51 protein-coding genes (2 of these 51 only partly in view) are annotated in these 56,625 nt (G+C 70.5%); 27 read left to right on the top strand and 24 right to left on the bottom strand.

What is annotated here, in order from left to right; genetic code table 11:
* From ACIBJG_RS16775 to glgB, 4 genes are all read left to right on the top strand, one after another.
* A protein-coding gene (locus ACIBJG_RS16775; protein ID WP_399308258.1) for an alpha-1,4-glucan--maltose-1-phosphate maltosyltransferase crosses the window boundary here: on the top strand, positions 1–1,503 show its 3' portion. The gene continues 537 nt to the left of window position 1, outside the view; 1,503 of the gene's 2,040 nt are visible here — the last part of the coding sequence; the start codon falls outside the window, past its left edge; the stop codon is at positions 1,501–1,503.
* Entirely contained in the window at positions 1,500–3,206 is a 1,707-nt protein-coding gene (gene treS, locus ACIBJG_RS16770) for a maltose alpha-D-glucosyltransferase (RefSeq protein ID WP_399308257.1), read from the top strand. The genes ACIBJG_RS16775 and treS overlap by 4 nt, the downstream gene beginning before the upstream one ends.
* Before the next feature lie 561 nt (positions 3,207–3,767).
* Positions 3,768–5,162: a maltokinase gene (locus ACIBJG_RS16765; RefSeq protein WP_399308256.1), complete on the top strand. Its 1,395-nt coding sequence runs from the start codon at positions 3,768–3,770 to the stop codon at positions 5,160–5,162.
* 75 nt (positions 5,163–5,237) lie between these two features.
* On the top strand, positions 5,238–7,652 hold the full coding sequence (gene glgB, locus ACIBJG_RS16760; protein WP_399308255.1) for a 1,4-alpha-glucan branching enzyme: 2,415 nt from the start codon (positions 5,238–5,240) through the stop codon (positions 7,650–7,652).
* A gap of 93 nt (positions 7,653–7,745) precedes the next feature.
* Here the strand turns inward: glgB and ACIBJG_RS16755 are convergent, their stop codons facing one another.
* Positions 7,746–8,711 (bottom strand): LysR family transcriptional regulator, encoded by a 966-nt coding sequence (locus ACIBJG_RS16755; RefSeq protein ID WP_399308254.1) that lies wholly within the window; start codon positions 8,709–8,711, stop codon positions 7,746–7,748.
* A gap of 93 nt (positions 8,712–8,804) precedes the next feature.
* Here ACIBJG_RS16755 and ACIBJG_RS16750 point away from each other — a divergent pair, with 93 nt between their 5' ends.
* Entirely contained in the window at positions 8,805–10,211 is a 1,407-nt protein-coding gene (locus ACIBJG_RS16750) for an MFS transporter (protein WP_399308253.1), read from the top strand.
* A gap of 112 nt (positions 10,212–10,323) precedes the next feature.
* Here ACIBJG_RS16750 and trxA read toward each other — a convergent pair whose 3' ends face one another.
* Together trxA and ACIBJG_RS16740 are read right to left on the bottom strand one after the other, a co-directional pair.
* Entirely contained in the window at positions 10,324–10,668 is a 345-nt protein-coding gene (gene trxA / locus ACIBJG_RS16745) for a thioredoxin (RefSeq protein WP_399308252.1), read from the bottom strand.
* Positions 10,665–11,096, bottom strand: a complete 432-nt coding sequence (locus tag ACIBJG_RS16740; protein ID WP_399308251.1) for a MerR family transcriptional regulator — start codon at positions 11,094–11,096, stop codon at positions 10,665–10,667. Before ACIBJG_RS16740 ends, trxA begins: the two co-directional genes overlap by 4 nt.
* 181 nt (positions 11,097–11,277) lie before the next feature.
* On the opposite strand from ACIBJG_RS16740, the gene ACIBJG_RS16735 reads away from it, so the two are divergent.
* Positions 11,278–12,750: a glycoside hydrolase family 16 protein gene (locus ACIBJG_RS16735; RefSeq protein ID WP_399308250.1), complete on the top strand. Its 1,473-nt coding sequence runs from the start codon at positions 11,278–11,280 to the stop codon at positions 12,748–12,750.
* 125 nt (positions 12,751–12,875) lie between these two features.
* On the opposite strand, the gene ACIBJG_RS16730 is transcribed toward ACIBJG_RS16735, so the two are convergent.
* Complete coding sequence (locus ACIBJG_RS16730; RefSeq protein WP_399308285.1) at positions 12,876–14,234, bottom strand: cation:dicarboxylate symporter family transporter; 1,359 nt, start codon at positions 14,232–14,234, stop codon at positions 12,876–12,878.
* Between the two features lie 136 nt (positions 14,235–14,370).
* On the opposite strand from ACIBJG_RS16730, the gene ACIBJG_RS16725 reads away from it, so the two are divergent.
* The 3 genes from ACIBJG_RS16725 to ACIBJG_RS16715 all read left to right on the top strand — a co-directional run bounded on the left by ACIBJG_RS16725 (position 14,371) and on the right by ACIBJG_RS16715 (position 17,511).
* Positions 14,371–16,038, top strand: a complete 1,668-nt coding sequence (locus ACIBJG_RS16725) for an ATP-binding protein (RefSeq protein WP_399308249.1) — start codon at positions 14,371–14,373, stop codon at positions 16,036–16,038.
* Positions 16,035–16,709, top strand: a complete 675-nt coding sequence (locus ACIBJG_RS16720) for a response regulator (protein WP_399308248.1) — start codon at positions 16,035–16,037, stop codon at positions 16,707–16,709. The genes ACIBJG_RS16725 and ACIBJG_RS16720 overlap by 4 nt, the downstream gene beginning before the upstream one ends.
* Positions 16,710–16,887: 178 nt before the next feature.
* Positions 16,888–17,511 carry a helix-turn-helix domain-containing protein gene (locus tag ACIBJG_RS16715; RefSeq protein WP_399308284.1) on the top strand — a complete coding sequence of 208 codons (624 nt, stop codon included), beginning with the start codon at positions 16,888–16,890 and terminating at the stop codon, positions 17,509–17,511.
* Positions 17,512–17,733: 222 nt separating this feature from the next.
* Here the strand turns inward: ACIBJG_RS16715 and ACIBJG_RS16710 are convergent, their stop codons facing one another.
* From ACIBJG_RS16710 to ACIBJG_RS16700, 3 genes are all read right to left on the bottom strand, one after another.
* Complete coding sequence (locus tag ACIBJG_RS16710; RefSeq protein ID WP_399308247.1) at positions 17,734–18,690, bottom strand: hypothetical protein; 957 nt, start codon at positions 18,688–18,690, stop codon at positions 17,734–17,736.
* Between the two features lie 176 nt (positions 18,691–18,866).
* Positions 18,867–19,043 (bottom strand): hypothetical protein, encoded by a 177-nt coding sequence (locus ACIBJG_RS16705; RefSeq protein WP_399308246.1) that lies wholly within the window; start codon positions 19,041–19,043, stop codon positions 18,867–18,869.
* Between the two features lie 43 nt (positions 19,044–19,086).
* A complete protein-coding gene (locus ACIBJG_RS16700) occupies positions 19,087–20,112 on the bottom strand; it encodes an ATP-dependent 6-phosphofructokinase (RefSeq protein ID WP_399308245.1) in 1,026 nt (341 codons plus the stop codon).
* 299 nt (positions 20,113–20,411) lie between these two features.
* Between ACIBJG_RS16700 and pta the strand changes: the two genes are divergently transcribed.
* The 3 genes from pta (at position 20,412) to pyk (ending at position 25,233) form a co-directional block, all read left to right on the top strand.
* Positions 20,412–22,484, top strand: a complete 2,073-nt coding sequence (gene pta, locus ACIBJG_RS16695) for a phosphate acetyltransferase (RefSeq protein ID WP_399308244.1) — start codon at positions 20,412–20,414, stop codon at positions 22,482–22,484.
* 8 nt (positions 22,485–22,492) lie between these two features.
* Positions 22,493–23,728, top strand: a complete 1,236-nt coding sequence (locus tag ACIBJG_RS16690) for an acetate kinase (RefSeq protein ID WP_399308243.1) — start codon at positions 22,493–22,495, stop codon at positions 23,726–23,728.
* A 74-nt stretch (positions 23,729–23,802) separates the two neighbouring features.
* Positions 23,803–25,233: a pyruvate kinase gene (pyk, locus tag ACIBJG_RS16685; protein WP_399308242.1), complete on the top strand. Its 1,431-nt coding sequence runs from the start codon at positions 23,803–23,805 to the stop codon at positions 25,231–25,233.
* A 285-nt stretch (positions 25,234–25,518) separates the two neighbouring features.
* Here the strand turns inward: pyk and ACIBJG_RS16680 are convergent, their stop codons facing one another.
* The 4 genes from ACIBJG_RS16680 to ACIBJG_RS16665 all read right to left on the bottom strand — a co-directional run bounded on the left by ACIBJG_RS16680 (position 25,519) and on the right by ACIBJG_RS16665 (position 29,730).
* Positions 25,519–26,811: a hypothetical protein gene (locus ACIBJG_RS16680; RefSeq protein WP_399308241.1), complete on the bottom strand. Its 1,293-nt coding sequence runs from the start codon at positions 26,809–26,811 to the stop codon at positions 25,519–25,521.
* Positions 26,801–27,415, bottom strand: a complete 615-nt coding sequence (locus ACIBJG_RS16675) for a DUF6114 domain-containing protein (protein ID WP_399308240.1) — start codon at positions 27,413–27,415, stop codon at positions 26,801–26,803. The genes ACIBJG_RS16680 and ACIBJG_RS16675 overlap by 11 nt, the downstream gene beginning before the upstream one ends.
* 92 nt (positions 27,416–27,507) lie before the next feature.
* On the bottom strand, positions 27,508–28,167 hold the full coding sequence (locus tag ACIBJG_RS16670; RefSeq protein WP_399308239.1) for a DUF6230 family protein: 660 nt from the start codon (positions 28,165–28,167) through the stop codon (positions 27,508–27,510).
* A 600-nt stretch (positions 28,168–28,767) separates the two neighbouring features.
* Positions 28,768–29,730 carry a tetratricopeptide repeat protein gene (locus ACIBJG_RS16665; protein ID WP_399308283.1) on the bottom strand — a complete coding sequence of 321 codons (963 nt, stop codon included), beginning with the start codon at positions 29,728–29,730 and terminating at the stop codon, positions 28,768–28,770.
* 332 nt (positions 29,731–30,062) lie between these two features.
* Here ACIBJG_RS16665 and ACIBJG_RS16660 point away from each other — a divergent pair, with 332 nt between their 5' ends.
* Complete coding sequence (locus ACIBJG_RS16660; protein WP_399308238.1) at positions 30,063–30,692, top strand: TetR/AcrR family transcriptional regulator; 630 nt, start codon at positions 30,063–30,065, stop codon at positions 30,690–30,692.
* Positions 30,693–30,787: 95 nt separating this feature from the next.
* Here the strand turns inward: ACIBJG_RS16660 and ACIBJG_RS16655 are convergent, their stop codons facing one another.
* From ACIBJG_RS16655 to ACIBJG_RS16630, 6 genes are all read right to left on the bottom strand, one after another.
* On the bottom strand, positions 30,788–31,441 hold the full coding sequence (locus ACIBJG_RS16655) for a hypothetical protein (protein ID WP_399308237.1): 654 nt from the start codon (positions 31,439–31,441) through the stop codon (positions 30,788–30,790).
* A gap of 320 nt (positions 31,442–31,761) precedes the next feature.
* Positions 31,762–33,462 carry a methylmalonyl-CoA mutase gene (locus ACIBJG_RS16650; protein WP_399308236.1) on the bottom strand — a complete coding sequence of 567 codons (1,701 nt, stop codon included), beginning with the start codon at positions 33,460–33,462 and terminating at the stop codon, positions 31,762–31,764.
* Between the two features lie 75 nt (positions 33,463–33,537).
* The gene (locus ACIBJG_RS16645; protein WP_399308235.1) at positions 33,538–33,873 is read right to left on the bottom strand and encodes a DUF3817 domain-containing protein; all 336 of its coding nucleotides are present in this window, start codon (positions 33,871–33,873) and stop codon (positions 33,538–33,540) included.
* Between the two features lie 55 nt (positions 33,874–33,928).
* Positions 33,929–34,438, bottom strand: a complete 510-nt coding sequence (locus tag ACIBJG_RS16640) for a MarR family winged helix-turn-helix transcriptional regulator (RefSeq protein ID WP_399308234.1) — start codon at positions 34,436–34,438, stop codon at positions 33,929–33,931.
* Between the two features lie 128 nt (positions 34,439–34,566).
* Positions 34,567–34,860 carry an MTH1187 family thiamine-binding protein gene (locus tag ACIBJG_RS16635; protein WP_399308233.1) on the bottom strand — a complete coding sequence of 98 codons (294 nt, stop codon included), beginning with the start codon at positions 34,858–34,860 and terminating at the stop codon, positions 34,567–34,569.
* On the bottom strand, positions 34,857–35,207 hold the full coding sequence (locus ACIBJG_RS16630; protein WP_399308232.1) for a DUF3817 domain-containing protein: 351 nt from the start codon (positions 35,205–35,207) through the stop codon (positions 34,857–34,859). Before ACIBJG_RS16630 ends, ACIBJG_RS16635 begins: the two co-directional genes overlap by 4 nt.
* Before the next feature lie 257 nt (positions 35,208–35,464).
* Between ACIBJG_RS16630 and ACIBJG_RS16625 the strand changes: the two genes are divergently transcribed.
* From ACIBJG_RS16625 to ACIBJG_RS16610, 4 genes are all read left to right on the top strand, one after another.
* Positions 35,465–36,097 (top strand): AIM24 family protein, encoded by a 633-nt coding sequence (locus ACIBJG_RS16625; RefSeq protein ID WP_399308282.1) that lies wholly within the window; start codon positions 35,465–35,467, stop codon positions 36,095–36,097.
* Entirely contained in the window at positions 36,097–36,747 is a 651-nt protein-coding gene (locus ACIBJG_RS16620; RefSeq protein ID WP_399308231.1) for an AIM24 family protein, read from the top strand. Before ACIBJG_RS16625 ends, ACIBJG_RS16620 begins: the two co-directional genes overlap by 1 nt.
* Positions 36,744–37,511 carry an AIM24 family protein gene (locus ACIBJG_RS16615; protein WP_399308230.1) on the top strand — a complete coding sequence of 256 codons (768 nt, stop codon included), beginning with the start codon at positions 36,744–36,746 and terminating at the stop codon, positions 37,509–37,511. Before ACIBJG_RS16620 ends, ACIBJG_RS16615 begins: the two co-directional genes overlap by 4 nt.
* A 131-nt stretch (positions 37,512–37,642) precedes the next feature.
* The gene (locus tag ACIBJG_RS16610) at positions 37,643–38,119 is read left to right on the top strand and encodes a MarR family winged helix-turn-helix transcriptional regulator (protein WP_399308229.1); all 477 of its coding nucleotides are present in this window, start codon (positions 37,643–37,645) and stop codon (positions 38,117–38,119) included.
* Positions 38,120–38,130: 11 nt separating this feature from the next.
* On the opposite strand, the gene ACIBJG_RS16605 is transcribed toward ACIBJG_RS16610, so the two are convergent.
* Both ACIBJG_RS16605 and ACIBJG_RS16600 read right to left on the bottom strand, forming a co-directional pair.
* The gene (locus ACIBJG_RS16605; RefSeq protein ID WP_399308228.1) at positions 38,131–39,570 is read right to left on the bottom strand and encodes a sensor histidine kinase; all 1,440 of its coding nucleotides are present in this window, start codon (positions 39,568–39,570) and stop codon (positions 38,131–38,133) included.
* Positions 39,567–40,226, bottom strand: a complete 660-nt coding sequence (locus ACIBJG_RS16600) for a response regulator transcription factor (RefSeq protein ID WP_399308227.1) — start codon at positions 40,224–40,226, stop codon at positions 39,567–39,569. The genes ACIBJG_RS16605 and ACIBJG_RS16600 overlap by 4 nt, the downstream gene beginning before the upstream one ends.
* Positions 40,227–40,346: 120 nt before the next feature.
* Here ACIBJG_RS16600 and ACIBJG_RS16595 point away from each other — a divergent pair, with 120 nt between their 5' ends.
* Entirely contained in the window at positions 40,347–40,922 is a 576-nt protein-coding gene (locus ACIBJG_RS16595; RefSeq protein WP_399308226.1) for a PepSY domain-containing protein, read from the top strand.
* 137 nt (positions 40,923–41,059) lie between these two features.
* Here the strand turns inward: ACIBJG_RS16595 and meaB are convergent, their stop codons facing one another.
* Positions 41,060–42,022 carry a methylmalonyl Co-A mutase-associated GTPase MeaB gene (gene meaB, locus ACIBJG_RS16590; RefSeq protein WP_399308225.1) on the bottom strand — a complete coding sequence of 321 codons (963 nt, stop codon included), beginning with the start codon at positions 42,020–42,022 and terminating at the stop codon, positions 41,060–41,062.
* Between the two features lie 28 nt (positions 42,023–42,050).
* A complete protein-coding gene (locus ACIBJG_RS16585) occupies positions 42,051–43,253 on the bottom strand; it encodes an acetyl-CoA C-acetyltransferase (RefSeq protein ID WP_399308224.1) in 1,203 nt (400 codons plus the stop codon).
* A 135-nt stretch (positions 43,254–43,388) separates the two neighbouring features.
* Between ACIBJG_RS16585 and mce the strand changes: the two genes are divergently transcribed.
* The 7 genes from mce (at position 43,389) to ACIBJG_RS16550 (ending at position 53,224) form a co-directional block, all read left to right on the top strand.
* The gene (gene mce / locus ACIBJG_RS16580) at positions 43,389–43,817 is read left to right on the top strand and encodes a methylmalonyl-CoA epimerase (RefSeq protein WP_399308223.1); all 429 of its coding nucleotides are present in this window, start codon (positions 43,389–43,391) and stop codon (positions 43,815–43,817) included.
* 203 nt (positions 43,818–44,020) lie between these two features.
* On the top strand, positions 44,021–47,818 hold the full coding sequence (gene scy, locus ACIBJG_RS16575; RefSeq protein ID WP_399308222.1) for a polarized growth protein Scy: 3,798 nt from the start codon (positions 44,021–44,023) through the stop codon (positions 47,816–47,818).
* A gap of 185 nt (positions 47,819–48,003) precedes the next feature.
* Entirely contained in the window at positions 48,004–48,942 is a 939-nt protein-coding gene (locus ACIBJG_RS16570; RefSeq protein WP_399308221.1) for a cellulose-binding protein, read from the top strand.
* Positions 48,943–49,023: 81 nt separating this feature from the next.
* Complete coding sequence (locus ACIBJG_RS16565) at positions 49,024–50,040, top strand: ATP-binding cassette domain-containing protein (protein WP_399308220.1); 1,017 nt, start codon at positions 49,024–49,026, stop codon at positions 50,038–50,040.
* A 5-nt stretch (positions 50,041–50,045) separates the two neighbouring features.
* A complete protein-coding gene (locus ACIBJG_RS16560; protein WP_399308281.1) occupies positions 50,046–50,825 on the top strand; it encodes an ABC transporter permease subunit in 780 nt (259 codons plus the stop codon).
* 243 nt (positions 50,826–51,068) lie between these two features.
* On the top strand, positions 51,069–52,268 hold the full coding sequence (locus ACIBJG_RS16555; RefSeq protein ID WP_399308219.1) for an ABC transporter ATP-binding protein: 1,200 nt from the start codon (positions 51,069–51,071) through the stop codon (positions 52,266–52,268).
* Positions 52,265–53,224, top strand: coding sequence for an ABC transporter permease subunit (locus ACIBJG_RS16550; RefSeq protein ID WP_399308218.1), 960 nt, complete (start codon positions 52,265–52,267; stop codon positions 53,222–53,224). The genes ACIBJG_RS16555 and ACIBJG_RS16550 overlap by 4 nt, the downstream gene beginning before the upstream one ends.
* Before the next feature lie 24 nt (positions 53,225–53,248).
* On the opposite strand, the gene ACIBJG_RS16545 is transcribed toward ACIBJG_RS16550, so the two are convergent.
* Positions 53,249–53,578 (bottom strand): ATP/GTP-binding protein, encoded by a 330-nt coding sequence (locus tag ACIBJG_RS16545; protein ID WP_399308217.1) that lies wholly within the window; start codon positions 53,576–53,578, stop codon positions 53,249–53,251.
* A gap of 198 nt (positions 53,579–53,776) precedes the next feature.
* On the opposite strand from ACIBJG_RS16545, the gene ACIBJG_RS16540 reads away from it, so the two are divergent.
* On the top strand, positions 53,777–54,820 hold the full coding sequence (locus ACIBJG_RS16540) for an LLM class flavin-dependent oxidoreductase (protein WP_399308216.1): 1,044 nt from the start codon (positions 53,777–53,779) through the stop codon (positions 54,818–54,820).
* A gap of 90 nt (positions 54,821–54,910) precedes the next feature.
* On the opposite strand, the gene ACIBJG_RS16535 is transcribed toward ACIBJG_RS16540, so the two are convergent.
* Complete coding sequence (locus tag ACIBJG_RS16535; protein WP_018550059.1) at positions 54,911–55,303, bottom strand: SCO5389 family protein; 393 nt, start codon at positions 55,301–55,303, stop codon at positions 54,911–54,913.
* Between the two features lie 263 nt (positions 55,304–55,566).
* Between ACIBJG_RS16535 and nucS the strand changes: the two genes are divergently transcribed.
* Positions 55,567–56,238 carry an endonuclease NucS gene (nucS, locus tag ACIBJG_RS16530; protein ID WP_326657926.1) on the top strand — a complete coding sequence of 224 codons (672 nt, stop codon included), beginning with the start codon at positions 55,567–55,569 and terminating at the stop codon, positions 56,236–56,238.
* Positions 56,239–56,441: 203 nt separating this feature from the next.
* On the opposite strand, the gene ACIBJG_RS16525 is transcribed toward nucS, so the two are convergent.
* Positions 56,442–56,625 carry the 3' portion of an ATP-binding protein gene (locus ACIBJG_RS16525; RefSeq protein ID WP_399308215.1) on the bottom strand. It continues 2,291 nt past the right edge of the window, so only the last 184 of its 2,475 coding nucleotides appear in the window; its start codon lies off the right edge, out of view — the gene reads right to left on this strand; the stop codon is at positions 56,442–56,444.

The following is a 56,625-nucleotide window of genomic DNA, read 5'->3' as shown; positions in this document are numbered from 1 at the left end:
GCGTCACGCCCGCACCCGCTCGTCGTCGAGCGCCGGCGCGCGCTCTTCGGCTCCTGGTACGAGCTCTTCCCCCGCTCCGAGGGCGCCAGGGTCGAACCGGCCAAGGCGCCCCGCAAGGGTCGTACGGCCAAGACCGCCGCGGCCCCGAAGCCGCCCCGGATCATCAGCGGCACGTTCCGCACGGCGGCCGAACGGCTGCCCGCGGTCGCCGCCATGGGGTTCGACGTGGTCTACCTCCCGCCCATCCACCCCATCGGCACCACCCATCGCAAGGGCCCCAACAACTCCCTCTCCCCCGCGGCGCACGACGTGGGTGTGCCGTGGGCGATCGGTTCCGCCGAGGGCGGTCATGACGCGGTGCACCCGGATCTCGGCACCCTGGAGGACTTCGACCACTTCGTCGAGACGGCCCGCACCCTGCGCATGGAGATCGCGCTGGACTTCGCGCTCCAGTGCTCGCCCGACCATCCGTGGGTGGAGAAGCACCCCGAGTGGTTCCATCACCGGGCGGACGGCACCATCGCCTATGCGGAGAATCCGCCGAAGAAATACCAGGACATCTATCCGGTCGCCTTCGACAAGGATCTCCGGGGGATCGTCACGGAGACCGTGCGCATCCTGCGTTTCTGGATGGATCACGGAGTGCGTATCTTCCGGGTCGACAATCCGCACACGAAGCCGGTGATCTTCTGGGAGAAGGTGATCGCCGACATCAACCGCACCGACCCCGATGTGATCTTCCTGGCCGAGGCATTCACCCGCCCCGCGATGATGCGCACCCTCGCCTCCGTCGGATTCCAGCAGTCGTACACGTACTTCACCTGGCGCAACACCCGGCAGGAAATCACGGAGTACGTGACCGAACTGTCCGGCGAATCGGCCTCCGTCATGAGGCCCAATTTCTTCGTGAACACCCCCGATATCCTTCCCGGCCATCTCCAGGAAGGCGGCAGGCCGGCCTTCGAGGCACGGGCGGTGCTCGCGGCGACCCTCTCCCCGTCCTGGGGGGTGTACGCGGGGTACGAGCTGTGCGAGAACACCCCGGTCCGCAACGGCAGTGAGGAGTACCTCGACTCGGAGAAGTACGAGATCCGGCCCAGGGACTGGGAAGCCGCCGAGCGCGAGGGCCGGTCACTGGCTCCGCTCATCACCACACTCAACCGGATCCGGCGCCGCCACCCGGCGCTGCAGCAGCTGCGTGACGTGCACTTCCACGCGTCCGACAACGACGCCCTGATCGTGTACAGCAAGCGCTCCGGTTCGAACACCGTTCTGACGGTCGTCAACCTCGACCCGCACCACACCCAGGAGGCGACCGTCTCGTTGGACATGCCGCAACTCGGCCTCGACCGGCACGAGAGCGTGCCGGTGCGCGACGAGCTCACCGGCCATTCCTATCACTGGGGCAGGACCTTCTATGTGCGTCTGGAACCGGGCGTGACGCCCGCGCACATCGCCGTCCTGCGACCGTCCCCGCCGACCGGAGGGTCACCCACACCATGATCGTCAATGAGCCCGTCCACGACACGTTCGAGGACACCCCTGCCAAGGACCGCGATCCCGACTGGTTCAAGCGTGCCGTCTTCTACGAGGTCCTCGTCCGGTCCTTCCAGGACTCCAACGGCGACGGCATCGGAGATCTGAAGGGGATCACCGCCAAGCTGGACTATCTGCAGTGGCTGGGCGTCGACTGCCTCTGGCTGCCGCCGTTCTTCAAGTCGCCGCTGCGCGACGGCGGTTACGACGTGTCCGACTACACCGCCGTGCTGCCGGAGTTCGGCGATCTCGCCGACTTCGTCGAGTTCGTCGACGCCGCGCACCAGCGCGGCATGCGCGTGATCATCGACTTCGTCATGAATCACACCAGCGACCAGCACGACTGGTTCCAGCAGTCCCGTACCGACCCCGACGGTCCGTACGGCGACTACTACGTCTGGGCCGACGACGACAAGCAGTTCCAGGACGCCCGGATCATCTTCGTCGACACGGAGACGTCCAACTGGACCTTCGACCCGGTGCGCAAGCAGTACTACTGGCACCGGTTCTTCTCGCACCAGCCCGACCTCAACTACGAGAACCCGGCGGTGCAGGAGGAGATCATCTCCGCGCTGCGCTTCTGGCTGGACCTCGGCATCGACGGCTTCCGCGTCGACGCCGTGCCCTACCTCTACACGCGCGAGGGCACCAACTGCGAGAACCTCCCGGAGACCCACGGCTTCCTCAAGCGGGTCCGCAAGGAGATCGACGCCAACTACCCCGACACCGTGCTGCTCGCCGAGGCCAACCAGTGGCCCGAGGACGTCGTCGACTACTTCGGCGACTACCAGGCCGGCGGCGACGAGTGCCACATGGCGTTCCACTTCCCGGTGATGCCGCGGATCTTCATGGCGGTACGGCGGGAGAGCCGCTACCCGGTCTCGGAAATCCTGGCCAAGACACCGGCGATTCCCTCGGGCTGCCAGTGGGGCATCTTCCTGCGCAACCACGACGAGTTGACGCTCGAAATGGTCACGGACGAAGAACGCGACTACATGTACGCGGAGTACGCCAAGGATCCGCGGATGCGGGCCAACATCGGCATCCGCCGTCGCCTCGCACCCCTGCTGGACAACGACCGCAACCAGATCGAGCTGTTCACCGCCCTGCTGCTGTCCCTGCCCGGCTCCCCGATCCTCTACTACGGGGACGAGATCGGCATGGGCGACAACATCTGGCTGGGCGACCGGGACGCCGTCCGCACCCCGATGCAGTGGACACCCGACCGCAACGCCGGGTTCTCCTCCAGCGATCCGGGCCGGCTCTACCTCCCCACGATCATGGACCCGGTCTACGGCTACCAGGTCACCAACGTCGAGGCGTCGATGGCCTCACCGTCGTCGCTGCTGCACTGGACACGGCGGATGATCGAAATCCGCAAGCAGAACCCGGCGTTCGGGCTCGGCTCGTACAACGAACTGCCCTCCTCCAACCCCGCGGTGCTCGCCTTCACCCGTGAGCACGGGGACGATCTCGTGCTGTGCGTGCACAACTTCTCGCGGTTCGCGCAGCCGACGGAGCTCGATCTGAGGTCCTTCAACGGGCGTCATCCGGTGGAGCTGATCGGCGGGGTGCGCTTCCCCGCCATCGGCCAGTGGCCCTACCTGCTGACTCTCGCGGGCCACGGCTTCTACTGGTTCCGGCTGCGGAAGGACGCACCGCCGAGCTAAGGGCTGTCCCGCAATTCCTGGCGGGCGCACGACGACAGCTACGGCACCTCGCCGCGTTGTCGAAACGCCCGAATACATCCAGTATGCGGGCGCCTCTTCGCCTTGCGATGCACCGCATCTGACGCCGCGCGCTGATCCACCAGGAATTGCGGGACAGCCCTTAGGTCCTGTCTCCTGTCTGGAGTTCCAGCGCGGGAGAAGGAGCGGCGTCCGGTGCCGTCGGATCCAAGGCGGAGGAGGGAGTCGACGCGGAGCGTCGGCGACTGACGACACCGCCGGAGACGGCGGTGCCGGACGCCGTGACGCCGCGGGGGAACTCCAGACAGGACCTGAGGCCGAGCGGCCGTGCGGGGCGGTTTCCGCCGCCCCGCACGGGGCACTCTTCCCCCCATATCAAGCACTTCCGTAGTGTTCTTGGATCTTCCTGGCGTTTCGATCACCCCGAGTCGAGTCCGTACGGACCATCCTGACCCGACACGTCCCGCACAGCCGGACAGCCAAAGCCGCAATCCGGGACACTCTTCGCATCCTGTGGTGTGCCCGGGGAAAGGACGCGATGCCATGTCGGAGGCTGCATCCGCTCAGGTCACCCTGGCGAACAGCACAGCCCTGCTCCCGTCTCTCGGACCGCTGCTGCATGAATGGCTGCCCCGGCAGCGGTGGTTCGCAGGCAAGGGGCGGGCCATCACCGCCTTCTCGCTCGTCTCGGCCACCGAAATACTGCCGGTGGACTCCGGCGCGGCCGACACCGGCCCGGGCCTCCTCCACCTCCTGGTGAGGGCCCACCAGCCCACGATGCCGGCCCAGCCTCCCCCGGACTGCTACCAGTTGCTGCTCGGCGTACGGACCGTGCTGCCCCCGCTCCTGGCTCCCGCCCTCATCGGCCGTGTGACGGACGGGCCGCTGGCCGGCCGTACCGTCTACGACGGGCTGCACGATCCGCGCCTCGCCGCGCTGCTGCTGGAGCGGCTGCGCACACCCGGCGGTCTCGGCGCCCTGCGCTTCGGCCGGGGAGCGGACCCGGTCCCTGCCGGGCTGACCCCCCGGGTACTGGACACCGAGCAGTCCAACTCCTCGCTCGTGTACGGCGACTCCTACATCCTGAAGATCTTCCGCCGGGTCTTCCCCGGCACCAACCCCGATCTGGAGCTGCCGCTCGCGCTCTCCCGCGAGGGGTGCGGACGCGTTCCCGCGCCGGTCGCGTGGTTCGAGGCCGCCGTGCCGGAACGCCTCACGCTCGGCGTGCTCCAGCCGTTCCTGCGGGGCGCCCAGGACGGCTGGCAGCTCGCGCTGCGCGCACTGGCGACGGGCAACGGCTTCACACGGGAGGCCCACGCCCTGGGCCGGGCCACCGCCGAGGTGCACACCGCACTCGCCGCGGCGCTGCCCACGCCGTCCCTGCGCCGCTCCCAGACCGAGGAGCTGGCCGCCGCCATGGTGCAGCGGCTGGAGGCGGCCGCCCACGCGGTACCGGAACTGGTGCCGTACGTCCCCGGACTGCGCGCCGCCTTCGACGCCGTGACGGCCCTGGGCCACCGGGGCCACGCCTGGGCCGCCCAGCGGGTGCACGGCGACCTCCACCTCGGCCAGACACTGCGCGGCACCGACGGTTTCTGGTCACTGATCGACTTCGAGGGCGAACCGGCCCGCCCGCTCCCGGAGCGCCGCAGCCCGCAGCCACCGGTGCGCGACATCGCCGGAATGCTCCGCTCCTTCGACTACGCGGCCCGCTCGCACCGGCCCTGGAACGCCGCATGGGCGGCGCGTTGCCGGACCGCCTACTGCGACGGCTACGCCGAGGCCGCGGGCGTCGACCCCCGCGACGAGCCCGAGCTGCTGCGCGCCCACGAGACCGACAAGGCGGTCTACGAGGTGCTGTACGAGGCCCGGCACCGGCCCGACTGGCTGCCGGTCCCGATGGCCGCGATCCACCGCCTGGCGGCCGACGCCGACTGACGCGGCACGACCCGCCCGTCCCGCTTCCGCCCGTCCCACCCCACCCCACCCACACCCTCCGAGGAGGCTGTCCCTGTGACCGCCCGCAAGCCGTCCCGCAACGCGCCCGAACCCTCCCAGCCCCCCATCGACGCCACCCTCTCCGCGGCCCCCGCCGAGCATGCGGACGCCGCCGCCGGACCGGCCACCGGGACCCTCACGCCGGTGGAGGCGGACGCACCGCCCGCCACAGCTCCCCCGGTCAAACGGGCGAGGAAGGCGGCGCCGCCGCGCCCCCGCCGCGCGGGCGGGCAGGGAGTCCGCCCGGCCGGCGCTCTCGACGACGGGGACCGGGCACGTCTCCTGGCGGGTGAGCACCACGCCCCGCACGAGCTGCTCGGCGCGCACCAGATCCGCGGCGGGGTCACCTTCCGGGTGCTGCGTCCGTTCGCCCGCTCGGTCACCGTGCTCGCCAAGGGGCTGCGGGCCCAGTTGCTCGACGACGGCGACGGGTTCTTCTCCGGCCTCCTGCCGATGGCCGCGGTCCCCGAGTACCGGCTCCTGGTGGCCTACGACGACAACGAGATCGAGATCCACGACCCGTACCGCTTCCTGCCCGCGCTCGGCGATCTCGATCTGCACCTGATCGGCGAGGGCCGGCACGAGGAGCTGTGGACGGCGCTCGGTGCCCAGCCGATGGAACACCAGGGTGTCTCCGGCACCCGGTTCACGCTCTGGGCGCCCAATGCCCGCGGGGTGCGGGTCAGCGGGGACTTCAACTACTGGGACGGCACCGGGTTCCCGATGCGTTCCCTCGGCTCCACCGGGGTGTGGGAGCTGTTCCTGCCGGCGATCGGCGAAGGGACGCTGTACAAGTTCGACATCTGCCGCCCGGACGGCTCGCACACGCTGCGGGCCGACCCGATGGCCCGCCATGCCGAGGTCCCGCCGTCCAACGCCTCGGTGGTGACGGCCGCGCACCACGTCTGGCAGGACCAGGAGTGGATGGCCCACCGCGGGGACGTACCCGTGCACGAGGCCCCGCTCTCGGTCTACGAGGTGCACCTGCCGTCCTGGCGCCCCGGCCTCACCTACCGCCAGCTTGCCGAGCAACTCCCGGCGTACGTACGCGATCTGGGCTTCACGCATGTGGAGCTGATGCCGGTCTCCGAGCACCCCTTCGGCGGCTCCTGGGGCTATCAGGTCACCGGCTTCTACGCCCCGACGTCCCGCATGGGCTCGCCCGACGACTTCCGCTTCCTCGTCGACGCGCTGCACGGGGCGGGGATCGGCGTCATCGTCGACTGGGTGCCCGCGCACTTCCCGCGCGACGAATGGGCGCTCGCCGAGCTCGACGGCCGCCCGCTGTACGAGCACTCGGACCCGCAGCGGGCCGCGCATCCCGACTGGGGCACGCTCGAATTCGACTACGGCCGCACCGAGGTGCGCAACTTCCTCGTCTCCAACGCCACTTACTGGTGCGAGGAGTTCCACATCGACGGGCTGCGGGTCGACGCGGTCGCCTCGATGCTCTACCTCGACTACTCGCGCGAGGACGGGGAGTGGTCCCCGAACGAGCACGGCGGCCGGGAGAACCTGGACGCGGTCGCCTTCCTCCAGGAGATGAACGCAACGGTCTACCGGCGCAACCCCGGTGTCGTGACGATCGCGGAGGAGTCCACCGCCTGGGACGGGGTCACCCGCGCCACCCATCACGTGGGCCCCGGCGGTTTCGGCGGTCTCGGCTTCGGGCTCAAGTGGAACATGGGCTGGATGCACGACTCGCTGGAGTACGTGTCGAAGGAGCCGGTGCACCGCAAGTACCACCACAACGAGATGACCTTCTCGATGGTGTACGCGTACAGCGAGAACTACGTGCTGCCGATCTCGCACGACGAGGTCGTGCACGGCAAGCGGTCGCTGGTCAGCAAGATGCCCGGCGACTGGTGGCAGCAGCGCGCCAACCACCGCGCCTACCTCGGCTTCATGTGGGCCCACCCCGGCAAGCAACTCCTCTTCATGGGACAGGAGTTCGCCCAGGGTGCGGAGTGGTCGGAGGGGCACGGCCCGGACTGGTGGCTGCTCGATCCGTCGTACGCGGCGGAGAGCGACCACCGCGGAGTGCGGACGCTGGTCAGCGATCTGAACACGGTGTACGGGGCGACGCCCGCGCTCTGGCAGCGCGACACCGTCCCGGAGGGCTTCAGCTGGATCGACGGCGGCGCCGCGGAGGACAACGCCTTCGCGTTCGTCCGGTACGACGCCGGCGGATCACCACTGATCGCCGTGTCCCACTTCTCCCCTGTGGTGCGCCACGACTACCGCATCGGGGTGCCGGACGGGGCTCAGGCGTGGGTGGAGGTGCTGAACACGGACGAGCTGCGGTACGGCGGCAGCGCCGTGCGCAACGAGGAGCCGCTGAAGCCCGAGGCGGTGGCGGCGCACGGCAGGGACACCAGCATCACGCTGACGCTCCCGCCGCTGGCGACGGTGTGGCTGCGGCCGGCCTGACGGCGGGCCGGCGCGAGGACGGGAGCAGGGACGGGGCCGGTGGAGCGGAGTGCGCTCCCACCGGCCCCGTCCGGCCTCCCCCGACTGCCTCTTTCATCCTGTGCGCATTGCGGCCCGGTCCTCCGGCGGGAGCCATGCGGCGGGCGGGTGTTCGAGCCATATGCGCTGCCTGGTCAGGTGCCGCGCTGCCGCCGCGAGTGCGTCGAGGGCAGGGTGGCGCAGGCCCGTTCGCCAGACCAGGGAGATCGGCGACAGAGGTATGGGGTCGCAGAGCGGGCGCAGGACCATGCCGGGTACCTCGATGAACTCGGTGCTTGCCAGGACCCACCAGCCACGCTTGCGTACGACACGCGTGAACTCGTCCGCCCCCTCGATCTCCGGGAACGGTTCTGCCAGACGGATACCGCGACCGGCGAAGAGCTGAGTGGCGAGATCGGTCCATTCCGCGGTGGCCGGGTTGCCGGCGGCGGCATAGAGAGTCCGGCCTTCGAGCGCGTCCAGCGGTATCCGGTCAAGAGCGGACAGCCGGTGGTTCTCGGGCAGCAGGACCGCCATGTGTTCGAAGCGCACCGGGAGGTGGGCGAGCCGCGCCGCCACGGCGGGCGCCAGGCCGGAGAACCGACCGAACGCCGCGTCGAGCCGACCCGCGAGGATCTCCTCGGCCGCGCCCGTCAGTCCGCTCTGATGGCGGGCGACGAGTTCCAGTTCGGGAGCGGAGCGCCTTGCCGCCTGCAGCACGTCGAAGGCGGTCCCGATCTGTGCCCCCACCGCGACGAGCAAGGGCCGCCCCTCGCGTCCCGAGGCGGCAGCGGCGAACGCTTCACAAGCGGTCAGCACGCGCCGAGCGTGCGGGAGCAACCGTGCGCCTTCGGTGGTGAGGCCGACCTGACGGGTGGTGCGCACGAACAACGCCGCGCCCAGGTCCCGCTCCAGGCGCCGGATGTCTCGGCTCAGAGCCTGCTGGGCGATGTACAGACGGGCGGCGGCGCGGGTGAAATGAAGCTCCTCGGCGGTGGCGACGAAGGCACGGAGAAGCCGGGGATCGATGTCATGGGGCACCAAGCCAATCTACGGGCATTGACAACCCAGGTGCGTGGATCGATGCCGAACAGGTGTTGGACCGCAGAGGGCGGTGCCCGCGAACGTAGACACATGCCCCACCACGAACCTTCCCGGCGCGCCCCCTCCTTGCTGCTTGCCGTTTCCGGTCAGACCCTGATCGCCGCCGCCGCGCCCCGCCATGGGCGGATTCACGCGAGCGCTGGGGAACCCGGTGAACGCCCGCCCGTGGCACGGAGCGGCGGGCTCTTCGCTCCGTACCGCCGCCTGTTCGTCGTCCCCGGCGCCCGCGCCTTCACCGCCGGTGCCCTCCTGGCCCGGCTGCCCATGGGCATGTTCAGCGTCAGCGCCGTGATCATGATCGCCGATGCGCGTGGTTCGTACGCACTGGCAGGAGCGGTCACTGCGGTGGGGCTCGCGGCCTCCGCGATGGCCGGGCCCTACCTGGCACGCCTCGTCGACCGTCACGGCCAGGCGCGGATCGCGGTACCCGCAGTCGCGATCTCCGTGTTCGCCTCGCTGGCGCTGCTCCTGTGCGTACGGTTCGATGCCCCTGTCTGGACGCTCTTCGTCACGTACGTCGCCACCGCCGCCACGCCTCCCACCGGGGGCATGGCCCGCGCACGCTGGGCTCATCTGTACAGGGACGATCCGCTTGCCCTGCACACCGCCACATCCTTCGAGCAGGCGGCCGACGAGTTCTGCTTCATGCTCGGGCCCGTGCTCGCGGCCTTGCTGTGCACCACGCTGTTCCCCGAGGCCGGCACGCTGACCGGAGCAGTGCTCCTGCTCATCGGCGTTCTCCTCTTCGCCGCGCAACACTCCACCGAACCTCCGGCGACACCCTCACGCACCACCGGAGCCCGCTCACCGGCCCGCTTGCCCGGGATGCCCGCCCTCCTCCTCACCTTCCTGGCCACCGGGGCGATATTCGGCTCGATGGAGGTCGTCACGCTCGCGTACGCGGACCATCGCGGCCAAGCATTCGCAGCGGGTCCCATCCTCGCTCTTCAAGCGCTCGGATCGTGCATCGCCGGACTTCTCTACGGGATGCGTCAGCCCACCGGACCGCTGAGATCCCGCTTCCTGATCTGCGTCGCAGCCATGGCCCTGCTGATGGGGCTTCCGCTGCTGGCCGTCTCCGTGTCGGGCTCCCTGGCCGTACTGGCATGCGCACTGCTGGCCGCCGGATCGGCCACCGCACCGACGATGGCGACAGGCATGACGATGATCCAACACCGCGTGGCGTCAGACCGGTTGACCGAAGGCATGGCGCTCGGGGTGACCGCGTTGCTGAGCGGTATCGCAGTCGGATCGGCCGGCGGTGGACTCCTTCTGGAGCACACAAGTGCGACGTTCGGCTACCTGCTCCCCGCCCTTGCCGCGCTACTCGCACTGCTCGTCGCAGTGGGCAGCGCGATGCGACAGGAGGTGGGCACCGAACCGCCTGAACCTCTCCCAAGTCCCTCGCAGCCGTTGATCGTTTCGCTGAAGCCGTGACGCGGGGCAGTCGGAGCGTGTGGGCTCAGGCCGAGAGTGCTTCGGGCGCAGCCGACCACGGATGGGGATCCGCAACGTGACGGTCGGTGCAGCGGTGCGTATACGCCCTGCGTCAGACCGCCGCCGGGAGCACGTCCTCCAGCTCCTGGAGCAGCCGCCGCTTGGGGCGGGCGCCCACCATCGACTTCACCGGTTCGCCGTTCTGGAAAACCATCAGGGTCGGCATGGACAGCACCGCGTAGCGGCCCGCGATCCCCGGGTTGTGGTCCACGTCGATCTGCACCACCTTGAGCCGGCCGGTCTCCTCCTGCGCGATCGCGCTGAGTACCGGGGCCAACTGGCGGCACGGGCCGCACCAGTCGGCGGTGAATTCGACCAGGACCGGCAGACCGGCTGCCAGGACCTCCCCGTCGAACGTCGTGTCGGTGACTTCTGCGACACCTTCTGCGTGGATCATCTCTCGTCCTCCCAGTTCAGACCGACCGGTCTCAGTTCACATCGTGGTTCGGGGCCGCCCGGCAGCTCGGCGGAAGCCTCCAGTTCGGCGCGGGCCAGCTGGGCACCCACCTCCGTGCGGACCGACTGCAGCTGGCCGATGAGGGCGTCCAGTTCGCCGAGCTTGCGCCGGTAGACAGCCAGCGAGGCCGGGCAGGAGTCGCCCGCCGGATGGCCGGCGCGCAGGCAGTCGACGAAGGGGCGGGTCTCCTCCAGGTCGAACCCGAAGTCCTGAAGGGTCCGGATCTGCTGGATCAGCCGCAGGTCGCCCTCGTCGTAGGTGCGGTAGCCGTTCTCCGCGCGGCGTGCGGGCAGCAGGCCCCGTGACTCGTAGTACCGCAGCGTCCGTGTCGTCGTCCCGGCGCGTTCGGCCAGTTCCCCGATTCGCATACCCCGACGGTAATCCTTGACGTCGGCGTCAAGGCAAGGCGTCCGGCCCCTTCCCGAAGCTGCGGCATCTTCGGGAAGTAAAGCGGCCGGAGCCATTGACGACCGGTCCGGGTGCAACTAAATAACTCTGAGAGCGCTCTCGTCGACAACCTTCCCGGCACCGTCCCCACCGGAGGTTCCTTTGCGTACGAGCCGCACCACCCCCCACAGGCGCACCACCGTCCTGGCCGCCTTCACGGCCCTCGCGCTCGCCCTCGCCGGGGCGGTCACCGTCGCCGGTTCCGGGCCCGCCCGCGGCGACGTACCGGCCACCCCCGGCTGGAACCTGGCATGGAGCGACGACTTCAACGGCGCGAACCGCAGTCTGCCGTCCTCCGCGAACTGGCAGATCGACACGGGTCACGGCTACGCCGGCGGCCCGGGCAACTGGGGCACCGGGGAGATCCAGGACTACACCGCCAGTCCCGACAACGTCAGCCTCGACGGCGGCGGCAACCTTCGCATCACCCCGCTCCGCGACGGCGCGGGCAACTGGACCTCGGGCCGCATCGAGACCAAGCGGGCCGACTTCAAGGCCCCGGCCGGCGGCACTCTGCGCATCGAGGGCCGCGTGCAGATGCCGAACGTCACCGGAAACGCGGCACTCGGCTACTGGCCGGCCTTCTGGGCGCTCGGCTCCCCCTACCGGGGCAACTACTGGAACTGGCCGGGCATCGGCGAGTTCGACATCATGGAGAACGTCAACGGGATCAACTCCGTCTGGGGCGTCCTGCACTGCGGAGTGAACCCGGGCGGTCCCTGCAACGAGACCACCGGCCTCGGCAACAGCCGCACCTGCCCCGGGGCGAGCTGCCAGTCCGCGTTCCACACCTACCGCTTCGAGTGGGACCGCGCCGTCACCCCGAACGCCCTGCGCTGGTACGTCGACGGCCAGCTCTTCCACAGCGTCACCCAGAACCAGCTGGACGCCACGACGTGGGCGAACATGACCGACCACGCCGGGTACTTCCTGCTGCTCAACCTCGCGATCGGCGGCGCCTTCCCGAACGCGCTCGGAGGCTCCACCCCGACCGCCGAGACCGTCCCGGGCCGGCCCATGCTGGTCGACTACGTCGGCGTCTGGACCAAGGGCGGCGGCGGAACCACCGAGCCGCCCACCGACCCACCCACGGATCCGCCGTCCGGCTCCTCGACCCTCGCCCTGCGCAGCGCCGGCGGTCTCGGGGCCACTCAGTCCACCGCCTCCTCGGTGACGGTCGCCTCGGCCGGGGGCAGCAACTACGACGGGGCCCCGCACAGTCCGCAGACCTTCACGGCCACCGGCATCACCCGGGCGTACGACGGCGGCTCGACCCAGTTCGACGTCTTCGCCGACTCGGGCACCACCATCGCCAACGGGCAGCAGGTGCGGGTGAGTTACGACCGGACGGGCGACGGGACCTGGGACCGCACGGAGACGTACGCCTACTTCGCCACCGATCCCGTCAACGGGTACGAGCACTACACACAGGCCAGGGGACTCAAGTCGTCCACCGGGAGCCACGGCAACCTGGCCAACGGCACGGTGAAGGTCGAGATCTGGAACGCCATCGGCAACGGCCCGAGCACGGTGGGCGTCGGTAACCAGTCCGTCGTCCACATCCCGTACGGCTGAGACGCGGAAGCCGCCCGACAAGGACCCGCCGGCCGAGACGCGCGGAAGCCGCCGGACAAGGACCGCCCGGACACACGAACGCGGCCGGTACGGGATTCCCGTACCGGCCGCGTCGTCGTGCTGTGTCAGACCTTCGCGAGCGAGGGCTGCTCCTCGCCGCCGTCCCTGGCCTCGGGGACGTGCGGCTCGGCGGGCCCCTCGTCCGCGAGCATGCTCTCGTCGAACGGGAGCGCCCCGGAGAGGACCTGGTCCACCCGGGCCCGGTCGATCTCCTTGGTCCAGGTGCCGACGAGCACCGTGGCCACCGCGTTGCCCGCGAAGTTCGTCAGGGCGCGGGCCTCGCTCATGAAGCGGTCGATGCCGACGATCAGGCCGACGCCGTCCACCAGCTCGGGGCGGTGCGACTGGAGGCCGCCCGCGAGGGTGGCGAGGCCGGCACCGGTGACGCCCGCCGCGCCCTTCGAAGCGATCACCATGAAGACCAGCAGCGAGATCTGCTCGCTGATGCTCAGCGGGTCGCCCGTCGCGTTGGCGATGAACAGCGAGGACATCGTGAGGTAGATCGCGGTGCCGTCGAGGTTGAAGGAGTAGCCGGTCGGCACAGTGATGCCGACGACGGGCTTGCTCACGCCCATGTGCTCCATCTTCGCGATGAGCCGCGGCAGCGCCGACTCGGACGAGGAGGTGGAGAGGATGAGCAGGAACTCCCGGCCCAGGTACTTCAGCAGGGAGAAGATGTTGAGCCCGGCCACCAGGCGCAGGATCGTGCCCAGGATCAGGAACACGAAGAGCGCGCAGGTGATGTAGAAGCCGATCATGATGACCGCGAGGGACTTCAGCGCGTCCACGCCGGTCTCGCCGACCACCGCGGCCATGGCGCCGAACGCACCGACCGGGGCCATCCACATGATCATGGCGAGGATGCGGAAGACGAGGCGCTGGATGTGGCCGATGCCGCGCAGGACCGGCTCACCCGCCGAACCCATGGCCTGGAGCGCGAAGCCCGCGAGCAGGGCGATGAGCAGGGTCTGGAGGACCTCGCCCGCGGTGAAGGCCGACACCATGGTGTCGGGGATGATGCCGAGCAGGAAGTCCGCGGTGGACTCACTGGCGCCCGAGACCTGCTTCTCGCCCGCGGCGCGGGTCGCCTCGGTGATGTGGAGGCTGGAGCCGGGCTCCAGGATGTTGCCGACGACCAGGCCGATGGCCAGGGCGACGGTCGACATCACCAGGAAGTAGCCGAGGGCCAGACCGCCGACGGCGCCGACCTTGGCGGCCTTGCGTACGGAGCCGACGCCCAGCACGATCGTGCAGAAGATGATCGGCGAGATCATCATCTTGATGAGGTTGACGAAGCCGGTACCGATCGGCTTCAGCTCGACGGCGGTGTCCGGAGCGACCAGGCCCACCAGAATGCCGAGCCCCACCGCCGCGATCACGGCGAGATACAGATATTTCGTACGGTCCCGCTTGGCGGTGGCCACTCCCACGGGGGTCTCCTCGGCTCGTCCTTGTCCCTCCCCCGTCCCTGGGGGCCCCGGTGACTATCCCGCCTCCTGTGACGCCGGTCACCCTTGTGTGCATTTCGTTCATATGTTTTCGGCCAGGCAGACTGGGGGGATGCGCTTCCCCCGTACCCGCCCGCGCAGCCTCGCGGGCCAGCTCTTCGCCATGCAGGTGGTGCTGGTCGCGGCCGTCGTGGCGGGGTGCGCCTTCTTCGCGTACGTCTCCGGCAGCGGTCAGGCCAAGGAGACCGCGACCCGGCAGGTGCGGACGGCCGCGCTGGCGATCGCCGGTTCGCCGTCGGTACTGGAGGCGATCCGCACCCCGGACCCGTCGGCCGTGCTCCAGCCGTACGCGGAGCAGGTCCGCAGGGACACCGGGATCGCCTTCGTCACCATCATGGATCCGCACCGGGTCCGCTGGACGCACCCGAAGCCCGAGCGGATCGGCGAGAACTTCCTCGGCCACACCGCGCAGGCGCTGCGCGGCGAGACGTTCTCGGAGACGTACACCGGCACGCTCGGCCCCTCGATACGGGTCGTCACGCCGGTCCGGGACGGCGACAGGATCGTCGGCCTCGTCAGCGCGGGCATCACGGTCGAGCGGGTCTCCTCGCAGGTACGGGCGCAGCTGGGGGCACTGGGTCTCGCGGCGGGCGCGGCGCTGGCGCTCGGCGGCCTCGGTACGTACGTGATCAACGCCCGGCTGCGGCGGCACACCCACGGGATGAACGCCGCCGAGCTGAGCCGGCTGCACGACTACCACGAGGCCACCCTGCACGCGGTGCGCGAGGGGCTGCTGATGCTCGACGGGCAGCGCAGGATCGCCCTGATCAACGACGCGGGCCGCGAGCTGCTGGGCCTGGCGCCCGGCACGGTCGGACGCCGGGTCGCCGAACTCGATCTGCCCGCACCGCTGACCGGGGCCCTGCTCTCCTCCGAGGAGCGGGTCGACGAGGTGCATCTGACGGCGGACCGGGTGATCGTGGTCAACACCCGCCCGGTGGTGGGCGGGGAGCGGCGCGGCACCGTCATCACCCTGCGCGATCACACGGAACTCCAGGCGCTGTCCGGCGAGCTGGACTCGGAGCGCGGGTTCACCCAGGCCTTGCGCTCGCAGGCGCACGAGGCGGCGAACCGGCTGCACACGGTGGTCTCGCTGATCGAGCTGGACCGCCAGGAGGAGGCGGTCGGCTTCGCCACGGCGGAACTCGAACTGGCCCAGGCCCTCACCGACCGGGTGGTGGGCGCGGTCGGCGAACCGGTGCTGGCGGCGCTGCTGCTCGGCAAGGCCGCGCAGGCGAACGAGCGCGGGGTGGAGCTGGTGCTGGCGGACGACAGCCTGATCGACGACGGGGCCCTGCCCGCGACGCTGCCGCAGCGCGATCTGGTGACCATCCTCGGCAATCTGATCGACAACGCGGTGGACGCGGCGTCGGAGGCGGTGACGGGTGCGGCGCCGGACGGCAGCGGCATCCCCGGCCCGCGTCCCGGCCCGCGCCCGGCCCGCGCCCGGGTCACCGTCACCGCGCTCGCCGGGGACGGGGAGCTCCTGCTGCGCGTCGCCGACAATGGTGCGGGCGTCGGACCGGCCAACGCCGCGGAGGTGTTCCGCCGCGGCTGGTCGACGCACGGCGCGGGCCGCGGGCTCGGCCTGGCGCTCGTCCGGCAGGCCGCGCACCGCAACGGCGGGGCCGTGGTGCTGGAACAGGGGCCGGACGGCGGCGCGGAGTTCACGGTACGGCTGCCGCTGGGCAGCGGTGCGCAGAAGGAGAGAACCCTGTGATCCAGGTACTGGTCGTCGAGGACGACCCCGTCGCCGCCGACGCCCATCAGCTGTACGTGGACCGCGTCCCGGGCTTCTCCGTGGCGGCCGTCGCGCACACCCGGGCCGAGGCGGTGCGGGCCCTGGACCGCGTCCCGGTCGACCTCCTGCTCCTCGACCTGTATCTGCCCGACGGCCACGGTCTGCAGCTCCTGCGTTCGCTGCGTGCGGCCGGGCACGGGGCCGATGTGATCGCGGTGACCTCGGCCCGCGATCTGGCCGTGGTGCGCGAGGGGGTCTCGCTGGGCGTCGTCCAGTACGTACTGAAGCCCTTCACCTTCGCCACGTTGCGCGACCGGCTCGTCCGCTACGCCGAGTTCCGTGGCGCGGCCGGCGAGGCGAGCGGCCAGGACGAGGTGGACCGCGCGCTGGCCACCCTGCGCACGCCGCAGCCCGCCCGCCTCCCCAAGGGCCTCAGCAGCCCGACCCTGGAGGCGGTGACCCGTGCGCTGCGGGCGGCCCCGGACGGCGTGACGGCGGCGGCGGCCGGGCTGGAGCTGGGCATCTCCCGGATCACGGCGCGCCGCTATCTGGAACACCTGGTGACGGCGGGCCGGGCGGTGCGCAGTCCGCAGTACGGACAGATCGGACGCCCGGAGCTGCACTACCGCTGGCTGGCGGAGGGGCGCTGAGCGGTTCCGCAGCCGGCCCCGGAAAAGGGCCGCCCGGCCGTCTGGACGTTCCTATGAGTCGTGTTCATGGTGTGAACACACCGTGGTCATACCGCCTCTGACCTCCTACGGTGGGGCCGTGCACACCACCCCACCTTTCAACGCCCCCGCCGCGCGAAGACTCCGCGAGGCCCTGGGTATGGCTCCCGGTCATGTCGCCTACGGCCTCGGCGCGCAGTACGGACTCCAGATCAGCGCCGAGACGGTCGCGGCCTGGGAGCGCGGCCTCGCCTCGCCCACCGAGTACGAACTCACGGCATTGGCAGGGGTGTTGTGGTGCGCCCCGCACGAACTCCTCACCGCCGCGCGCACGCTGCGCGAGCACCGGGTCGCCCGGGAGCTGACCCCGGAGGAGCTGGCGGGACAGCTCGGGATGTCCGCGTCCGCGTACCTGCGGATGGAGGAAGCGGGCCGGTGGCGGGGCAACGAACGTCAGTCCGCCGCCCTCAGCGAGGCGCTGGGGCTCGGCGCCGCCGCGTTCGTGACGGTCTCCGGACGGGACGAGGATCTGGCGGAACTGCTGCGCAGCGCGATGACGACCCGCTGGCAGGCGTACGTCAAGCCGGTGTCGAAACTCGTGCCTCTGGACCGCCCGCTGATCCAGGGCACGCTGGAGCGGCTGCACTCCGACTACCAGGCACTGATGGCGTCCACGCTCAGCTGGAACAGCACAGGCACGGACCGGGCGGGCGCCACCGGGGACGCCGGCCGGGCGTTCCTCGCGGGGATCGTGGAACGGTTCTGGGAAACGGCCGAGGCGTAGGGCGTGTTTCGAAAGTAGCGCCGTCCGCCCGGAGGGCGGGCCGGGCGGCGTCTGGTGCGTGCGATCGCAAGGCGCCGGGAAGTCCTCGTAGCGGAGCTACCAGGGCTTTTCGGCAACGCCGCGAGCAATGGGGTCTCCCCTGCTCGAGCGAAGCCGAGAGCTCGGGGAAGTGCCAGACGCCGCCCGGCAGGCGGGACTTTCGAAACACGCCCCAGTGGTCCGTCAGACGGTGTGCGCCGCGCCCCCGGCCCGCAGCCGGCCCTGGAGGACGGCGAAGGCCGTACAGCTGACGGGCAGGATCACAGCCGCGGTGACCAGGATGCCGACGACGACGGGGGCGAGGATGCCGGCGTAGTACGCGGCGAAGGAGTTGCCCGTGGCCTGTTCGACGAGGTCTCGTACGAGGGGCCGCAGCGGCAACGCGAGTTGTACGACCAGCCGGAGCACCCCGGCGGTGAGGGCAGCCAGCGGCAGCGCGAGGGCGAGGACGCGGACCGCTCCGGCACGCGTCCACGCCATCCCCCAGGAACGGCGCAGGGCCGCACGGGGGCCGAGGCCGTCAGCCGCGGCGGCCGGGGCGAGCGTCAGGGCGAGGCGCAGGAGCGCGGCGATGAACACGGCAGGCACCGGGGCTGCCTCGACGAGCGTGTAGGCCCACGATCCGCGTTCCAGGACCTGGTCCTCGGTGTCGATCTGATAGCCGGTGAGGCTGTGCGCCACGAAATGGACGAGCAGCGGCAGGGGCCACACGATCAGGCCGCGCAGCGCGTAGACGGCGAGCACCGGCCGCGGCCGCGGGGACGACCCGCGTGACCCCGCGGCAACCGCGCGCGAACACACACTCTGCAGCGCCGCGCCGGCGATGCCGAGGAGAAGCAGGAAGAGCGGGAGCGTCCAGAGGGCGACGCGCGCCAGGCCGGTGTGGTCGTGCAGGTAGGGGTCCTCCAGCTGGTGGTACCGGATGCGTTCGTTCCGCATGTGGGTGAAGACGGGCCAGGAAAGCGCGAATATGGCGGCCGTCATCAGGAGTCCGGCGACTCCGGTCAGGCCGACGACACGTGCCGTCGCGCCTCCCAGAACGCCGCGGTGCCGCCGCAGGACGGCGAAGGTCGTGGCGGCGATGCCGCGCTGCGGGCTCCCGCTCGTCGATGGCGCCTTGCGGTCGTGCTGTGTGCGCATGGGGACGAGCCTTCTGTACGTTCCGGATCCGTTCGTTCCCCGCAAGGACGCCGAGCGGACCCGGCACGGTTCTCCGGACGAGCCCGGCCTGGCCGGCGGGGAACAGCGAGCGGGCCCCGGCCGTCCCGCATGGGACTGCCGGAGCCCGCTGGTCGCCCCACCGTGCCGGTGCCGGGTCAGAAGACCGACTCGGCGTCGCGGCCGGGCAGGAAGACCGATTCGGCCTCGTAGCCGGGCCAGAAGACCGACTCGGCCTCGTAGCCGGGCCAGAAGACCGACTCGGCCTCGTAGCCGGGCCAGAAGACCGACTCGGCCTCGTAGCCGGGCCAGAAGGCCGACTCGGCCTCACTCACCCGGGCGGTCAGAAGACCGACTCGGCCTCGTGCATCCGGGCGGTCAGAAGACCGATTCGGCCTCGTGCATCCGGGCCAGGGGCACGGTCTTGAGCTGGGTGACCGCGTCGGCCAGCGGCACCATCTCGATGTCGTTGCCGCGCAGGGCCGTCATGCGGCCGAAGTCGCCCCGGTGCGCCGCCTCCACCGCATGCCAGCCGAAGCGGGTGGCGAGCACCCGGTCGTACGCGGTCGGCGTGCCGCCGCGCTGGACGTGGCCGAGGATGACCGGCCGGGCCTCCTTGCCGAGCCGGGTCTCCAGCTCGACGGCGAGGCGGTTACCGATGCCCTGGAAGCGCTCGTGGCCGAACTGGTCGATCGCGCCCTTGGCGTACGGCATGGAGCCCTCGGCCGGGTGTGCGCCCTCGGCGACGCAGATGACCGCGAACTTCTTGCCGCGTGCGAAGCGTTCCTCGACCATCTTGACCAGGTCCTCGACCTGGAACTTCCGCTCGGGCAGGCAGATGCCGTGCGCGCCGCCGGCCATGCCGGACTCCAGCGCGATCCAGCCCGCGTGGCGGCCCATCACCTCGACGACCATGACGCGCTGGTGGGACTCGGCGGTGGTCTTCAGCCGGTCTATGGCCTCGGTGGCGACGCCCACCGCGGTGTCGAAGCCGAAGGTGCGGTCGGTGGCCGAGATGTCGTTGTCGATGGTCTTCGGGACGCCGACGACGGGCATGCCGGCGTCGGACAGCATCCGGGCGGCCGTGAGGGTGCCCTCGCCGCCGATCGGGATCAGTGCGTCCATGCCGTAACGGCGGCTCAGCTCGGCGCAGTTCTCGGCGGCTTCGCGGAGCCGGTCGCGCTCCAGGCGGGCGGAGCCGAGGATGGTGCCGCCGCGGGCGAGGATGCCGCTGACGGCGTTGAGGTCGAGGGGGCGGAAGTGGCCGTCGAGGAGGCCCTTGAACCCGTCCTCGAATCCGATGACCTCATCGCCGTGGCCCACCACGGCACGGTGCACGACCGAGCGGATCACTGCGTTGAGGCCTGGGCAGTCGCCGCCTGCGGTGAGAACTCCGATGCGCATCGTGCTGTATCTCCTGTCCGCCGGACAGGCCCTGGGGGCCCGCCCTGCTGCCGTGCGGGCCGGGGCAACGGCGTCATCCCCCCGTACCGTGAGTCACGACGATTGTCCCACGTCAGGTCCGTACCTCGCGCTTCCGGCTGCTCCATGGGCGGCAGGACCGGTCGTGGCGGCGGCCCGGACGGCTACGACCAGGGGCTTTCGTCCGGCGGGCGGCCCCTCGGTCCCCGCAGGTATCGTCAAACAGGCGATACGCCTCGAACCGGACACCATGCCGGACAAGAGATGACGGGAGAGCACGCGTGACGCGCAGCGTGTACGTGACCGGGATCGACCGGGGAGACGGCCGCCAGGTCGTCGATCTGGGAGTCATGGAGCTACTGACGCGTCAGGTGGACCGGGTCGGGGTGTTCCGGCCCCTGGTCCACGACGACCCCGACCGGCTCTTCGAACTGCTGCGGGCCCGCTACCGGCTCTCCCAGGACCCGGGGACCGTATACGGCCTCGACTACCACCAGGCCTCCGCGATCCAGGCCGAGCAGGGTACGGACGAACTGGTCTCCCGGCTCGTCGAGCGCTTCCACCGGGTGGCCGCCGCGTACGAGGTGGTGCTGGTCCTCGGCACCGACTTCGCGGCCACGCAGCTCCCCGACGAGCTGGCCCTGAACGCCCGGCTCGCCAACGAGTTCGGCGCCTCGGTGATCGCGGTGGTCGGCGGTCAGGACCAGGACGCGGAGTCCGTGCGGGCCGAGACCCGCAACGCGTACCGCGCGTACGCCGGGCTCGGGTGCGACGTCCTCGCGATGATCGTGAACCGGGTGGCCTCCGCGGACCGCGAGGGCATCGCGGACCGGCTCTCGGCCACGCTGCCGGTGCCGTGCTCGGTGCTGCCCGACGACCCGGCCCTCTCGGCGCCGACGGTCGCGCAGATCACCGCGGCGCTGGACGGCACGGTGCTGCTCGGCGACGACGCGGGGCTGGCGCGGGACGCGCTGGACTTCGTGTTCGGCGGCGCGATGCTGCCGAACCTGCTGAAGGCCCTGACGCCGGGGTGCCTCGTGGTGACCCCCGGCGACCGGTCCGACCTGGTGGTCGGCTCGCTGGCCGCGCACAGCGCCGGGACGCCACCCATCGCGGGCCTACTGCTGACGCTGAACGAGCGGCCGGGCGAGGAGATACTCAAGCTGGCCGCACGGCTCGCACCGGGCACCCCGGTGGTCTCCGTGGCAGCCGGCTCCTTCCCCACCGCCGGAGAGCTCTTCGCCCTGGAGGGCAAGCTGAACGCGGCGACACCGCGCAAGGCCGAGACGGCCCTGGGACTCTTCGAGCGACATGTCGACACGGCCGCACTCCTCGACCGGATCTCGGTCGCCCGCAGCGGCCGGGTCACGCCGATGATGTTCGAGCACGAACTGCTGGAGCAGGCCCGCGCGGACCGGCGCCGGGTGGTGCTGCCCGAGGGCACCGAGGAACGGGTGCTGCGCGCCGCCGACGTACTGATGCGGCGCGACGTCTGCGACCTCACGCTGCTCGGCGACCCCGACGTCATCCGCAAGAAGGCCGCCGACCTCGGCATCGACCTGGCGAGCACCCAGCTCATCGACCCGCAGACCTCCGAGCTGCGCCAGACCTTCGCGGAGCGGTACGCGCAACTGCGCGCCCACCGCGGGGTGACGGTCGAGCTCGCGTACGACGTCGTCTCGGACGTCAACTACTTCGGCACCCTGATGGTCCAGGAGGGCCTGGCGGACGGCATGGTCTCCGGGGCCGTGCACTCGACGGCGGCGACGATCCGCCCCGCGTTCGAGATCATCAAGACCAAGCCGGACGCCTCGATCGTCTCGTCCGTCTTCTTCATGTGCCTCGCCGACAAGGTCCTGGTGTACGGCGACTGCGCGGTCAACCCGGACCCGAACGCGGAGCAGCTCGCGGACATCGCCGTGCAGTCCGCGGTCACCGCCGCCCGCTTCGGCGTGGAGCCCCGGATCGCGATGCTCTCGTACTCGACCGGGACCTCGGGGTCGGGTGCCGACGTCGACAAGGTCCGCGAGGCGACGGACCGGGTGCGGGCGAGCCGCCCGGACCTGATGATCGAGGGCCCGATCCAGTACGACGCCGCGGTGGAGCCGAGCGTCGCCGCGACGAAGCTGCCCGGATCCGAGGTGGCGGGCCAGGCGACGGTCCTGATCTTCCCGGACCTGAACACCGGCAACAACACGTACAAGGCCGTGCAGCGCTCGGCGGGCGCGGTGGCCGTCGGCCCGGTCCTCCAGGGGCTGCGCAAGCCCGTCAACGACCTGTCCCGGGGCGCACTCGTCCAGGACATCGTCAATACCGTGGCCATTACGGCGATCCAGGCACAGGGCGAGGAGTGACCCGCACCATGACCACCACCGAAGGTGCCGCAGCAGGTACGGGCCCGAGCCGGGTGCTCGTCCTCAACTCAGGCTCCTCCTCCGTGAAGTACCAGCTCCTCGACATGCGTGACCGCACCCGGCTCGCTTCGGGCCTGGTCGAGCGGATCGGCGAGGAGACCTCACGCCTCGTCCACACCCCGCTGGCCGGCGGCGGCGAGAGCCGGGAGCGCAACGGCCGGATCGCGGACCACGACGCGGCGCTCAGGGCGGCCGCCGAGGAGCTGGCCGCCGACGGGCTCGGCCTGGACTCCCCCGAACTGGCGGCGATCGGCCACCGGGTGGTGCACGGCGGGCTGCGGTTCACCGAGCCGACCGTGATCACGGACGAGGTACTCAAGGAGATCGAGCGCCTGGTGCCGGTGGCGCCGCTGCACAACCCGGCGAACATCACCGGCATCCGCACCGCCCAGTCACTGCGCCCCGACCTGCCGCAGGTGGCGGTCTTCGACACGGCGTTCCACACGACGATGCCGGAGTACGCGGCGCGGTACGCGATCGACGTGGAGACGGCCGACGCCCACCGGATCCGCCGCTACGGATTCCACGGCACCTCGCACGCGTACGTCTCCCGGAAGGCGGCGGAGCTGCTGGGCAGCGCCCCCGAGGACGTCAACGTCATCGTGCTGCACCTGGGCAACGGCGCCTCCGCCTCGGCGGTGGCGGGCGGCCGGTGCGTGGAGACGTCAATGGGACTGACCCCCTTGGAGGGGCTGGTCATGGGTACGCGTTCCGGAGACATCGATCCGGCGGTCACCTTCCACCTCAAGCGGGTGGCGGGCATGTCGGCCGACGAGATCGATGAACTTCTCAACAAGAAGAGCGGTCTGGTCGGCCTCTGCGGCGACAACGACATGCGGGAGATCAGGCGCCGGGTCGACGAGGGCGACGAGCGGGCCGCGCTCGCCTTCGACATCTACGTGCACCGGCTGAAGAAGTACATCGGCGCCTATTCGGCGGTGCTCGGCCGGGTGGACGCCGTGGTGTTCACGGCGGGGGTCGGTGAGAACTCGGCTCCGGTACGGGAGGCTGCCATCGCGGGTCTGGAGGAGCTCGGCCTCGTGGTGGACGCGGATCTCAACGCCGTACGGTCCGGCGAACCGCGGCTGATCTCGCCGAATTACGCACGGGTGGCGGTCGCCGTCGTGCCGACGGACGAGGAGCTGGAGATCGCCGGCCAGACCTTCGCACTGGTCGACAACTGAGCACCCCCGCGCCCCTTTGTATCTTCCACCAGACGGAATATTCCGCAGCGAAACAAACCGATAGGATCCGCCTCATGCGCCGTTCCAAAATCGTCTGCACCCTCGGTCCCGCCGTCGACTCCCATGAGCAGCTCGTCGCTCTGATCGAGGCCGGCATGAGCGTGGCCCGATTCAACTTCAGTCACGGTTCCCACGCGGAGCACCAGGGTCGTTACGACCGGGTCCGCAAGGCCGCCGCCGAGACCGGCCGGGCGGTCGGCGTGCTCGCCGACCTCCAGGGCCCGAAGATCCGCCTGGCGAAGTTCGCCGAGGGTCCGGTCGAACTGGTCCGCGGGGACGAGTTCGTCATCACCGCCGAGGACGTCCCCGGCGACAAGTCGATCTGCGGCACGACCTACAAGGGTCTGCCCGGTGACGTCGCCAAGGGCGACCCGATCCTGATCAACGACGGCAACGTCGAGCTGAAGGTCGTCTCCGTGGACGGCCCCCGCGTCCACACCATCGTCATCGAGGGCGGGGTGATCTCCGACCACAAGGGGATCAACCTGCCGGGCGCGGCGGTCAACGTCCCGGCCCTGTCCGAGAAGGACATCGACGACCTCCGCTTCGCCCTGAAGATGGGCTGCGACCTGGTCGCGCTCTCCTTCGTGCGGGACGCGAGCGACGTCAAGGACGTCCACAAGGTCATGGACGAGGAGGGCCGCCGGGTCCCCGTCATCGCCAAGGTCGAGAAGCCGCAGGCCGTCGAGAACATGGAGGGCATCGTCGCGGCGTTCGACGGCGTGATGGTCGCCCGTGGCGACCTCGCCGTCGAGTACCCGCTGGAGAAGGTCCCGATGGTGCAGAAGCGCCTGGTGGAGCTCTGCCGGCGCAACGCCAAGCCGGTGATCGTGGCGACCCAGATGATGGAGTCGATGATCACCAACTCGCGCCCGACCCGCGCCGAGGCGTCCGACGTCGCCAACGCGATCCTGGACGGCGCGGACGCGGTCATGCTGTCCGCCGAGTCCTCGGTGGGCGCGTACCCGATCGAGACGGTCAAGACGATGTCGAAGATCGTCGTCGCCGCCGAGGAGGAGTTGCTCTCCAAGGGCCTCCAGCCGCTGGTGCCGGGCAAGAAGCCCCGCACCCAGGGCGGTTCGGTGGCCCGCGCGGCCTGCGAGATCGCGGACTTCCTGAACGGTGAGGCGCTGGTCGCCTTCACCAAGTCCGGCGACACCGCCCGCCGCCTGTCCCGCTATCGCGCCGCCCAGCCCATCCTGGCCTTCACCACGGACGAGTCGACCCGCAACCAGCTGGCCCTCAGCTGGGGCGTCGAGGCCTACGTGGTCCCGCACGTGGACACCACGGACGCGATGGTGGACCTGGTCGACTCGGAGCTGCTGAAGCTGAACCGCTACAGCAACGGCGACACCATGGTCATCACGGCCGGCTCGCCTCCCGGCGTCCCCGGCACGACCAACATGGTGCGCGTGCACCACGTGGGCGGCCAGGTCCGCGACTGACCTCACAGCGGTCCCGCACGACGTGGCGCACGAGGGCGGTGTCCCGGTACAGGATGTACCGGGACACCGCCCTCGGCGATTGCCGATTCTTCCCCCGAACGCGTCGATGCTCACGGGCGCGTAACCGAATTCACCCTCGACCGTGATGTCCACGGGGTACGACGGGGTGTCGTGGCTGTCGCGCCGCTCGCTCCCGTGGGACACAACGGCTGTGGGCCGCATCCCCTTGATGAGGGAGGTGCGGCCCACAGCCGTTGTGCGGCTCCCGAACGGGGTCGGGCTGCCTCAGGCGGCGTCCTTGGTGAAGTAGTTGTGCAGACCCGGCACCGTCAGCGTCCCGCCGAACTGGCCCGCCTGCTTCAGCTTCACGTTGGTGAAGAACGCGAACGGCACGTTCAGCGGCGGCGGGGTCTCCGGGCTGAAGGTGATCGGGATGAGGCCGAAGAGGTTGCCCTTCAGCTCCTCCGTGTACATCGTCACCTCGCCGTCGCGGATGGTGGACGTGGAGCCCTTCCGCGCCTGCACGTGACCGGTCACGCCCGGCATCGGGCCGACGGTCATCTGGTGGAGGTCCTTGATGTCGATGGAGGAGGCGGTGAACTTCAGCACCTTCTTCGTGGTGCCGTCGCCCTTCTCCACCTCGACTATGCCCTTGTAGTCGAGCCCGACCAGGGTGAGTAGCGAACTCTCCAGGACCCACGGGTCGTTCGGGAGACGGGGGATGCCCTGCTCCAGATCGGCCGCGGCCAGCGCCTTCGGGTCGGCGGTCGGGCACGGGAAGGAGGGCTTGGCGCCGTCCGGTATGTCCTCGTCCGTCTTCGGGTCGAGTCCCTTGACGTCCTCGTCGAGCTCCTTGACCGGCTTGCCGGCCTTGTCCGCCGCGTCACGGATGGCGTCGGCAGTCTTGTCGACCGTGTCCTTCGCCGCGTCCGTGACCTTCTCGACGGGCTTGTCGGCGGCCTTGTCCGTGGGCTCCGCGGTGGCGGACTTCGAGGGCTCGGGGGTCGCCGTGGTGGCGCTCGGGGACGGGCTCGCCGTCTCCTTGTCCGGCCCGTCGAAGAGGTCCTTGAGCGCGTCGCCGACTCCCAGCGGGTCGAGCGGGTTCGTCGACTTCGTCGGGGTGGGACTCGCCGTCGCGGCAGGCGTGTCGGCGCTCTTCTTGGCCGTGTCGGACTTCGCCTCGTCCGTAGCGCTCGCCGACGGGGTGGCCGTGGGCTTCGGAGTCGCCTCGTCGCTCTTGTCCGGCGCGGGCTTGCTGCTCTCGGAGGCCGACGGGGACGGCGTCTTCGACGCCGAGGGCGACGGATCCGCCGACTCGCTCGGCTCGTCGGAGCGGGTCACACAGGGGCCGGGCGCGAACGGGATGTCGGTGGCGTCGTCGGCCATCGCGAGCTTGGGCGTGAGACCCATCCCGACGAAGACCGCTGTCGGCATCGCCGCGAGCGCGAACGCCTTCTTGCCGGAGGGCATGTGCAGCTTCGTCAGCAGCGACTTCCTGGGGGCGGCGTGGCGCGGCCCTCTTCGCTCGTCGAGCCCGCCCTCGTCCACGGTGTTCACCTGCCTGTCGTCACCCCGCACGGTGCCTCCCGCCGTCGGCTTCGGCTGTCGTGTCGTACTGCGCCTGCTGCTGCGCGGGGACACCCACCCCGTGGAGCGCACCTTCGGGATGGACCGGGGCCTGCTCGTCCTTCGCGAACGAGATGCCGTCCGGCATTTCCGCGCCGAGGAGTTCCGGCTCCTCCTCGCCGAGAAGGCCCTGGTCCGGTACGGCCTCGTCCGTCTTCGGCTCGCCCGGGGCCCAGGACGCGGAGAGCGCGCCACCGATCAGGGAGAACAGGAAGCCGACGAGGAAACCGCCGATGTTGGCGACGGGTATGGAGATCAGCGCCAGCAGAATCGAGGCGACACCGGCGAACACCCGGACAATGCTGTGGAACCACATCGTCAGGCCCAGCGTGATGAGCAGGACTCCGATGATGAGCGACCCGGCGCCCGCGGTGGTGGACATGGCCAGCGTCACGTTGCCGAGGTGCATGTTCGCGTACGGGAAGTACGCGATGGGTACTCCGCCCAGCATGGTGAACAGGCCCGCCCAGAACGGCCGGTTACCCCGCCACGTACGGAACGTCCGCCGGAAGACGCTGAGGTAGTGCTCGTTCTGCCCTTGGGATTCGGGGCTCATGGAAAACAGCTCCCTGGAACCGGTACTGCCGTGAGAAAGAGAAGGGTGGGTGGCCGGAAGGCAATGCGTCCCCCGGCCACCCTGGCGGGTGCTTAGTAGCACTCCTTGTCGGTGCCCTTGTTAAGGCTCAGCTTCAGACCGCTGAGGTTGAAGGTTCCGGCCGTCGTGGCCCATGCCTTCTGGTGGACACCGGTCAGCACGGCCTCCTCGGCCCGCTGGGAGAACCCGTTGGGGTCCGCCTGGGTGCCAGGCTGGATGCCTATGCTCCCGGGCTTGCCCGTCTTCAGCGAACCGGCAGCCACACCGATGTCGATGTTCTTGAACTTGGCGTCTGCCTCAAGCTGCGACACATCGAGGTAGAGGTCCTTGGCGTAGACACGATCGTGTCCCTTGCCACCCGCCTCCAGCCTCATGGTGATGGTGCCGAGGCCGAACGGCAGGTTGGGCGTGACGACCGACTGGCACATGTTCGTGATGTAGGCCTTGCTGAAGCCCGACACGGCCACGGCGTGCGCCTTGCCCGCAACCTTGGGGTCGGCGCCAGATTCGGTGGCCACACTGCCGTACTGGACGAAGTCGTAGCCTTCGAGCTCATCCGCGCTGACCTTGAACTCCTGGCCGGACACGCTGAACGACGCGGCGAGCGCGCCCTGTGCCAGGCCGACACCCACCGCGGCGGTGGCTATGACGCTCGGCACCATGACGACAGCGAAACGCTTCCATCTCGTGCCACCGCGAACCTGGGAACTCATACTTTTCCTCCTTCTCGGACGTACATCTCCGGCCTGGCATCCTGCCGGACCTGGGATGGGAGAAGTGCTACGTCCTCGGAAAGGAGAGCGCCTGCGGACGGAGGCTTGAACCGCGCCCGAATCACCGGCGATCACCCCCGAGCGACAACCACTGGCCACGCGTTCGCGCAACCTGTTCGGACAGGCCCTGCCGGTCGGCAGGAACCCCCCTGTCCGGAATCGGCGCCACTGCCGCCGATCCACTCGGTGGGGACCCAACAGAGCCGCCGCACCGACTGGCAGCCGGAGTGGCGTTATTGGACCGAGCGTGGCCGATCGTGGTCCATTCGCGGCCGTGACACAAGGGGGTTCGTTACTCGCTAGTAACGGCCCGATAACCGAGCCACGACCGGGGGGCACCGAGCGGCCACACAGGGTTGCCCCGACCCGGTAGACGAAAGCCACCATTGCTGAGCGAAATCGGGCAGATCGCAATGATCGATTTACTGCGAGTAACAGGGCGTCCTTTTATCAAGATTTGGTAAAGCGGACGGCTCTCTTAGCGCCGGAACGCGAAAACGGCCGCGACCCCCACCCGGGAGCCACGGCCGTGTTGTCAGATCAGAACAAGACACGCGCAAGCGAGGTGCGCGCGGCGCCGACGCGCGGGTCCTCGGGGCCGATCACCTCGAAGAGCTCCAACAGGCGGACCCGCACCCGGTCCCGGTCGTCGCCGAAATTGCGGCGGACCGCCTCGACGAGACGTCCGAACGCGTCCTCGACATGACCGCCGACCAGATCGAGGTCGGCCGCGGCGATCTGCGCGTCCGCGTCGCCCGGATTCTCGGCGGCTTCCTTGCGGACCTGCTGCGGGTCCATCTTCTGGACCCGGCCGAGGAGTTCCGCCTGCGCGAGGCCCAACTTGGCCTCACTGTTGGCCGGGTCGTCGGACAGGACGTTCTTGTACGCCTGGACGGCGCCGGCGAAGTCATTGGCGTCCAGCGCCTGCGCGGCCGCCTCCAGCAGTGCGTCGTACGGTCCCGCCGGCACCTCGGGGGCCTGCGCGGCCGCCTCCGGGCCCGCCGCGTCCTGGTCGACCGCGATGCCGGTCAGGCCGAACCGCTCCTCGCCGACCTGGATCAGCTGGTCCAGCGTCTCCCGGATCTGGGACTCGGGGGCCGCGCCCTGGAAGAGGGGCAGCGCCTGTCCGGCCACGACGGCGAAGACGGCCGGGATGCCCTGGATCCCGAACTGCTGCATCAGCATCTGGTTGGCGTCGACATCGACCTTGGCCAGCAGGAAGCGGCCGTTGTACTCAAGGGCCAGGCGCTCCAGGAGCGGGCCCAGCTGCTTGCACGGCTCGCACCACTCGGCCCAGAAGTCGATGACGACCGGGACTTCGGCGGAGCGCTGGAGGACGTCGGTCTCGAAGCCGGCCTCATCGACGTCGATCACGAGGGAGGACGGCGGCACGGCTGCGGGCCCGCCCTGCCGGGCGGACTCGGCGCGAGCCTGCTCCGCCTTCACCTTGGCCTCACCGGCCGCCTTCACCGCGGCGAGGTCGACGACGCCGCTCATGGACATGTTCCTAGGCTGCATACGTACATCCTCCCCCCTCGGCACACCGTTCCGGAAAGCGATACGAGAACCGCATCCGTCCGCCACCCTCGCCGGTGTGCGAGGTGCACGGACAGACACGGCTCGCGGGCCCCTGAAAGACCCGGTTCGGCGCCCGGTCCCCACCCGGCGCCTGTGGCTGTAGCTCGTTCGCAGCGCCACGACGGCAGGACCGTCGTTCTTACGCTACGACCCGTAGCGTAACTGGCCCCCGCCCCCGGTGCACAAGTGTGTTCGGTGATCTGTCTCACGGGGCACAAAGTCGGCCGGATCTAGCTACTGACGGGTATGGTCGCGGGATGCTGAGCCGCAGCCACCCCAAACCCCCACGAACGGGACGTCCGCGCAGTGTCGCCGCCGATGAGGCGATCCTCGAAGCCACCAGAGCCTCGCTGGTCGACCTCGGCTGGTCGAAGCTGACGATGGGCGATGTGGCGACGCGCGCGGGGGTCGCCAAGACGACCCTGTACCGGCGCTGGGCGGGCAAGAACGAACTGGTCGTGGACGCCGTGGCGGTGCTCTTCGACGAGCTGGAACTGCCGGACCTGGGCAGCCTGTCCGCCGATGTGCAGGCGGTGGTGCTGCAGTTCGCCGTGCTGTTGGAGCGGCCGGAGACGCAGACCGCGCTGATGGCGGTGGTCGCGGAGTCGACCCGCGACGAGGCGCTGCGCACCCGGATCCGCGACTCGATCGTGGACCGGCAGAAGCGCCTCGTCCTCCAGGGCCGGCAGCGGGCGCAGGAGCGCGGGGAACTGCCCGTCGAGGAGGACGAGGCCACGGCGGCGCTGACCGCCGACCTGATCTTCGATGTGATCGCCGGTGCGGTGGTGCACCGGGCGCTGGTGAGCGCCGAGCCCGTCGATGCCGACTGGGCCCGGCGCTTCACGCTGCTGCTCCTTGCGGGGCTGGGCGCGGCCGCGGCGGGTTAGCCCCGGCCCTCCATGAGGCGGCGACCGAACGGCGCCCCGAGGGCTGAGGACCCCCGGGCACCGCTCCCCCCTGCTCATGCCGTGCCCAGTCCCGCTCAGAACCTGGTCAGATACTCCACGTCGGAGACGTGGAACTGCCCGTAGCCGAACGCCTCGCCGAGGGCCTCGTACCGGGCGTACTGGGCGTCGGTGATCGGCACCCAGCAAGCGTTCAGCACACGGAGGAGGAGCCGGAGGCCGAGGTCGGGATCGACCTCGGTGGCGACCAGTTCCAGCCCCCGGACCACGTCACCGGCCTCATGGCCGTGGAAGGTGGCGGCCTTGGCCGCCAGGGCCGGTGCCGCCGACCTGATGACCTCCACGACCGCGCGCACCGACTCCTCGGCGGCCCTGACCGGCTCGACGTCCGGCACCCGGGCAGGGTCGGCCTGCCGCACCTGCCCGGAGCAGACAGCTGCAACCCGACGCAGCCAGTCCCGTCCGTCGATGCCGAAGTACGCGAGGTTGTAGCCCCCTTCCGAGGCCACCGTCCATACCGTGGCGATCACCTCGGTGGGCAGCGACGACTCCTCCAGCCGAATGGCGTCCTCGAGGATCGCCGTGGCAGCCGCTCCGGGCGGCTCGTCCGTGTGCCCCGCAGCCGCGTCCGCGATGGTCTCGTCGACGGTCCGTTCGTGGGACCACGGCCCGGCGAAGAACTTGGTCAGCCGACTGAGGCCGAAGTCCCAGTCGGATCGATGCACGGTCATGGTCGCTCCCGGTTCGGACAGGCGGAAGCCGCCGCCTCCCGCTTCTCGCGCTCCTCGCCGGCGAGCCGCGACTTCCCACCCGGCCCGCACCTCCTGGCCGGCGGCTGCCGCCCTGGCTTGTTCGGCGGCGGCGGCTATCCGCACCCTGGCGTTGTCACGCTCATTCTCGGCGGTGGGCGGCTCGCTCGGAAGGTGCTCCAGGACAAGGCGGCACCGGGGCGATGAGAAACACGGCAGAGTGGGTATCGCCTGGCGGCACCCCGGCGCGGAAGCCGACCGGAGTGGAGCCCGGTCGGCGCAGCCGTGCGGTCGGATCGCCGTCAGAAGCCCGGCGGCTCCGTGTACGTCCCCCACTCCTCGCGCAGCACCCCGCAGATCTCGCCGAGGGTCGCCTCCGCGCGTACGGCGTCGAGCATCGGCGCGATCATGTTGGAGCCGTCGCGGGCGGCGGCCAGCATCGCGTCCAGTGCCGCGGTCACCCGGCCGTCGTCGCGGCCCTCCTTGCGGCCGGCGAGCTCGCGGACCTGCTCGCGCTCGACCTCGTGGCTGACCCGCAGGATCTCCAGGTCGCCGGTGACCGAGCCGTGGGCCACGTTGACGCCGACGACCCGCTTGTCGCCCTTCTCCAGCGACTGCTGGTACTGGAAGGCCGATTCGGCGATCTCGCCGGTGAACCAGCCGTCCTCGATACCGCGCAGGATGCCGGAGGTCATCGGTCCGATCGGGTGCTGCCCGTCGGGGTGGGCGCGGGTGCCGCGTTCCCTGATCTGGTCGAAGATCTTCTCGGCTTCCGCCTCGATCCGGTCGGTGAGCTGTTCCACGTACCAGGAACCGCCGAGCGGGTCGGCCACGTTGGCGACGCCGGTCTCCTCCATCAGCACCTGCTGGGTGCGCAGCGCGATCTCGGCGGCCTGCGCGGAGGGGAGCGCGAGGGTCTCGTCGAGGGCGTTGGTGTGCAGGGAGTTGGTGCCGCCGAGGACCGCGGAGAGGGCCTCGACCGCGGTGCGTACGACGTTGTTGTACGGCTGCTGCGCGGTCAGCGAGACACCGGCGGTCTGGGTGTGGAAGCGGAGCCACTGCGCCTTGTCGGTCTTCGCGCCGTACGTCTCCTTCATCCAGCGGGCCCAGATCCGGCGCGCGGCGCGGAACTTGGCGATCTCCTCGAAGAAGTCGAGGTGCGCGTCGAAGAAGAAGGAGAGGCCGGGGGCGAAGGTGTCGACGTCGAGTCCGCGGGACAGGCCCAGCTCCACGTAGCCGAAGCCGTCGGCGAGGGTGTACGCGAGCTCCTGCGCGGCCGTGGACCCGGCCTCGCGGATGTGGTAGCCGGAGACGGAGAGCGGCTTGTAGGCGGGGATGTCGCGGGCGCAGTGCTCCATCAGGTCGCCGATGAGGCGCAGGTGGGGCTCGGGCTGGAAGAGCCACTCCTTCTGCGCGATGTACTCCTTGAAGATGTCCGTCTGCAGCGTGCCGTTGAGCACGGCCGGGTCGACGCCCTGGCGCTCGGCGGCGACCAGGTACATGCAGAAGACGGGCACGGCGGGGCCGCTGATCGTCATCGACGTCGTGACGTCGCCGAGCGGGATGTCCTTGAACAGGACCTCCATGTCGGCGGCGGAGTCGATGGCCACACCGCAGTGGCCGACCTCGCCGAGCGCGCGGGGGTCGTCGGAGTCGCGGCCCATCAGCGTCGGCATGTCGAAGGCGACGCTCAGGCCGCCGCCGCCCGCGGCGAGGATCATCTTGTAGCGCTCGTTGGTCTGCTCGGCGTTGCCGAAGCCGGCGAACTGGCGGATGGTCCAGGTGCGGCCGCGGTAGCCGGTCGCGTGCAGGCCGCGGGTGAAGGGGTACTCACCGGGCCAGCCGATCCGCTCGAAGCCCTCGTACGCGTCCCCGGGGCGGGGGCCGTACACGGGCTCGACCGGGTCCCCGGAGAGCGTGGTGAAGTCCGCGTCACGCTTGCGGGCCTTGTCGTAACGGGCCTGCCAGCGTTGGCGGCCTTCCTCGATCGCTTCAGCGTCCATACCCATCAATTTACTAGGACGTCCTAGTAAATGTCGATGACAAACCGCCCGGTGCTTCGCACGGGGCGGTTCGGGTCAGACCTTCGCGGCGGCGGCGGGGGTGGCGTCCGCGATCAGCGGCTCGACCTCGCGGACGACCTTGCGCTCGACGAAGAACGCGGCCGTCGGGATGGTGCCGGAGAGCAGCACCCAGGCCAGCTTGCCCAGCGGCCACTTCGCCTTGGAGCCGAGGTCGAAGGCGAAGATCAGGTAGATGATGTACAGCACGCCGTGGATCTGGGAGACGACGAGCGTCAGACCCTCACCCTTGTCGAAGCCGTATTTGAAGATCATGCAGACGCAGAGGATCAGCAACATGACGGCGGTGACGTAAGCCATCACCCGATAGCGGGTCAGCACACTGCGTTTCATGCCATCGAGACTAACCGGCCGTCCGGGGCGATCTTGCAGCGGGCCCGGACCTCTCCTACATCTCCTCGAAGTCCTGCGCGGCGATGCGCAGCGGGCGCAGCAGCGCGAAGATCTCCGCGCACTCCTCGGCGTCGTACGCCCCGAGTCCGAACTCCATCGCGACCAGGTCCTGGGTGGCGGACTCGACGACCTCGCGGCCCTTGTCGGTGATGGAGGCGAGCGTTCCGCGGCCGTCGTTCGGGTTGGGGCGCTTGTCGACGAGGCCCGAGCGCACCAGCCGGTCCACGGTGTTCGTCACGGAGGTCGGGTGGACCATGAGCCGCTCGCCGATCTTGGACATCGGCAGTTCGCCGGCCTTGGAGAAGGTGAGCAGCACCAGCGCCTCGTACCGCGCGAAGGTCAGTCCGTACGGTTTGACCACGGCGTCGACCTCGGCGAGCAGGATCTGCTGCGCACGCATGATCGAGGTGATCGCCCCCATGGAGGGCACCGGGCCCCAGCGCTGCTGCCAGAGCTCGTCGGCGCGGGCGATGGGATCGAAGGGGAGACTGAGGGGCTTCGGCACGGCCACGACCTTACCCATGAGGAACTTTCCACTCCTCCCCGTCTCGAACTTCGGTCCGAAGGGGGTGGGGATGCTCGAAGCCCCCGGCCGGTTCGGCAGGGGGCTCCGGGTGTGCGGTGCGGGCGACGTCAGTCCGCGAGGTACCGCTCCACCGTCTCGACCTTGGAGGTCAGGCCGTCGGTGACACCCGGGCGGATGTCGGCCTTGAGGACGAGGGAGACCCGTCCGGCGCGCGCCTCGACGGCCGCGACGGCACGCTTGACGACGTCCATGACCTGGTCCCACTCACCTTCTACTGAGGTGAACATGGCGTCCGTGCGGTTGGGCAGCCCCGACTCACGGACCACCCGGACGGCGTCGGCGACGTACTCGCCGACGTCCTCGCCGACACCCAGCGGGCTGACGGAGAAGGCGACGATCATGCGCTGACCGCGCCTTCCCGGCGGGCCCGGGCGGCGATGACGCCGTCGGCCTCGTAGCGCTTGAGCACCTTGTCGCCGTACAGACCTCCGAACGGCAGCACGCAGAGCAGGAAGAAGAACGCGACGCGCTTGAGCGGCCACTTGGTCTTGTTCCAGACGTCCAGCAGCGCCACGACGTAGATCACGAAGAGCACGCCGTGCAGCATGCCGAGCGGCATCATCAGGAAGTCGATGTCGGAGACCCGGCTGAGGACCGAGCCGAAGAGGATCAGCGCGGGGAAGGACAGCGCCTCGGGAATCGAGATGAGGCGCAGCCGGTGCAGGGCGGTAGCGGTCTTGATGTCCACGGGGGCACCTTCGGTGGGAGGACGGTGACAGCTTGTGAACACAGGCACAAGCGGTCCCCATTGTGGCATCGCCACTCGCGCCGCCCGGCGGCGGGGGCGGTCCCCCGGCCGCGGCCGTACCGCCCGTTCCGTAAGGCATACGTCCCGATTGCGTCCGCATCCCGTACCGGATGCGTATCAGAGGCGGTTCAGGGGCCGGATCGTGCCGCAGACCCTGTTCCGGTGGCGGCCCCTGCCGCTACCTTCGCCGGGTGGCGATGTTCCGACTCCAAGGCAGCAAGACGCTCGCCGTCGACCTGACCGGCGACGCAGTCAAGGCGAAGAACGGCTCGATGGTCGCGTACGACGGCCGGATGACGTTCAAGAAGATGACCGGTGGCGGTGAGGGCCTGCGCGGCATGGTGACCCGCCGGCTGACCGGTGAGCAGATGACCGTGATGGAGGTGACCGGGCAGGGCACCTGTTACTTCGCCGACCGCGCGAGCGAGATCAACCTCGTCTCGCTGCGCGGCGAGAAGCTGTACGTCGAGGCGAGCAATCTGCTCTGCACCGACGCCGGGCTGCGCACCGGCACCACCTTCACCGGGCTGCGCGGTGGCGCGACGGGCAACGGCCTGTTCACCACGACGATCGAGGGAACGGGCCAGGCGGCGATCATGTCGGACGGCTCGGCGGTGGTGCTGCGGGTCTCCGCCCAGTACCCGCTCTTCGTCGACCCGGGCGCCTACGTCGCCCACCAGGGCAACCTCCAGCAGCACTTCCAGTCCGGGGTGAACTTCCGGACGCTGATGGGCGAGGGGTCGGGCGAGTCCTTCCAGATCCGGTTCGAGGGCGAGGGACTCGTCTACGTCCAGCCCAGCGAGCGGAACACGATCGGGGGCGATGTCTGATGCCGTTCCGCGAGATCAACTCGAAGATGGTCGAGGCGACGGTGATTCCCGGCCAGAAGATGTTCAGCCAGCGCGGCGCGATGCTGGCCTATCGCGGCGAGGTGTCGTTCACGCCGAACATCCAGGGCGGCCAGGGCGGCGTGATGTCGATGATCGGCCGCCGGATGGCGAACGAGGCGACCCCGCTGATGACGGTCGAGGGGAGCGGCACGGTGATGTTCGGCCACGGCGGCCACCACATCCAGGTGATCAACCTGGCCGGGGACACCCTCTACGTGGAGGCCGACCGGCTGCTCGCCTTCGACGGGACGCTCCAGCAGGGCACGATGTTCATGGGCTCGCAGGGCGGTGTGATGGGCATGGTGCGCGGCCAGGTGACCGGGCAGGGTCTGTTCACCACCACGCTCAAGGGTCATGGCGCGGTGGCGGTGATGGCGCACGGCGGGGTGATCGAGCTGCCGATCGCCCCGGGCCGCGACGTGCACGTGGACCCACAGGCGTACGTCGCGCACCACGGCGAGGTGCGCAACAAACTCTCCACCGCGCTCGGCTGGCGCGACATGGTGGGGCGGGGCTCCGGTGAGGCGTTCCAGCTGGAGCTCAGCGGCAGTGGTGCGGTGTACGTCCAGGCGTCGGAGGAGAAGCTGTGAGCACGCCCGTGGTCTTCGACCCGATGACTCTGCCGTCGGACGACAACGTGAACGCCTACACCTTCTGTGTGGAGCTCAAGGGGAGCCAGTGGTTCCTGCAGAAGGGCAAAATGATCGCCTACTACGGGCGGATCGAGTTCAACGGCATCGGCCACGGACGCTTCGAGCGGCTGATCCGTACGAGCTTCCACTCGCCGCTGCACGCGAGCGACTGGGTGGTGGCCGAGGGCAGCGGCAAGATGCTGCTCGCGGACCGGGCCTTCGATGTGAACTCGTACGACCTGGCCGACGGGAACCTGACGATCCGGTCCGGCAATCTGCTCGCCTACCAGCCGACGCTGGCGCTGAAGCAGTCGATCGTGCCGGGGTTCCTGACGCTGATCGGTACGGGGAAGTTCGTCGCCGCGTCCAACGGTCCGGTGGTCTTCATGGAGCCGCCGCTGCGGGTCGACCCGCAGGCGCTGGTGGGCTGGGCCGACTGCCCCTCGCCGTGCCACCACTACGACCACGGCTACATGACGGGCGTGATGGGCGGGCTGCGGGCGTTCACCGGGATCGGGGGCGCCTCGGGCGAGGAGCACCAGTTCGAGTTCGTGGGCGCCGGTACGGTGCTGCTCCAGTCGACCGAGGTGCTGATGGCCGAGCAGCCGACGGGTGCCACGCCGCAACAGGCGGGGGTGCCGGGCGGCGGCTCGGGTCAACCTGGGTCCGCACCCCGCATGCCCGGTCAGCTGGGGGATCTCCAGCGTCGCTTCGGTTTGTGAGCGGTAGTCTGCGGAGTGTGACGTCGAACGTCTGCGCCCAGCGCCTGTTACGGCCTGAGCCTGCGAGCGCGTGCCGGGCGTCACACCCCCACACTTCGTCCGGCTTTCAACTTCTTAGGTAGAATCCATATATGGAGACCGAGACGGCCACCCGCTGGCTGAGCGACGCGGAGCAGTGCGCCTGGCGCACCCACCTGGACGTCGGCAGGCTGCTGACGCACCAACTGGAGAAGGACCTCCAGCCGTTCGGCCTGACCATGAACGACTACGAGATCCTCGTCAACCTCTCGGAGTCGGACGACCAGCGCATGCGGATGAGCGACCTCGCCGGTGCCACGCTGCAGTCCAAGAGCCGGCTCTCGCACCAGATCACCCGCATGGAGAGCGCGGGCCTGGTCCGCCGGGAGAACTGCGAGTCCGACCGACGGGGGCTGTACGCGGTCCTCACGGAGGCCGGCGCCGAGACGATGCGCAAGGTCGCGCCGCACCACGTGGCGTCGGTCCGCAAACACTTCATGGACCTGCTGACGCCGGAGGCCCTGGAGCAGCTGCACGCGGCCCTGACCCCGGTCGCCGACCACCTGCGCGGGCGGCGCGGCAAGCTCTGACCCGCCGGGGTTCAGCGGGCGTCCGGCAGCCACAGAGCGAACCGGGCGCCCCGCTCCCCCGCACCCGTCACCGTCAGCCGGCCCCCGTGCCGCACGGCCACGTCGCGGGCGATGGCCAGGCCCAGGCCCGCCCCGCCCTCGTCGCGGGTGCGGGCGTCATCGAGGCGTACGAAGCGTTCGAAGATCCGCTCACGCTCACCCTCGGGAACCCCGTCACCGTCGTCGGTGACCTCGACGACCACGCCGCCGCCCTCCGCGCGCACGGCGACCGCCACCGCACCGCGTGCGTGCCGCTCGGCGTTGTCCAGCAGATTGCCGATCACCCGGGCCAGCTGCGCGCGGGAACCGGTCACCTCGAAGCCGCCGGCCGCCTCCGGCACGGACACCGTCACCGGGATCCGGTCGCCGGTGCGCTGCGAGACCTCCTCGTGGACCATGGCGCCCAGATCCAGCCGTGCCGTACCCGGCCGCTCCCCCGCGTCCAGCCGGGCCAGCAGCAGCAGATCGGCGGCCAGCACCTGGAGCCGTACGGTGTCGGCGACCGCGCCCGTCACGTCCAGCAGCTCCGGATGCGCGGCGCCCACCTCCAGCTGGGTGCGGAGCGACGCGATCGGGCTGCGCAGTTCGTGCGATGCGTCGGCGACGAAGCGCCGCTGCCGCTCGACGGAGGCCTCCAGCGCGGTGAGCGTCTCATTCGTCGTACGGGCCAGGCGGGCGATCTCGTCGTGCGAACCGGGCTCCGGCACCCGCCTGCTCAGGTCCTCCGACGCGGTGATCGCCGCCATCTCGCGCCGGATGCCCTCGACCGGGCGCAGCGCCCGCCTCGTCACCAGCCAGGTCACACCGGCGACGACGAGGAGCACGACGGGCAGTCCGGCCAGCATCGCGCCGCGCACACTGCCGACGGCCCGCTGCTCCGCGGCGAGCGGGGCGCCTGCGTGGACGGTCAGGGTCAGTCCCGCCGGGTTCGTGGCCTCGACGGAGGCGAACCGGTAGTCGGCCCGGTCGCCGTCGACGGTGGCGGTGCCGTTGGCGAAGTCCGGGTCATCGGTGGAGACCTTGCCGCGGGCGGGGTCGTCGCCCGTCCCGTGATCGTCGCCATCGTCAGCGTCGCTGTCCTCGGCCGCGGGCGCCGGAGCGGCCGCGGGGGCGACCCGGTCCGAAACGGTGCCGGAGATTGCCTCCAGGTCCTTGGAGACGGCCACCACCCGGCCGTCCTCGTCGGTGACCTGGACGGGATGGTCCTCCTCGTCGCCCATGTCCAGCTCGCGGTACGGCACGTCCAGGGCCAGCTGCCCCGCGACCTCCCGGGCCGCCACCTCGGCCTGGAGACCGGCCTGGTCGGTGAGGTTGGCGCGCAGGACCAGCAGGACGGCGAGCCCGGCGACGGCCAGCGCGAGCGCGACCACGACGGTGGCGCCGAGCGCCGCCCGGGCGCGTACGGACCTCACATAGCCTCCAGCCGGTAGCCGGCGCCACGCACCGTGCGAATGGCGGCAGCGCCCAGCTTGCGGCGCAGGGCGCTGACGTACACCTCGACGATGTTCGGGTCGCCGTCGTAGGCGAAGTCCCAGACGTGCTCCAGGATGTCCGCCTTGCTCACCACCTGCCCGGCCCGCAGCACGAGCTGTTCCAGCACGGCGAACTCCTTCGCGGTGAGGGTGATCTCGTCCTCGGCGAGGTGAACGCGGCGGGCGGCGGTGTCCATCCGCAGCGAGCCGACCGTGACCACCGGCGAGGCGGCCCCCGCCCGGCGCCGCAGCAGCGCCCGGACCCGGGCGACCAGCACCACGTAGCTGAAGGGTTTGGTCAGGTAGTCGTCGGCGCCGGTGTCGAGCCCCTCCGCCTCGTCGTACTCCCCGTCCTTCGCGGTCAGCATCAGGATGGGCACCTCGTGTCCGGCGGCGCGCAGGGCGGCGCAGACCCGGTAGCCGTTCATCCCCGGCAGCATGATGTCGAGGACGACGAGGTCGTAGGCGCCGTCTGAGGCCCGGTGCAGCCCTTCGAGGCCGTCGTGGACGACGTCCACGGCGAAGCCCTCGGCGGTGAGCCCCCGGGCCAGGGAGATCGCCAGCCGCTTCTCGTCCTCCACGATCAACAGGCGCATGCGCACAGCCTCGCAAACCTGAGCTGAAGAAGGCTTCAGGTGGCTTCAGGCTGCGTTCAGCATCGCCCCGGCAGTGTGGACCGCATCGCAACGGACCCATCCGATCGGTGAGGAACCCTCATGAAGCGAAAGATCGTCATCGCCGCCGTCACCGCGGCCGTACTCGTCGGCGGCGGGACCGCGACGGCCGTGGCCTTCGCGGACGACCACGACAGCCGTGACGCGGGCAGTGGCGCTGCCGCCCGTGTCTCCGCCGGCGACGCGGCCTCGTCCGCCGTCCGGGCCGTCCCCGGCACGGTGACCGAGGCGGAGCTCGACGACGAGGACGGCGCCCTGGTCTGGGAGCTGGACGTGTACGGCTCCGACAAGGTCTGGCACGACGTGACCGTGGACGCGGGCAGCGGCAAGGTGCTCGGGAAGCACACGTCCGACGACAACGACGACCGTGACCGGCACGCCCCGCGGTCGGCCCCCGTCACGCTGGACGCGGCCGTCGCCGCGGCGCTGAGGGCCTCCCCGGGCACGGTGACCTCGGTCGAGCTGGACGGCCACCACGGCGAGGCGGTGCGCTGGGAGGTCGACGTCCGGGGCAAGGACGGCAGGGCGCACGAGCTGAACGTGGACGCGAAGTCGGCCGCGGCCACGGTGGACCGCTCGGACGACGGGCGCGGTTCCGACGACGGCGACGACGACTGAGGCCGCATGAACCGGACCGTCCCCGGTTCCGACGACGACGGCGACGGCGACGGCGACGACGGCTGAGCCCGCCTGACCGGACCGTCCCCGGTCCCGGTGCGGCCGCACGCCGCGCCGGGACCGGGGAACAGCCCGGTTCAGGCCTCCCCGGTGAGCCCCGCCACCAGTTCGTCCGCCGCCGCGTACGGGTCGAGGCGGCCGGCCACGATGCGTGCGGCGAGGGCGTCCAGGCGGCGGTCGCCGTGCAGGTCGCCGATGCGTTCGCGGAGCCGGGTGACGGCGATCGTCTCGACCTCGCGGGCGGCGCGGGCAGCGCGTCGTTCGGCCAGGACGCCGTGTTCCTCCATCCACGCCCGGTGCTTCTCCAGGGCCTCGACGACCTCGTCGATGCCCTCGCCCCGGGCGGCGACCGTCTTCACGATCGGCGGGCGCCAGTCGCCGGGGCCGCGGGCCTCCCCCAGGCCCAGCATGTGGTTGAGCTCGCGGGCGGTGGCGTCGGCGCCGTCCCGGTCGGCCTTGTTGACGACGTACACATCGCCGATCTCCAGGATTCCGGCCTTCGCCGCCTGGATGCCGTCGCCCATGCCCGGGGCGAGGAGGACGACGGAGGTGTCGGCCTGGGAGGCGATCTCCACCTCCGACTGGCCGACGCCGACCGTCTCCACCAGGATCACGTCGAAGCCCGCCGCGTCCAGCACCCGGATCGCCTGCGGTGCCGACCAGGCGAGCCCGCCCAGGTGGCCGCGGGTGGCCATGGAACGGATGTAGACGCCGGGGTCGGAGGCGTGGTCCGACATCCGGACCCGGTCGCCGAGGAGCGCGCCGCCGGAGAACGGCGACGACGGGTCGACGGCGAGCACGGCGACCCGCCTGCCCTGCCGCCGGTAGGCGGAGACGAGCGCCGATGTCGATGTCGACTTGCCGACACCAGGTGATCCGGTCAGGCCGACGACGCAGGCGTTCCCCGCCAGGGGTGCCAGCGCCGCCATCACCTCGCGCAGTTGCGGCGACGCCCCCTCCACCAGGGAGATGAGCCGGGCCACGGCCCGTGGCCTGCCCTCCCGTGCCTGCTCGACCAGGGTGGGGACGTCCACCTTCACGCTCGGCCTCCTCGCTCGCCCGTACCGACTACTTGCCCGGTACGCGGATGATCAACGCATCGCCCTGGCCGCCGCCGCCGCACAGCGCCGCCGCACCGGTGCCGCCGCCGCGCCGCTTGAGCTCCAGCGCCAGGTGCAGCACCACACGGGCGCCGGACATCCCGATCGGGTGACCGAGCGCGATGGCGCCGCCGTTGACGTTGACCTTGTCCGAGGTGACGCCGAGGTCCTTCATGGACTGGACGGCGACGGCCGCGAACGCCTCGTTGATCTCGATCAGGTCGAGGTCCTCGACGCCGATGCCCTCCTTCTTGAGGGCGTGGCGGATGGCGTTCGAGGGCTGCGACTGGAGCGAGTTGTCCGGACCGGCCACATTGCCGTGGGCGCCGATCTCGGCGATCCAGTCCAGGCCCAGCGCCTCGGCCTTGGCCTTGCTCATGACGACGACCGCGGCCGCACCGTCCGAGATCTGCGAGGAGGTGCCGGCCGTGATCGTGCCGTCCTTGGCGAAGGCGGGGCGCAGCTTGCCGAGGGACTCGGTGGTCGTCTCGGCGCGGATGCCCTCGTCCTTGGAGAAGAGGACCGGGTCGCCCTTGCGCTGCGGGATCTCGACCGGGGTGATCTCGGCCTCGAAGAGCCCGTTCTTCTGCGCCGCGGCGGCGCGCTGGTGGGACAGGGCGCCGATCTCGTCCTGGGCCGCACGCGCCAGGCCGAGACGGGTGTTGTGCTTCTCGGTGGACTCACCCATCGGGATGTTCTCGTAGGCGTCGGTCAGACCGTCGTACGCCATCGAGTCGAGCATCTCGATGGCGCCGTACTTGTGGCCCTCGCGGGACTTCGGGAGCAGGTGCGGGGCGTTCGTCATGGACTCCTGGCCGCCGGCCACGACCACGTCGAACTCACCGGCGCGGATCAGCTGGTCGGCCAGGGCGATGGCGTCGAGCCCGGAGAGACACACCTTGTTGACGGTGAGCGCGGGGACGTTCATCGGAATGCCGGCCTTGACCGCCGCCTGGCGTGCCGGGATCTGCCCTGCCCCGGCCTGGAGCACCTGGCCCATGATCACGTACTCGACCTGGTCGCCGCCGATGCCGGCCCGGTCCAGCGCCGCCTTGATGGCGAAGCCGCCGAGGTCGGCGCCGGAGAAGCTCTTGAGGGAGCCGAGGAGGCGGCCCATGGGCGTACGGGCGCCCGCGACGATCACTGAGGTGGTTCCGGTCGTTCCTGACATGAGGCGCAGCCCCTTGGGATCGATTGTGAACGAGGGTTTACATGAATGTACTGAGCGGTACCCCGCCCGTCATCCGGCAGCGGGTGTGATCGCGCGCACGTTGCGTAACCAACCACCGAGCGCTGCACTGGTTCCATGCTGACGCGAATCGACCACATCGGGATCGCCTGTTTCGACCTCGACAAGACCGTCGAGTTCTACCGCTCGACCTACGGGTTCGAGGTGCACCACTCCGAGATCAACGAGGAGCAGGGCGTGCGGGAGGCCATGCTCAAGATCAACGAGACGTCCGACGGCGGCGCCTCCTACCTCCAGCTGCTGGAACCCACCCGCGAGGACTCCGCCGTGGGCAAATGGCTGGCCAAGAATGGCGAGGGCGTGCACCACATCGCCTTCGGTACGGCGGACGTGGACGCGGACGCCGCGGACATCCGGGAAAAGGGTGTCAGGGTGCTGTACGACGAGCCCAGGACGGGGTCGATGGGGTCCCGGATCACGTTCCTCCACCCCAAGGACTGCCACGGTGTGCTGACCGAACTGGTCACGTCCCGGACGGAGCACTGACCCGAGGGGAACCCGGCCCGGTAGAGTGGGCTGCTCCGGGCCGGGGCCGGGTCGGGGCCGCGCCGCGTCCTCAGCCGTTGATCTGTCACCATTCCCCGGGGGACCGTTCGTCGGCGAACGGTCCTCGTTCGGAGTTTGCGACCAGGGTTGGGGCCTCCCTGCTCGAACAGAGTTGAGAGCTCGGGGAAGGATGGGACCGCGCAGTGCGGGGCTACGAACGCCAGGAGAGCCACCGAGCTGAAGACGACCATCTCTCGCGGTTCGAAGCCGAGATGGACCGGCTGAAGACCGACCGGGAGAAGGCAGTCCAGCACGCCGAGGACCTCGGTTACCAGGTCGAGGTCTTGCGTGCCAAGCTGCACGAGGCCCGGCGCAGTCTGGCGACCCGTCCCGCCTACGACAGCGCGGACATCGGTTACCAGGCGGAGCAGTTGCTCCGTAATGCCCAGGTCCAGGCCGACCAGCTGCGCAACGACGCCGAGCGCGAGCTGCGCGACGCCCGTGCGCAGACGCAGCGGATCCTTCAGGAGCACGCCGAGCACCAGGCGCGGCTCCAGGCCGAACTGCACAACGAGGCCGTGCAGCGCCGCCAGCAGCTCGACCAGGAGCTGGCGGAGCGCCGCCAGACCGTCGAGTCCCACGTCAACGAGAACGTGGCGTGGGCCGAGCAGCTGCGTGCCCGGACCGAGTCCCAGGCCCGCCGGCTGCTGGAGGAGTCGCGGGCCGAGGCCGAGCAGGCGCTGAGCGCCGCCCGCACCGAGACCGCCCGGCTGGCCGACGAGACGCGTCAGCGCCTGGGCTCCGAGGCCGAGTCCGCCCGTTCCGAGGCCGAGTCGATCCTGCTGCGCGCCCGCAAGGACGCCGAGCGGCTGCTGGGTGCCGCCTCCAGCCAGGCGCAGGAGGCCACCACCCACGCCGAGCAGCTGCGGACGTCGACGACGGCCGAGACCGAGCAGACCCGGCAGCAGACCACCGAGCTCAACCGGGCCGCCGAGCAGCGCATGCAGGAGGCCGAGACCCAGCTGCGCGAGGCGCGCGTCGAGGCCGAGAAGGTGCTGTCCGAGGCGAAGGAGGCCGCGGTCAAGCGGCTGGCCGGCGCCGAGTCGCAGAACGAGCAGCGCACCCGTACCGCCAAGTCGGAGATCGCCCGGCTGGTCGGCGAGGCCACCAAGGACGCCGAAGCGCTGAAGGCGGAGGCCGAGCAGGCGCTCGCCGATGCCCGTGCCGAGGCGGACCGGCTCCGTTCTGAGGCGGCCGACACCGCGCGCACCGCCGCGGCGGAGGACGCCGCGGCCCAGCTCGCCAAGGCGGCCCGGGCCGCCGAGGAGGTGCTGACCAAGGCGTCCGACGACGCGAAGTCGACCACCAGGGCGGCGAGCGAGGAGGCCGACCGGATCCGCCGTGAGGCGGAGGCCGAGGCGGACCGGCTGCGCGGCGAGGCCGCCGAGCAGGCCGACCAGCTCAAGGGCGCGGCCAAGGACGACACCAAGGAGTACCGGGCCAAGACGGTCGAGCTCCAGGAGGAGGCGCGCCGGCTGCGGGGCGAGGCCGAGCAGCTGCGTTCCGAAGCGGTCGCCGAGGGCGAGCGGATCCGCGGCGAGGCCCGTCGCGAGGCCCTCCAGCAGATCGAGGAGGGCGCGAAGACCGCCGAGGAGCTGCTGGCCAAGGCAAAGGCGGACGCGGAGGAGCTGCGCGGCGCCGCGGGCACCGAGAGCGAGCGGGTCCGCAACGAGGCCACCGAGCGGGCGGCGGCGCTGCGCAAGCAGGCGGAGGAGGCCCTGGAGCGGGCCCGCGCCGAGGCCGAGCAGCTGCGCACCGAGTCCGAGGAGCAGGCCGAGTCGGTGACGGCCGCGGCCGAGCAGGCGGCGGCCGGGCTGCGCGAGGAGACCGAGCGCGCCATCGCGGCCCGGCAGGCGGAGGCGGCCGACGAGCTGACCCGGCTGCACAGCGAGGCCGAGACCCGGGTCACCACCGCCGAGCAGACGCTGGGCGAGGCGCGTACCGACGCGGAGCGCATCCGGCGCGAGACCAACGAGGAGTCCGAGCGGCTGCGCGCGGAGGCCGCCGAGCGGCTGCGCACGCTCCAGGAGCAGTCCGAGGCCGAGGCCCAGCGGCTGCGCGACGAGGCCGCGGCGGACGCCGCGCAGTCCCGTGCGGAGGGCGAGTCCGTCGCCGTACGGCTGCGGAGCGAGGCGGCCGCCGAGGCCGAGCGGCTGAAGACCGAGGCGCAGGAGAGTGCCGACCGGGTGCGCTCCGAGGCCGCGGCCGCCGCCGAACGGGTGGGCGCCGAGGCCGCCGAGGCGCTCGCCGCCGCCCAGGAGGAGGCGAACCGGCGCCGCCGCGAGGCCGAGGAGACCCTCGACGGGGCACGTGCCGAGGCCAACCAGGAGCGCGAGCGGGCCCGTGAGCAGAGCGAGGAGCTCCTGGCTTCCGCCCGCAAGCGGGTCGAGGAGGCGCAGGCCGAGGCCCAGCGTCTGGTCGAGGAGGCGGACGCGCGGGCGACCGAGATGGTCTCCGCGGCCGAGCAGACGGCCCAGCAGGTACGGGATTCGGTCAACGGGCTCCAGGAGCAGGCCGAGGCGGAGATCGCCGGGCTGCGTTCCACCGCCGAGCACGTCGCGGAGCGGACGAAGTCCGAGGCGCAGGAGGAGGCGGACCGGGTCCGTTCCGACGCCTACGCGGAGCGGGAGCGGGCCGGCGAGGACGCGGCCCGGGTCCGTCGGGTGGCGCAGGAGGAGACCGACGCCGCCAAGGCGATGGCCGAGCGGACGGTCTCCGAGGCGATCACGGAGTCGGAGCGGCTGCGCGCCGACACGTCGGAGTACAGCCAGCGGATGCGTACCGAGGCGTCCGACGCCCTGGCATCGGCCGAGCAGGACGCGTCGCGCAGTCGGGCCGAGGCCCGTGAGGACGCGAACCGGATGCGGTCCCAGGCGGCGGAGCAGGCCGACAGCCTGATGTCCGAGGCCACGGCCGAGGCCGAGCGGCTGCGCACCGAGGCGTCGCAGCAGGCGGCCCGGCTCGGTGACGAGGCGGCGGGCGAGGCCGAGCGGCTGCGGGCGGAGGCGTCGGCGACCGTCGGTTCGGCGCAGGAGCACGCGGCCCGTACCCGCGAGGAGTCGGAGCGGCTGCGCAGCGACGCCGAGGCGGCGGCCGAGCAGATGCGTGCCGAGGCGCGCCAGGAGGCGGACCGGCTGCTGGACGAGGCGCGCGAGTCGGCCTCCAAGCGTCGTGCCGATGCGGCCGAGCAGGCGGACCAGCTGATCAACAAGGCCCAGGAGGAGGCGCTGCGCGCTGCCACCGAGGCCGAGGAGCAGGCCGACACGATGGTCGGAGTGGCCCGCAAGGAGGCCGTGCGGATCACGTCCGAGGCGACCGTGGAGGGCAACTCCCTGGTGGAGCGGGCCCGGACGGACGCGGACGAACTGCTGGTCGGTGCCCGCCGGGACGCCACCCAGATCCGGGAGCGGGCCGAGGAGCTCAGGACGCGCCTGGAGAGCGAGATCGAGCAGCTGCACGATCGCGCCCGGCGGGAGACATCCGAGCAGATGAAGACGGCCGGCGAGCGCGTCGACAAGCTGATGAAGGCGGCCACCGAGCAGCGCGAGGAAGCCGCGGCGAAGGCCAAGGAACTCCTGTCCGACGCCAACTCGGAGGCGAGCAAGGTCCGGATCGCCGCCGTGAAGCGGGCCGAGTCGCTGCTCAAGGAGGCCGAGCAGAAGAAGGCCAGCCTGGTGCGCGAGGCGGAGAAGCTGCGGGCCGACGCCGAGGCCGAGGCCAAGCAGACGGTGGACGAGGGCCGGCGCGAGCTCGATGTGCTGGTGCGCCGGCGCGCGGACATCAACACGGAGATCTCCCGTGTCCAGGACGTCCTGGAGGCGTTGGAGTCCTTCGAGACCCCAGGGGCGGGCGGCAAGGGCGTGGGGGCCGGTCCGCCGGGCGGCGTCAAGGCCACGGCAGCGGCGGGCACGCGTGCGGGCGGCAAGCAGTCGGACGGGTAGCCGCCCGGCGCTCTCCCGCGGTCCCGCAAGGACGTTCAGCCCTCCGAGTGGCAAGGGTTACGGGGGTTAGCCACTCAAAAGGGGTGTCATTCTCCAGATCAAACGGGCATCTGCTCGATGACACGCCGTTCTGGCCCCTAGGATTCCCTCTATCACCTCACCGGTCTCACTTCGACAGGAACCCCATGAGTGACCCTTCCTCCCCCTTCGGCTTCGAGCTCGTGCGGCGTGGTTACGACCGCGGTCAGGTGGATGACCGCATTACCAAGATCGTCGCCGACCGTGATAGTGCTCTCTCCCGCATCACATCTCTGGAAAAGCGCATCGAGGAACTCCACCTCGAAACGCAGAACGCCCAGGCTCAGGTGAGCGACGCCGAGCCGTCGTACGCCGGTCTCGGCGCGCGTGTGGAGAAGATTCTCCGCCTTGCCGAGGAGGAGGCCAAGGACCTGCGTGAGGAGGCCCGTCGCGCCGCCGAGCAGCACCGTGAGCTCGCCGAGTCCGCCGCCCAGCAGGTGCGCAACGACGCCGAGACCTTCGCCACCGAGCGCAAGGCCAAGGCCGAGGACGACGGCGTCCGCATCGTCGAGAAGGCCAAGGGTGAGGCCACCACGCTGCGCTCGGACGCGCAGAAGGACGCGGCCCAGAAGCGCGAGGAGGCGGACGCGCTCTTCGAGGAGACCCGCGCCAAGGCCGCTCAGGCCGCTGCGGACTTCGAGACCAACCTGGCCAAGCGCCGCGACCAGTCGGAGCGCGACCTGGCGTCCCGTCAGGCCAAGGCCGAGAAGCGTCTGGCCGAGATCGAGCACCGCGCCGAGCAGCTCCGTCTGGAGGCCGAGAAGCTCCGCACGGACGCCGAGCGCCGCGCCCGCCAGACGGTGGAGACCGCTCAGCGCCAGGCCGAGGACATCGTCGCCGACGCCAACGCCAAGGCCGACCGGATCCGCAGCGAATCGGAGCGCGAGCTGGCGGCGCTCACCAACCGCCGCGACTCGATCAACGCGCAGCTGACCAACGTCCGCGAGATGCTGGCGACGCTGACGGGTGCCGCCGTGGCAGCCGCCGGCACCCCCGCCGACGAGGAGCCCGCCTCCCGCGGCGTCCCCGCCCAGCAGACCCGCTGATCACCCGGCTGGTCCAGACTCTGCGCGCCCGGTTCCGCCTTTGTGGTGGCGCCGGGCGCGCGGCCGTTCTAGCGTGAACGCATGATCGAGCTCGATGGCCTCACCAAGCGCTTCGGCAACAAGGTTGCCGTCGACCAGTTGTCGTGCCGGATCAGGCCGGGGATGGTGACGGGTTTCCTGGGACCCAACGGAGCGGGCAAGTCCACCACGATGCGGATGATGCTCGATCTCGACAACCCCACCAGCGGATCGGTGCGCATCGACGGCAAGCACTACCGGGAACTGTCGGAGCCCCTGAAGTACATCGGCGCGCTCCTGGACGCCAAGTCGATGCACGGCGGCCGCAGCGCCTACAACAACCTGCTCTGTCTCGCGCAGAGCAACCGGATCCCGGAGAGCCGGGTGGCGGAGGTTCTCGACACCGTCGGCCTGACCGCGGTGGCGAAGAAGAAGTCCAAGGGGTTCTCCCTCGGTATGGGCCAGCGTCTGGGAATCGCCTCGGCACTGCTCGGTGATCCCGAGATCCTGATGTTCGACGAACCCGTCAACGGTCTGGACCCTGAGGGAATTCACTGGATCCGTAATCTGATGAAGGCACTCGCCGCCGAGGGCCGGACGATCTTCGTCTCCTCTCATCTGATGAGCGAAATGGCGCTGACCGCGGACCATTTGATCGTGATCGGGCAGGGCCGGTTGCTCGCCGACACCTCGATGGCCGACTTCATCCATCAGAACTCCCGCAGTTATGTACGGCTGCGCTCCCCGCAGCAGGAGCGGCTGCGCGATGTCCTGCACGCGGAGGGTCTCGTCGCGGTCGAGTCGGGCAACGGCACGCTGGAGATCGACGGCGCCACCACCGAGGCCCTGGGCGAGCTCGCCGCCCGGCACACGATCGTGCTGCACGAACTGAGCTCTCAGCGGGCCTCTCTGGAGGAGGCGTTCATGCAGATGACGGCGGACTCGGTGGAGTACCACGCACACTCCGAGCGCGGGGCCGAACCGCCGCCGGTGGGACCGCACTGGGGCGATCAGTGGGACGGGCCGCCCGGTGGCGATCCGGGGGCTCCCGGCGGTTCCGGCACCGGAACGGGGGCGTGACGACGATGGCATCGGTACCCGCGGTCCTGACCTCCGAATGGACCAAGATCCGTACGGTCTCCTCGACGACCTGGACGCTGATCTGCGCGTTCGCCGTCACCGTCGCGATGAGCGCAGCGCTCTGTGCGGTGATGAACTCCCAGTTCGACGGCCTCTCCGACGCGGAGCGGGCCACGTTCGACCCCACGTTCATCAGTTTCTCCGGGATGATCCTCGGCCAGCTGGCGATGGTGGTCTTCGGCGTCCTGGTGGTCGGTACGGAGTACAGCTCCGGCATGATCCGCACCTCCCTGGCGGCGGTGCCGCAGCGCGCCACCTTCCTGTTCAGCAAGATGCTGGTCGCCGGCGTGCTGGCCCTGGTGGTCGGACTGGTCACCAGCTTCGTCTCGTTCTTCCTCGGCCAGGCCCTGCTCGGTGACCACGGCATCGGCATCGGCGAGGACAACGTGCTGCGGGCGGTCTTCGGTGCCGGTCTCTACATGGGGCTGATCGCGGTCTTCTCCATGGGGGTGGCGGCGATGCTGCGCAGCTCCATGCTGTCGCTCGGCATCCTGATGCCGTTCTTCTTCCTGGTCTCCCAGATCCTGTCGGCCGTCCCCGGCGCCAAGAGCGTCGCCCGGTACTTCCCGGACCAGGCCGGTTCCAAGATCATGCAGGTGGTGCCCGACGCGATGAACAGCGATCCGGCTCCGTACGGGCCGTGGGCCGGGCTTCTGATCATGGTGGCGTGGGTGGCGGCGGCGGTGCTCGGCGGCTTCCTCGTACTCAAGAAGCGCGACGCCTGACCGGGATCGCGACGTCCGCCCGGGTGCAGTGGGCCACAGTCGCCGTTCCGGTGCTGTGGCCCACGATCTCCGTTGCGCTGCTGTGGGCCACGGTCCACGGCACCGGAAGGGACACGGAAGGGGACTCGCCCGGGTAACGACTTGGCCGGAACCGTCAAGGCCTGGATATCCTCCTAACTCTTACGGGGGGCGTGCGGCCGACGGCCTGTGCCCCGACGACAGATAAGTCGATGGGGCTGGAGCATGATCGAGGCAGTCGGCCTGACCAAGCGCTATGGCGCGAAGACAGCCGTGTACAACCTTTCCTTCCAGGTGCGGCCCGGTGCCGTCACCGGGTTCCTCGGTCCCAACGGGTCGGGCAAGTCGACCACCATGCGGATGATTCTCGGCCTGGACCGGCCGACGGCGGGCCGGGCGACCATCGGCGGCCATGAATTCCGCAATCTGCCGAACGCTCCGCGTCAGGTGGGCGCCCTGCTCGACGCCAAGGCCGTGCACGGCGGGCGCAGCGCCCGCAACCACCTGCTCTCGCTCGCCCAGCTCGCCGGCATCCCGGCCGCCCGGGTCGACGAGGTGCTGGGGGTCGTCGGCCTCCAGCAGGTCGCGTCGAAGCGGTCCAAGGGCTTCTCGCTGGGCATGGGGCAGCGTCTCGGCATCGCGGCCGCGCTGCTGGGCGACCCGCAGGTGCTGCTCTTCGACGAGCCGGTCAACGGTCTCGACCCGGAGGGCATCCTCTGGGTCCGGAACCTGATGAAGATGCTGGCGTCCGAGGGCCGCACGGTCTTCGTGTCCAGCCACCTGATGAGCGAGATGGCCCTCACCGCCGACCATCTGATCGTGATCGGCCGCGGGCAGCTGATGGCCGACATGAGCATCACGGACTTCATCTCCGCCAACTCGGCCGATTTTGCACGGGTCCGGGTCTCGGACGACGGGCCCGAGCAGCGCGAGAAGCTGACGACCACGCTCACCGAAGCGGGCGGCCAGGTCCTTTCCGAGCCGGACGGAGCCCTGCGGATCACCGGGCTCCGGCTGCCGCGGATCAGCGATCTGGCCCATGAGGCCGACGTCCGGCTGTGGGAGCTCTCGCCGCACCAGGCCTCGCTGGAGGAGGCGTACATGCGGATGACGCAGGGCGCCGTGGACTACCGCTCGACGGCCGACCAGGTGGCTCACCTGCAGGCGCCGCCACCGCCCGGCGGATACGGACCGCAGCAGGGGTACGCCCCGCCGCCGCAGAGCATCCCCGAGGTGCCGCAGCAGGGCTGGTACGCCCCGCCGCCGCCCGGACAGAACCCGTACGCGGGCGCCCAGGCCCCCGCGGCGCCGGCAGCGCCCGCGGCCCCCGTCGCCCCTGCTCCGGCACCGGCAGCGCCCGCCGGGCCCCCTGCCGGGCCCCCCGCAGACATGACCAAGCGCGAGACCAGCGAGGATCCCCGATGACAACGCCGTCGACGCCGTCCACGCCTCCCACGCCGCAGGCGCCGTACCAGCAACAGGCGTACCAGCAGCCCCCCGCACCCCAGCAGCACGGGCAGGGCGTGCAGGGCGTGCAGGGCGTGCAGGGCGTGCAGGGCGTGCAGGGCGTGCAGGGCGTGCAGGGCGGCTACTACACCTCGCCGATCCCGGTACGCCCGGCCACGCTCGGCGACGCGATCGCGTCGGAGTGGACCAAGATCCGTTCCGTGCGCTCCACGATGTGGACGCTCGGCGTCATGATCGTGCTGCTGCTCGTCATCGGGGTGCTCTCGGCGGTCGCTGTCAGCGCCTCCGACGCCGACATCGGCACCACCCCGGTGCTCAGCCTGGGCTTCTTCGGCGTGCTCCTGGGCACGATCTGCGTGATCACGCTCGGCGTGATGACCATCGCGTCGGAGTACGGCACCGGCATGATCCGTACGACGCTGACGGCCTCCCCGAGCCGGGCCCGGGTGCTCAGCGCGAAGGCGATCGTCTTCTTCCTGCTCACCTTCGTACTGACGACGGTGATGACCACGATCGTCGCCCTGCTCCAGACGTCCATCCTGGACGCCGCCGCGCCCACCGGGGACGAGTGGCTGCGCAGCACGGTCGGGGTGGGTCTCTACCTCGCGACGCTGGGGCTGCTCTCGCTGGCCGTCGGGGCCCTCATCCGGCACTCGGCCGGGGCGATCACCATCATGATCGGCGTGGTGCTGCTGCCGCTCGTGCTGGCCATCTTCATGTTCGCCGAATCCCTGCGGTCGATCCAGGAGTGGCTCCTGGAGTACTCGATCCCCAACCAGCTCAGCATCTTCTACGACAACTCGGTCACGTCGTCCGGCGGGCCGTCCGGCTGGGACCCGCTGTGGATCATGCTCGGCGTGACCGCCGTGGCCCTGGGCGGCGCCTTCCTGGCGATGAACAACCGCGACGTCTGACGTCGGCGGCCGCCGGGCGGCCGTTCAGTACCGAGGCGCGTTCCTGGACCGCTGCACCCGTGTGGTGCGGCGGTCCCTCGCGTTCCAGCACGCCTTGTGCCAGTGCCTGCGGTCGTCGATCCCGCCGTACTGGGACCAGGCCACCAGGTGCGGGATACCCGAGGGGATCTCCTGGTCGCAGCCGGGGCACCGGTAGCGCTTGCCCGCCGCGCTCGCGCCGCTCACCGGGCGGACCGACCACTCCTCGCCCTGCCACTCCTCCGAGCGCCCTCCGCCGCCGTACCGGTCCCCCTCCGCGCTCGCGCTGTCGGTAGGGCTTTCGCCGCCTCGGGGGCGGTTGCGGCGCGGGGACACGTGACACCTCACGGGGCAGTCTGGGCAGTTCCCGTCCAGCGTAGGGCCATTCGGCGGGGGCAGGCGTCCCGCACCGCCCAGGACGGGACGGGTTACCGGAAAATCGCAACAACTTCCCGTCGGACCGTGCCCTTGGCACGTGTCAGACGTTGTTGCCAGTAGGGGAGAGCCGCGTCGGCCGCAAGGAGGTATCTGGCGATGCGTGTGGGAACGTTCGTACTGGCAGCCCAGTTTCCGGGGCAGGGCCCGGGTGAGGCGCTGCATCGCGCAATCCGGTCCGCCGAGGTCGCGGAGGAATCCGGCCTCGACTCGGTCTGGCTGGCCGAACATCATTTCGTGCCGTACGGGGTCTGCCCGTCCGCCGTGACACTGGCAGCGCTGCTGCTCGGCCGCACGCGCAGGATCCGCGTCGGTACGGCGGTGAGTGTGCTGCCGACCCAGCATCCGGTCGCGCTCGGCGAGCAGGCCGCACTGCTGCACCTGACCAGCGGCGGCCGGTTCACCCTCGGTGTGGGCCGGGGTGGGCCGTGGATCGACCTGGAGGTGTTCGGCGGCGGCCTGGAGGCGTACGAGCACGGCTTCCCGGAGTCCCTGGGGCTCCTGCTCGACTGGCTGCGCGAGGCGCGGGTGGCGGGCCGCGGGGAGCGTTACGACTTCCCCGAGGTGGCGGTGGTCCCCCGGGCCGACGAGCTGCTCGACGAGGAGAGCGGAGACAGTCCCGGGGGCCCCGAGGTGATCGTCGCGTGCACCTCGCCGAAGAGCGTGAAACTCGCCGCCGAGAACGGCTTGCCGATGCTGCTCGGGATGCACTGCGGCGACGAGGAGAAGGCCGAGATGGTCGCCCTCTGGCGCTCCTGCGCCCTCGCCGCGGGCCGTTCGCCCCAGAGCGTACGGGAGGCGGGGCACGTGTCCGCGGGGGTGGCCCAGATCGCGGACCACGCCGACGACGCACGGGAGACGCTCGTGAAGGCGATGCCCGGCTGGCTGCGGCAGGGGCTGGAGGCCCATGTGACGGTCGACGGCCGGCACCGGGTGATGCGCGACCCGGTCGGCTACACGGAGCTGCTGTGCGGTCTTCATCCGGTGGGCCCGCCCCGGTTCGCGGCCGACCGCCTCGCGGCCACGGCGGAGCGCACGGGTATCACCCGCTTCGCGCTCCTGGTGGAGGGTTCCGGAGATCTCGTGGCCACGGAGGAGAACGTAGCGCGGCTGGGCACCGAGGTGCTCCCGCTCCTCGAATGACCCACACGCATGGGTTTCACGGTGTACGTACGGGAGCTGCCGCCCCGGACCAGTCGCACCTCCCGCGGCCCGGAACGGCAGCGAAAGACGTCAGCAGTCCCGTAGTTCGGGCGACTGATTGAGCAACTGGCCCCTCACCGAGGTGAACTTGGCCAGTCGGTCGTCGACCGAGGCGTCCAGCGGGAACACCGCGACGCGGTGGCAGTTCTGGAATGCCAGACGCACTCCGAAGTGCCGCTGCAGCGCGCCGCGTATCGCATCACTCGCGAGCGCACGCAGCAGCTGACCACGTGCCTGCTCGTTGGGCGGCGGCGTCTGGTTGTCGGCGAACTCCCCGCCGTCGACCTTCAGCTGAGCCACCAACGAGCTGATCATCTCCCACGCGAAGGGCAGGGAGGTCCGGACGCAGTCGACGAAGTCGGCTTCGTCGACCTCGCCTCGCTCGGCCTGTTCCAACAGCGCCGGTGAGACGTCGAGCGACATGGGTTCTCCTCTCGCGACCCCGACGGAGGGCCGGGGCCTTACGGGCAGGGAAGAAGGACGGCGACGCAGCGTGCACGCACGGCGACCTCCTGCATCCACGGTAAGGGCGCAGTCCGGGCCGCACCAGGAGATTGGGAACACAACCGGCCAATAACGAAGGGGTTCAAAGAGGGGCAAGCCAGAAAGTGTCACTCCGGGGCGGGTGTGGAGTGACGGGTGGGTGAATCGCGTCGAGTACCTGTCGTCGAGTAGCGTTGCCGACCATGCGTCTCGTCATCGCCCGCTGCTCCGTGGACTACGCGGGCCGGCTCACGGCCCACCTGCCCTCCGCTCCCCGTCTGATCCTGGTGAAGGCGGACGGGAGCGTGTCGATTCACGCCGACGACAGGGCGTACAAACCGCTCAACTGGATGTCGCCGCCCTGCACCCTGAAGGAGGGCGCTGACGACACCGCGGGCGTCTGGACCGTGGTGAACAAGGCGGGCGAAAAACTGATCATCACGATGGAGGAAATCCTCCACGACTCGTCCCACGAGCTGGGTGTCGACCCCGGCCTGATCAAGGACGGCGTGGAGGCCCACCTCCAGGAACTGCTCGCCGACCGGATCGAGACGCTCGGCGAGGGCTACACGCTCATCCGCCGCGAGTACTTCACCGCGATCGGCCCCGTCGACATCCTGTGCCGTGACGCCGACGGGCAGACCGTGGCGGTCGAACTGAAGCGGCGCGGCGACATCGACGGTGTGGAGCAGCTGACCCGCTACCTGGAGCTCCTCAACCGTGATCCCCACCTGGCTCCGGTGAAGGGCATCTTCGCCGCCCAGGAGATCAAGCCCCAGGCCCGCGTCCTGGCGACGGACCGCGGCATCGGCTGCGTGGTCCTCGACTACGACGCGATGCGCGGCATCGAGGACGACAAGCTCAGACTCTTCTGACCTCAGACCACCCCGACCCCGACCGGCCGCCTTTCCAGCCGGTTAGACCTTCCCAGCCGGTCCGGCCTTCCCAGCCCGCCCGGCGTTTTGAGGACGGAACCCTCTCCCGGAGACCGGACACCACGCCGGACGAGCGCCAACCCATCCGGCCTTTCCAGCCCGTCCGGCGATTGAGGACAAGGCGCCCGCCGGGGCGCCCCGGCTCAGGTCACCGAAGGGCTCGCGTCCGCCCCGGAGGGCCCACTCGCCGAGTCCGAGGAATCGGGCACGGTCGGCGCGGGATCCGTCGTCTCCGGGTCCGTGGGCGTCGGCTCCGTGGGCGTCGGCGACTCGGTCTCCGGAGGAGTCGACGTAGGGTCCGTCGGCGGCGAAGTCGTCTTCGTCGGC

The sequence above is a fragment of the Streptomyces sp. NPDC050422 genome, from assembly GCF_044458665.1.
Classification (GTDB): Bacteria; Actinomycetota; Actinomycetes; order Streptomycetales; family Streptomycetaceae; genus Streptomyces.
The sequence above is the reverse complement of the archived record's forward strand: the minus strand, read 5'-3'. Positions and strand labels throughout refer to the sequence as shown.

Excerpts from the sequence above, each read along its gene's own strand:
- ACIBJG_RS16715 (WP_399308284.1), top strand. The coding sequence starts at position 16,888 with ATGGCTCCCGGTCATGTCGCCTACGGCCTCGGCGCGCAGTACGGACTC.
- ACIBJG_RS16665 (WP_399308283.1), bottom strand. The coding sequence starts at position 29,730 with ATGTCCATGAGCGGCGTCGTCGACCTCGCCGCGGTGAAGGCGGCCGGT.
- ACIBJG_RS16655 (WP_399308237.1), bottom strand. The coding sequence starts at position 31,441 with ATGACCGTGCATCGATCCGACTGGGACTTCGGCCTCAGTCGGCTGACC.
- ACIBJG_RS16585 (WP_399308224.1), bottom strand. The coding sequence starts at position 43,253 with ATGTCAGGAACGACCGGAACCACCTCAGTGATCGTCGCGGGCGCCCGT.
- ACIBJG_RS16540 (WP_399308216.1), top strand. The coding sequence starts at position 53,777 with ATGCGTGTGGGAACGTTCGTACTGGCAGCCCAGTTTCCGGGGCAGGGC.
- mce (WP_399308223.1), top strand. The coding sequence starts at position 43,389 with ATGCTGACGCGAATCGACCACATCGGGATCGCCTGTTTCGACCTCGAC.
- ACIBJG_RS16570 (WP_399308221.1), top strand. The coding sequence starts at position 48,004 with ATGAGTGACCCTTCCTCCCCCTTCGGCTTCGAGCTCGTGCGGCGTGGT.
- ACIBJG_RS16765 (WP_399308256.1), top strand. The coding sequence starts at position 3,768 with ATGTCGGAGGCTGCATCCGCTCAGGTCACCCTGGCGAACAGCACAGCC.
- nucS (WP_326657926.1), top strand. The coding sequence starts at position 55,567 with ATGCGTCTCGTCATCGCCCGCTGCTCCGTGGACTACGCGGGCCGGCTC.
- ACIBJG_RS16560 (WP_399308281.1), top strand. The coding sequence starts at position 50,046 with ATGGCATCGGTACCCGCGGTCCTGACCTCCGAATGGACCAAGATCCGT.
- ACIBJG_RS16660 (WP_399308238.1), top strand. The coding sequence starts at position 30,063 with ATGCTGAGCCGCAGCCACCCCAAACCCCCACGAACGGGACGTCCGCGC.
- ACIBJG_RS16675 (WP_399308240.1), bottom strand. The coding sequence starts at position 27,415 with ATGAGCCCCGAATCCCAAGGGCAGAACGAGCACTACCTCAGCGTCTTC.
- ACIBJG_RS16725 (WP_399308249.1), top strand. The coding sequence starts at position 14,371 with ATGCGCTTCCCCCGTACCCGCCCGCGCAGCCTCGCGGGCCAGCTCTTC.
- ACIBJG_RS16550 (WP_399308218.1), top strand. The coding sequence starts at position 52,265 with ATGACAACGCCGTCGACGCCGTCCACGCCTCCCACGCCGCAGGCGCCG.
- ACIBJG_RS16620 (WP_399308231.1), top strand. The coding sequence starts at position 36,097 with ATGCCGTTCCGCGAGATCAACTCGAAGATGGTCGAGGCGACGGTGATT.
- ACIBJG_RS16645 (WP_399308235.1), bottom strand. The coding sequence starts at position 33,873 with ATGAAACGCAGTGTGCTGACCCGCTATCGGGTGATGGCTTACGTCACC.
- treS (WP_399308257.1), top strand. The coding sequence starts at position 1,500 with ATGATCGTCAATGAGCCCGTCCACGACACGTTCGAGGACACCCCTGCC.
- ACIBJG_RS16600 (WP_399308227.1), bottom strand. The coding sequence starts at position 40,226 with ATGCGCCTGTTGATCGTGGAGGACGAGAAGCGGCTGGCGATCTCCCTG.
- ACIBJG_RS16635 (WP_399308233.1), bottom strand. The coding sequence starts at position 34,860 with ATGATCGTCGCCTTCTCCGTCAGCCCGCTGGGTGTCGGCGAGGACGTC.
- ACIBJG_RS16625 (WP_399308282.1), top strand. The coding sequence starts at position 35,465 with ATGTTCCGACTCCAAGGCAGCAAGACGCTCGCCGTCGACCTGACCGGC.
- ACIBJG_RS16650 (WP_399308236.1), bottom strand. The coding sequence starts at position 33,462 with ATGGACGCTGAAGCGATCGAGGAAGGCCGCCAACGCTGGCAGGCCCGT.
- ACIBJG_RS16740 (WP_399308251.1), bottom strand. The coding sequence starts at position 11,096 with ATGCGAATCGGGGAACTGGCCGAACGCGCCGGGACGACGACACGGACG.
- ACIBJG_RS16750 (WP_399308253.1), top strand. The coding sequence starts at position 8,805 with ATGCCCCACCACGAACCTTCCCGGCGCGCCCCCTCCTTGCTGCTTGCC.
- ACIBJG_RS16610 (WP_399308229.1), top strand. The coding sequence starts at position 37,643 with ATGGAGACCGAGACGGCCACCCGCTGGCTGAGCGACGCGGAGCAGTGC.
- ACIBJG_RS16565 (WP_399308220.1), top strand. The coding sequence starts at position 49,024 with ATGATCGAGCTCGATGGCCTCACCAAGCGCTTCGGCAACAAGGTTGCC.
- ACIBJG_RS16535 (WP_018550059.1), bottom strand. The coding sequence starts at position 55,303 with ATGTCGCTCGACGTCTCACCGGCGCTGTTGGAACAGGCCGAGCGAGGC.
- ACIBJG_RS16700 (WP_399308245.1), bottom strand. The coding sequence starts at position 20,112 with ATGCGCATCGGAGTTCTCACCGCAGGCGGCGACTGCCCAGGCCTCAAC.
- trxA (WP_399308252.1), bottom strand. The coding sequence starts at position 10,668 with ATGATCCACGCAGAAGGTGTCGCAGAAGTCACCGACACGACGTTCGAC.
- ACIBJG_RS16710 (WP_399308247.1), bottom strand. The coding sequence starts at position 18,690 with ATGCGCACACAGCACGACCGCAAGGCGCCATCGACGAGCGGGAGCCCG.
- ACIBJG_RS16595 (WP_399308226.1), top strand. The coding sequence starts at position 40,347 with ATGAAGCGAAAGATCGTCATCGCCGCCGTCACCGCGGCCGTACTCGTC.
- ACIBJG_RS16555 (WP_399308219.1), top strand. The coding sequence starts at position 51,069 with ATGATCGAGGCAGTCGGCCTGACCAAGCGCTATGGCGCGAAGACAGCC.
- pyk (WP_399308242.1), top strand. The coding sequence starts at position 23,803 with ATGCGCCGTTCCAAAATCGTCTGCACCCTCGGTCCCGCCGTCGACTCC.
- ACIBJG_RS16670 (WP_399308239.1), bottom strand. The coding sequence starts at position 28,167 with ATGAGTTCCCAGGTTCGCGGTGGCACGAGATGGAAGCGTTTCGCTGTC.
- ACIBJG_RS16690 (WP_399308243.1), top strand. The coding sequence starts at position 22,493 with ATGACCACCACCGAAGGTGCCGCAGCAGGTACGGGCCCGAGCCGGGTG.